The sequence below is a fragment of the Rivularia sp. UHCC 0363 genome, assembly GCF_034931125.1.
GTDB lineage: Bacteria > Cyanobacteriota > Cyanobacteriia > Cyanobacteriales > Nostocaceae > Rivularia.
Genome location: NZ_JAYGHM010000042.1, coordinates 1 through 51772 on the forward strand (window position 1 = coordinate 1; position 51772 = coordinate 51772).

Sequence of the window (51772 nt, forward strand, 5' to 3'; positions counted from 1 at the left end):
AGGAAAGTAAAACCAAATTAACGCTGATTAAAAGCATTCATACTGCAATCTGGATATTCTTCAATGTTGTGATTTTTTATATGCTGTATGCAGCAATCGCCAATAAACTCGATCGCTGGCTTTGGATGGGTTATGGATTTATACTTATAGAAGGGCTGATTCTCCTCACGTTCAAATCCCACTGCCCATTAAATCTGCTGGCTCGAAAATACTCCAATTCCACCCAGGACAATTTTGATATTTACTTGCCAGCTTGGTTAGCCAAGTACACGAAGTTAATCTACACCACTATTTTTGCGATCGTTACGATCATCACCCTCTATCAAATGTTGAATTAAAAAACACTAAAACACTGGAAGCAATGATGACCAAACAAATTTCTCTTGATGCGCTATGGGATTCAGCCACATCTCAGGATCGTATATTCCACTTAGATAACTTCACTCACCTGCCAGAAGCCGCCAGACGATATCTTGAACATGCGATCGCGCCTGGAACACAAATCGCCTCTGCGGTTCGACTGTGGATGCATGGAGAAATGAAACTCGGAAAACATTGGCATTCATTTAAAGCAGAAGAAGTGATTTGCAGGGATCGAGGCATGATTTGGCAGGCGACGACTGAGATGAATGGCTTACCGATTTTGGGAGAGGATCGCATCGTGGATGGCGTTGGAAATGCTTCGTGGAATACCATACAGAGAGGCGGAGAGGATATCACTCGATCATGTGTGGGACGAGTTCAGGCCGAGTCGGTCTGGCTACCATCTGTTCTCTGTAACCCTGACATCATCTGGACGGAGTTAAGCGCTTCCCAAGTTCAGGCAACCTTCACAGCACTCGGAGAACCGGCCAAGATTACCCTGACGGTTTCCAGTCAGGGAGTCTTGGAGCAGATCAAAGTTGATCGCTGGGGCAGCCTAGAAGGTGAAGCGTTTCACTATTCCGATTTTGGTGGCATAGTCGAGGATAGTGGCACCTTCGACGGCTACACGATCCCGACTCGTCTTCGCATTGGCTGGTTCTTCGGTAGTGAACGATTTGAGTCAGAAGGAGAATCCTTTCACTGCACGATTGATAATGCAATCTATCGATAAACCGAATATACGTCACAGGAAAGGGTGAAGAATGAGAAAATATCCCATTGCTTGGTTCTATATCTTAGCCTTTGGTATTTCATGGCTTGGCATGATATCAGTCGTCTTAGTTTCGCGAGGCATTGCCCCGGTTTACCGTCCTCTCTTCCTGGTTCTTTCTATCTTTTATGCCATTGGTCCTGCACTTGCGGCTGTGATTGTGTCACAGATAGCATATGGCAAGACAGGAGTTTGGGATTTGCTCAAGGGACTGATCCGATGGCGAGTTGGAGCAATCTGGTACATTATAGCGATTCTAGGGTCTGTGGTTCCCATCCTGGCGGCGCAACTCATCACGAAATTACTGGGCTTGTCCGTCACTATCGCACTGCCACCAGTCGAACTATCTCCCTATGTTATTTTCGCTGGTGCAGTAAATTTCCTTGCCAATACGTGCGAAGAAATTGGGTGGCGGGGCTTTGCATTACCACACTTGCAGAAACGGCATAATGCTTTGTATGCCACCTTAATTGTGGGGATTTTGTGGGGTTTATGGCATTTACCGCTTATCTTTTTGGCGGGACCGATGTCTGAATACCCTTTCCTCTGGTTCATTAGCATCGCAGCAGATGCTTTTATCTACACCTGGATCTATAACAGTACGAAAGGCAGTATTTTGCCAGTGGCGCTTTTGCATGGTTCAGGGAACATAGTTGTAGCATTTATAACTGGCGTGTCTCCTATCGCTTACGCTCTCGTGAATTGCGTTGTGGCGATCATCCTGATAGCAGTGCTTGGAAGAGCTAATCTCTCTCGTCGAGAAAAAATTTGCGCTGGCTAACAATTCAAATGTAGCGGACGGTTGAGACAAACAAGGAGCCAGTCGCGCTCTAGAGCATCTCGCAAATCTAGTGCCGTCCGTCGCTCACAAACAAATCAATGGGCAGATCGAAGATGTACCTGTGAGTGCATTAGCTGAAGCAGATCAAATTCTCATTCGTCCGGGTGAACAAATCCCAATTGATGGTGAAGTTGGTGATGGCATCAATGATGCCCCGGCTTTAACTGAGGCAGATTTAGGATTAGCGATCGGTGCTGGAACAAATGTGGCGATTGAGTCGGCTGATTTAGTTTTAGTTAAAAGCGATCCACTGGATGCTACTTATGCACTGAAACTGGCAAAAGCCACCTACAACAAAATGATTCAGAACTTGTTTTGGGCAACCGGGTATAACGTCATTGGCATTCCCTTGGCGGCAGGAATTGCAGCACCGTTCGGCATTGTCTTATCGCCAGCAGTGGGTGCAGTCCTGATGAGTATTTCCACAGTTGTTGTTTCAATTAATGCCATGTTATTACGTCGCGTTCGTTTGCATGATTAGGTGTAGAAGAGTAAAAGCGGGTGATTGGTACATTTCCTGTTCTTATGAAATAGAAGCGCAACCGACTGATAAAAAATATCCTTACGTTGGTGTCGATTTAGGAATTAACACTTTGGCAACTCTTTCTACAGGAGTTGTTTTTATCAACCCAAAAGCTTTAAAGAGAGCTAGAAAGAAGTTATCTAAATTAAGTAGGTCGGCGTTGAAAATTGTAATTAAGACAAGGCAGTAGGTGTAAGGGTTTAAAGCTAATTTACATTCTGTTACATAGTTATGTTTATTCCTGCCGACTTACTTACAGCGTCAATTAGCTCTAAAAGCAAAAGGCTGTAATCGTTATAAAAAACAAAAGCTGAGAATATCTAAACTACATCGACGTATTACTAATATTCGGCAAGATGTAACTCATAAAGCTACTACATTTATCTGCAAAAACCACGCAATAGTAGCTTTGGAAGATTTAAACATTAGTGGAATGTTGAAAAACCACAAGTCGATGCTAATTTTTATGAATTCCGCCGATAGGTTGAATACAAAGTAGTTAGATATGGTGGAAAAGTTATCTTTGTAGATAAATTTTATCCATCTACTAAAAAGTGTTCAAACTGTGGGAAAATTAGAGAAATCAGTTTGTCTGAGCGTGTTTACGTCTGTGAGAAATGCCACCATACTCAAAAAAAAGACTTAAACGCATCTAAAAATTTAGAAAATTATGCGCGGTTGGCTGAATCGTGCCTGGACGTTGAGGGATAACTGCTCCCATGCTCCCATTGAAACGTCAAATAATGTCTAGGCTTGTCTAGAATTTATATAGCAGATTCTTGATCGCTTACCCAAGATATTAATATTTGTTAAATACAGTACAAGATGCAAGTCAATAAATCTCATCAGTCTGTGGTTCTTGAAAAAGAAGCAGCAAAAAAATTGAAGTTTGGCAAGAATAGTGGGTTTAAGACGGAACTAAGACGAAGGGTTGACGAACTTTTTCAAAATCCAGATCGCAAGGCTCGTGATTGTCCGCAAATGTATGCGAAAACCATTATCTTGTTGTTTAGCTTTTTCTTTTTATATTCTCTATTAGTTTTGGTAGCTCAGACATGGTGGCAGGTAATTCCCTTGTGCATTATGCTCGGTGTCGTTACCGCAGGCATTGGTTTTGGTATTCAACATGACGGCGCACATCACGCATATTCCGATTCGCTATGGGTTAATAAGCTCATGGCGATAAGTTTAGATTTGATTGGCGGCAGTTCTTATATTTGGCATTGGAAGCACGATGTTCTCCATCATACCTATACCAATATTGCTGGTTATGACATGGATTTGGAGGTGGGAATTTTTGGGCGACTTTCTCCTTCTCATCCGCACTTAGCCTTCCATCGTTGGCAACATTATTATTTGTGGTTGTTGTATGGATTGCTAGCGATTAAGTGGCATTTTTATGATGATTTTTATTATCTGATCGCTGGCAAAATTGGCGATCGCCGCTATCCAGGTCCTAAGTCCAGTAATCTAGTGATATTTTTTGGTGGCAAACTGGTATTTTTCGCACTTGCCTTTGCGATTCCGTTACAATTTCATGCGCTATCGCAAGTTTTAGCGAGCTATGGATTAGTAGCTGTCACCTTGGGAGTAGTGCTGAGCGTAGTATTTCAATTAGCGCATGTGGTCGAAGAAGCCGATTTCCCATTACCAATTGCCGAGTTGAGTTTCATTGAGAAAGATTGGGCGGTGCATCAGATCGAAACAACGATAAACTTCTCTCGGAATAACCATTTGATGACATGGCTTCTGGGTGGATTGAATTTCCAAGTCGAGCATCATTTATTTCCCAATATCTGCCATATTAACTATCCTGAACTATCTAAAGTCGTAGAGCAGACTTGTCGAGAATATGGATTGAGATATAACCAACATAGTTCTTTTTGGTCAGGATTATCATCCCATTATCGTTGGCTACGAAAAATGGGAACTACTTTTTAGATTTTTTGAGTCTTTTTCGGCAAGAGCGATCGATAATGGTTCGGATATCTCAGGCACAATCTTAGGGCAAACGCATCTTAATGCGCTCCCAATAAAAATGATTGACTACGTAATTTATGCATGAAAGTCTCGATACTAAAAAACATATTTAAGTAAGTCAGCACAAATAAACCGAATCATGTAACAGAATGTAAACAATCATCAAACCCCTGCGATTGCTGAGTCCCAAGGGGACACGCTCCGCGAACGTTTCACTCCGTTCCACTCGCAATGACATACCTTGCTTTTTTTACGCCGACTTACTTAATATCTAGTAAGCTATTAGCCTAATTTTACAACTTTTTTCTCCTGTACTAAGATTTGAGAGTTAAAAACATGACCGAAAATAAGGGATACAAGCCCCGTCCTAAAGGAGCGGCTTTTCTTGATTTCTAATATATTGCTTAAGAACTTCTAGTGGCGCTCCACCTACAGAAATAGCAAAATAACTTGGACTCCATAAAGATTCTTTGTGTGGTTTCTTATATCCTGCTTGCCCATAACGACGACTAGAAACGCCTTTTAGCGCATTTACTATTTGAGAGATAGACAACTTGGGCGGATACTCAATCAGTGCGTGGACGTGATTCCCTTCTCCATTAAACTCGATTACTTGAAAGTCCATTTTCTCGGCGACTTCTTTAAACGATTTTTCAATTAAATCAATACTGTTTGATGTGAATACAGGCTTACGATATTTTGTCACACAGACCAAATGTATTTTTAAATCTGTAACACTGTGCCTTTCTCTCCTAAATGTGTTTGTCATTTTGTGCAGACCAATATACAATACGAATACATACCAATCATATCATCAACCATGAAAGCCAGGTATCAGTATCGTTTCTACCCAACAGACCAACAGCGACAGAGCTTGGCTCAGCTATTTGGTTGCGTCCGTGTGGTTTGGAACGATGCCTTGGCTATCTGTAAGCAGTCTGAAAGACTACCGAGTAATAACGACTTGCAAAAGTTAGTGATTACTCAAGCAAAGAAAACTGTTGAACGTACTTGGTTGTCTGAAGTTTCTAATATCCCATTACAGCAGTCTGTTGCTGATTTAGGTGTTGCTTTTAAAAACTTTTTCAGTTCTTTAAAGGGGAACCGTAAGGGCAAAAAAGTTGGTATACCAAGGTTTAAAAAGAAAACAAACCAACAATCAGCACGGTTTAGAATTGGTGGTTTTTCGATCAAAGGGAATAAAATTTATCTAGCTAAAATTGGTAATATTAAACCAATTTGGTCAAGAGAATTACCGTCTGCACCTAGTTCTGTCACTGTAATAAAGGATTGCGCTAATCGATACTTTTTAAGCTTTGTGGTAGAAGTTGAGCCTGTTAATATTGATGCTAAAAACCAAAGCATTGGTATTGACTTGGGGATAAAAACTTTTGCCTTTATGAGCAATGGGGAGAAAGCAGAAAGCCCTGATTATTCAAAGTTAGATCGGAGAGTCCGCAAATTTCAAAAGAAACTAGCACGTCAACCTGCATACTCGCGGCGTAGAAATAGAACTAGAATTAAAATTGCAAACCTGCACAATCAAATTGCGGATACTCGCAAAGACTTTCTACACAAACTATCCAGCAAAGTCGTTTGTGAAAATAAAACTATTGTTTTGGAAGATTTGAACGTGTCAGGAATGGCTAAAAATCGTAAACTTTCTAGAGCAATTAGCCTTCAAGGTTGGAGAGAGTTTAGAACACTATGTGATGCTAAATCTCAAAAATACAGCCGTGAGTTTGTTGTTATCAGTCGGTGGGAACCAACTAGTCAGGTATGTTCTGAATGCGGTTACAGATGGGGCAAACTTGATTTAAAAATTCGGACAATTCAATGTTTAAATTGCGGAATCGAACACGACCGTGATGAGAATGCCGCAAAAAATATAAATAAAGTCGGGACAGGGCATTGCCACGACTCTAAACGGACGCAGAGGAATTGTAAGACTACTTCGGTAGCAGAATCCGTTGAAGCGTCAAGAATCACCGCACCTTCAGGTCGGTGAGTATGTCAAGATTTGATTCGTCCTTTTATTGTACCACCAGGGCAGAAGATTTCCCTTACTAAAGACTATGGTTTTGGGGAGTCATTTTGGCAAACGTGCGATACGCGAAGCGTCAAGCCTTCGGCTTATCGCGCAGTGCATAATTGTAACTTCACGAGCAATCCGCTTGAGTTGCGTGGAAACGGGAGTTTGTTCTCGAACGGCTTGCAAAGTCGGAGTTACCTGACGGGATTCACTAAGTTCTGATATGCGATCGGTATGTAACTGTTGAACGCGATCGTGAATTTCTTCAAGATGAATAGTCAAATCTGGTAAAGGCTGGGGTAGAAGCCCTTTTTCGAGACAATTCGCTAAATTTTCTAAAACTTGGACAATAGTATCGGTAAATAGCTCGATATTGGCAAATTGCTCCTGTACGTTAAATTCTCGCTGATGTTCGGCTAAGGTTGTTACCGAGCTAAAAAAGCCACGAATGTAGAGTATTAGCGTCATTACAGGTTCCACTTCTCCTCGAACGTGACTGGGATCGTCGCACAACCGTTGAACCGCAGCCGCAGCATTAGCATTTTCTAGTGATGCTTGATGAGACAATATCCCGAAAGCATTAATAGACGCATCTTGTACTGGATTAAAATAACTACTAATAACCTGTTGAAAGTAGACAAGGTTGGCTCGAATTGTCTTTGACAGTTGTGCTGGGAGAAGAGTCCGCTCCCAACTGGGGAACAATAGATAACTGCCAAGCAGCGCTAAAGCACCTCCAGCGAAGCTATAAACGATACGCAATAATCCAATATTCCAGCCATCTGCACCAGTTGTGTTGAGTAATAATATGATGATGGGAGTAAGCAAAGTCACAAATATTGTATAGTTTAGCGGTCGCATTGACCAAGCAGCAACTATCAGCACCCCCGAACAAATAGCGATCGCCAATTGATTATGAATCAACACTACTAAGGTAATGCCAATAATTCCCCCGAATACAGTTCCCACAATCCTTTGCACAGTTCTCATAGAGGTGCCGCCAAAGTTGGGCTTAAGTGCAAATATAACCGTTAGCGTTACCCAATAGCCTCTAGGTATCTGTAACACGGAAACAAGAAACTCCGCAGCCGTTGCTATCAATGCTAATCGCAACGCATGACGAAAAATAACTGAACGAAAAGTCAGGTTATTTCGCAATGTGTCAACGATTGAAGAAGGCTTTGGTAGTGTCGTTTGCTTTGGGTTTCGCTCGGCAATGCTAAGGGCTTCTCCTTTTTGCAAATCGGTAACAATTTTTGCATCTGTATAAAGCTGTTGTGCCAATGCTTTAAGATTAGTGACAATTTTGTTAATGTTAGCCAAATTAGCGTAGTCATCTGTCTGAAAATCGATTTCCCCATCAATTACTTGCGATCGCATTACTTGCCACTGGTGTTCTAATGCCTCGATAGCTCGATTTAGATCCTCAAAATAAACATTTTTCTTTTCAGAGGCGATCGCTTTTGATAACATTTGCAGAGCTATTGCCAATTGTTTTATAACCTGCTGAATTTCGAGGTGCAATTGCCCAAACCAAGAATCTTCTGACGCGATGATTAACAGTTCCACCAATGCTACAGTCGAATTAAAAATTTGGCTGGCATCTTCCATTAAGACAAGTAGCTGATTTCCTCGCAAGTTAACTGCATCTTGCCCCGTCCATACAGCCGACCAGACCTCACGGGTAGATGCTAAAGCCTGGGTTACAGTATCTTGAGATTGTAAAAATTCTCCTGCTTGCGATCGTTGCTCTTCTGGAGTCAAACCGATCTCGCTGGCTGATTCCACAAAACTGCTCAATGTAGTATAACAATTAGCAACAGCCTGCATTACGGGTGCATAAGGGCGCAATACCCATAGCCCCAAAGACATTACCATCGCCCATCCGCCACCCGCAAGACACAGCAAACATTGTATTACAACTGTTGATAAGTCAGGAGAAGTAAACTTAGCAACCGAGATTACAAACATAATTGAGGTGACTAAGCTGACGGTTGCAGCTGTACTGCCATACACATTTGCTAAACCTGCCAAAAATATTACAATAAACGTCGTCGGTATAGCTAGTGTCGGGTTGCTACCAACCAAACTTGCTATTAACAAAGCTCCTGTCATCCCAATCGTTGCCGCGCTCATTGCAACTGCCTTCTGGCGATAGGCTCCACCAACGTCCGCCATACCCACAAACATAGCCCCCAGCACTACAATTACAGTTGCAGCCGGATGACCGACAAGAATTCCAACTCCAATCGGAGCTATCAGCATCACAAGAGTACGTAATCCGTAGACAATGGCAGGTTTACCGGGCTGAAGTTGAAAATGTTGCCACAGCCATTTGAGAGGAGATGGATTTTCAGATGACATTATTTAAGTTGGGGATTAGTTTGTTACGTTAAGTCAGGAGCGAACAACTCTTAGCAAATAGTTATTAACCGTCTTCTACTGACTTCGTTTGAAAGATTGCTCTAAGTTCAACAGGAATGTTCGTGCAATTATAATAGCCGAATTCATTAACGTTATACATTTTGTTTATTATTTAATTCTTACCAGGACTTACGCAACTGGCACATTGCGATCGCCAATAAATAGTACATAATTACTGTTAAAACAATTTATAAAATTAGCTTGGACTTGTGATTGTTAACAGTAATTAATCAAATAAAGTTGTCTTTCAAATTTTATGAGAAAATGATTATAAAGTGCATCAATAAATTAGTTAGCGATGAGATTTACTAAACTTGATTATTGCCAATACTTACTAAGTAGTCAAATTAATTATACACTTACGAATTTAGCAGAACATTTAGAACAAATTAGCCATGATAAAATCAATCGCTATCTTAAGAGTGAAAAACTAACCCCACGTCTACTCTGGGATAACGTCAAAGATTTAATTGTTACTGATGAGGATGCTTATATTATATTTGATGATACAGTTGTAGATAAAAGATTCTCTGAAGAAATAGAAATAGTACGAAGACAGTATAGTGGTAATGAGCATGGTATTGTCAGAGGGATTGGAATAGTAAATTGTATATATGTAAATCCTAAAACTCTTAATTTTTGGGTAATAGATTATCGTATATTCAACCCTGAAAATGATGGTTTAACCAAGATTGATCATGTGAAAGATATGCTGAAAGGGCTTGTATATCAAAGAAATCTGCCTTTCGATACAGTTTTGATGGATACTTGGTATGCAGTCAACAATTTAATGCTTTATATTGATAGCTTAGATAAAATTTATTATTGCCCTTTAAAGACTAATCGTTTAGTTGATGATAGTTTTGGTAAAGAAAAATATAAAAATATTGAATTATTAGAATGGAGTAATGAAGATTTAAAATGTGGTAAAATAATAAAAATTAAAGCTTTCCCTGCTGAGAAAAAAGTGAAACTATTCGGGGTTATTGTCTCTACCGACAGAACGGATTATGTCGCAACTAACGATTTATCTCAAAGTTCTACTGATGTTACACAACAGGTGTGTAAAATTCGCTGGAAAATAGAGGAGTTTCAGCAGAGTTATAAAGCAATTAACTGGTATTGAATCATGTCAATGTCGCAAAGCCCGTCTTCAAAGAAATCATATTGCTTGTGCTATGTTGGTTTGGCTCAGGCTAAAAAATTTAGCCTACAAAACAGGTCAAACTATTTATAAAATAAAGCATGATTTGCAATAAAATTATTTAATTGAGCAATTAAAACGTCCGGATGTTGTAATGTCAATGGTTTAGTTTTTGGGCGCTCGGCACGCTCTGCGTGCCATTGCTTGTGCCAGTTGCGTAAGTCCTGCCTTTTTCTGGCGACCCTTGGAAACAACGCAAGTATCACGGTAAGCGCAACTAGGATTAATTCATTAACGCCAATATTTACTCAAAATGGTTCCAGCGTCACATAATTATCTATTTTATTTATATAATTGGAACTCACATATAATTGACACAAAATTGATATAAAGCAGACATAAATATTTTCTATATTAGTAATTACAGGAAGCAGATTAATTACTCATGAATCTAGCAATGAAGTTAGCTAAATAACTTAAATCGCAATCTATCTTTTGACAAGGGTTTAATTAATTTCCTCATACAAATGCAAAATACTACAATCAAAAGGAAGTTTATATCATGAGAACAAAAGCTATTATCACTATATTGGGAGTAATTGCGATCGCACCAGCCGTTTTATTTGGATCGGGAGCAGCCAGAGCTAATACTATGCAAAGCAAACAACCGACTGCTCAAACTGCTGTTTTTTCAGCAAAAAATACACCGAAGATTACTCCTGCGGCTTATTCAACTCCTTCTAATCATAGTTCGATGAACAAATGATCACAAGCAATGGGAATACTTCGAGTTGGTAATTTTCAATTGATCGGAGTTATAGTTTATTGTTTACTCAAAATCATCTTCAAAGAAATCAATAACAAAGCAAATCCAAATATTTTTTGCAATAAATAATTAGGTAAATAATTAGCGACTTTAGCACCCAGTAAACCTCCAAAGAGAAAACCAATACAGATAATTGTAGATACTTTTACATCAATATATCCGTGTTGCCAATAAGTCCAAGCTGCAAGAATTCCGATAGGAGGAACAAGTAGGGCTAATGTTGTTCCTTGCGCTTGGTGTTGAGAAAAATGAAACAAGAAAATTAAAGCAGGTGTGATTACAACTCCACCGCCAATTCCGATTAAACCACTCAAAGTTCCAGCAAATATCCCCAACAGCAAATATGATAGTATCATTGTATTTTAATCTAATTACTTAAATTTATATAATAAGGTTGCTTGAAAAATGGCGCACCCTGCGGGTAGAGGCGCAAAAGGTTTGTTTTTAAGTAACAAAGCTACAAAAACGCATTTTATACCTTCTACAATTTTTAAAACAACACCGTTTTATACCTTCTATAATTCTTCAAAGATGCTCTAAAGGTATAATTTGGGAATTATTGCAACACTTTTGATAATGGTAAACAAAAAGAAATACAGCAACCTGTTCCTGGTTGACTGTGGATAGTAACTGACCATCTAGTGCAGTCAGTCACCGTTCTCGCATCCCTCGTAGTCCAAACCCAGTTGTGTTTTCAGTCGGGTTAAACCCTTTGCCACATTATCAATAGCTAAAAGCTAATGACAATAGCGAACGAAAAAACTAGGGCTTGAGAAAACGTTAAAATCGCCTTTTCCATATCTGGTGAAAAGTCAGATCTTTCAACTCAAACACGAATCCGTTCAGGATAATCTTGAAGAAGGCTGATCTGTGCCATGCCTTCTTGTTTATTAGAGTAATATTTAAATCTTGGTATTTACGTAAATATTTGTACTCAAATCTATTGAGCATTAATAGCCGGACGAGGATCTATTGCAGGTTTTTGATCGACCAAACGAACTTGATTCTGTTTGACGACTACGGTAATCAGTGGTAGAGAACGCTTAGCTGGGCCCTGAACCACTCGACCTAAATTGTCATACTTAGAGCCATGACAAGGACAAATAAAGCGGTTTTTATCGGAATGCCACTCAACCGTACATCCTAAATGGGTACAAACTGGTTTGATAGCATAGTTAGCGATTTGATGCCCAGTATTAATTACTAGATAATCAACGCTGTCATTTGGCAAACCTTTAACCATAATGGGAATTCCTGGTGTCGCGCTGTCCTTGAGCGCATTAACCATAATTGGGTTTCCTTTGTCGTCGCTCGCTGCAACTCCTGGAAGATAATTTTCACATCTAGAATTATACGGGTATAAAGAGCAGAGAGTTTCGAGATCTACCTCACGGCTATAGCTGGCTTGAGGAAATAGATATCCCATCGCAACTGAAGCGATCGCACTACCTGCCATATACTTTAAAAATTCTCGTCGATTTTTAATAGGGAACGAATCTTGATCCATCAGACATCTCTCAACTAAGTATTTGTCCCTAAGCTATCTCGTTAATCATAAAATTACCTCAATCAAAAGATAATGTTAGAAATTTTCAGGACTTACGCGATTGTCACAAGACTCGGATGGTGCCGTACACTCACCGTCTTATTACTAGGTTGATAATTAGTCTGTGTACTAGCACCCTACAAAAAAATGTGCCAGTTGCGTAAGTCCTAAAAGGTTGTACGCCAATTGATGGATAGCTGTCGTGGTTAGGGCTGAATACTTCAAGTGCAGCTTCAGTCACATATCCCAAACTTTTTTCCAAGCCAAACGTAGTAAATTTAATAGACATTGCACGAATCCTTTATGCGAGATATTGTTAATTTAACCTGCGTGATGTGTCAGTAATGTTTCATTCACGCAATAATTTTGTGTCAAATTGTGTCAAAAAAATCGGGTAATGCAACTTTTAATGTTTATCTAACAACATTGGTTGGCGAATAGCATCTGTACATAGATAGATGCCTTAATTTCAACTCTCAAGCACAATAAGGTGGTTGTATATTTGCAAATTGATCATTTTCTGAAGAAATTCGTTCAACTCCCGATCGACTTAATAAAAGGTGCAACTGCTCATGTCCGAATCCAAAAATCTACAAGTATTGCTCAAAAATCGTCCTCAAGGCGAACCTAAAGTTAGTGATTTTGCTAAGGTAGAAAATTCTATTCCCGAACCTGCTGATGGGGAACTTCTCAGCAGAACCATTTATTTGTCTCTCGATCCATATATGCGAGGTCGCATCAGCGCTAAAGAATCCTATGCCGATCCAGTTGAACTTGACTCAGTGATGGTGGGAGCCACGGTTAGCCAGGTTGTCCAATCAAATCTGCCCCAATTTTCCGAAGGAGATTTCATCGTTGATTATAACGGTTGGCAAACCTACGGCGTGTCGAACGGTAAAGGTATCCGCAAGCTCGACCCCGAACAAGCTCCACTTTCCTACGCACTGGGAGTTATGGGAATGCCAGGGCTAACAGCTTATTGTGCGCTTTTAGACATCGGGCAACCCCAGGCAGGAGAAACCGTTGTCGTGTCGGCTGCTTCGGGTGCTGTAGGTTCCGTAGTTGGTCAAATTGCTAAAATCAAGGGTTGTCGAGCGGTAGGAGTTGTAGGAAGCGATGAAAAGTGTAACTACATCGTGAATGAACTTGGCTTTGATAGTTGTATCAACCGCAAAACTCAGGAACTCTATCCTGCACTCAAAGAAGCTTGCCCTGATGGTATAGATGTTTACTTTGATAATACAGCAGGTGCGATTTTAGAAGCAGTCATGCAGCAGATTAACCTTGGTGCCAGGATTCCTTTAGTAGGTTTAATCTCTCAATATAATGCAACGAATCTGCCCCCTGGACCCAATTTGATGCCACTGCTAGTTAAGCGAGCTTTAATAAAAGGGTTTTTAGTTGCTGACTACCAAGACCGTTTAAAAGCTTTTTTGAGCGATGTTTCTGGATGGATACGCGATGGTCAGATCAAGTATAAAGAGGATGTGGTGGAAGGTTTGGACAAAGCGGCGCGTGTTTTCATTGGTCAATTGCAAGGCGAGAATTTTGGCAAGCTGATTGTTCGAGTTAGCCCAGATCCTACTAAAAAATAACATCCTTGCGCTGCTAAATCGTCCAATTATAACCGGGGATTTCGCTCTACTCACGAATTAAGTTTTTGTTTCCTTGCCTCTGCTACTGAATCATGCATCGAGATTAAGTTATCAAGAGCCAGGATGCAGCTACTCGACGAATGTCTGCAATAACAGCCAAGCATTTAACAAATTTTTCCATCAAACGCCGATCGCTGGTGAACATAACGAGCAGAATCACGGCAAGTTTCTTGCTAATACCGTGTTTGCACAATCGAAGAGTGTAGGTAAAGCGATCGCAATACCTACTAACTCCGCCAAATCACAAGCGGCGATCGCAATTTCACAAGTTTGTAGATTTATTGTCTCACTCGCTTTTGCATTCGCCACAATACCATAACTAATCCCGCAGCAATAAAAATAACTATCGCGGCGATGCGAAATGTTACTTCAATACCTGAAACGAGCGCTTCTGGTGGTGCTTTGGTAACATCGGTTGCTGAGATGCCGCTCAGAGCGATCGCATTAAACACCGATGCCATGATCGGTAGTCCGGTGGTTTGTCCCAGCGTTCGTGACAGCGACAGCAACCCCGAAGCAATGCCCAATCGCTCTGGGGGAACTTCACCTAAAATTGCGCTGTTGTTGGGAGATTGGAACATTCCCAGCCCGATACCAAAGGGTACAACCCGCCAAATATAGCCAAGTTCGGTCATTTGAGCATTGAAGGTACTGATGAGCAAACATCCCACAGCCATCAGGATTAATCCAATCAAACTTATCGGACGGGAACCATAACGATCTGATAAATAGCCGGAAATTGGTGCGAAAATACCTCCTAAAATCGGTGACACCGATACGATTAAATTATTCCTCGTTCCTTTGAAGTACGGCGATCGCTGCAAATTTTACGAAGATTCAATTTTTTTAGCAGCGATCAATTAACTATTAAAAAGTTATTATTGATGTTAATAATAAAATATTGATCCCATAAACTTGACCTCTGTTTTTAACTATTCTTTACAAAAATTTACAAATAAATAACTTCTTAGATATCTGTCTAGGTAATGCTTAAAACATCTATTTCAAGATAATATTGGCAATAATTCGCCTCTTAAGTGAAATTTTATTGAATATTTATAACTAATAATATAAGTTACGATCGACGGTAAAGCTAAAAGTGTGATAGCTATAATATTAATTCTCGTTTAAAGTTGTCGTGAGGCATTTAAGCTTATGCAATTTAATGCCGAAACTATTAATTTACTTGCTTTAAGTAGAATAATAAATACAAATCCAGTAATTGTTACACCTGATACCTCGATCGTTGATGCGATCGCCTTGATGGTACAAGTGCCAGATCGCAATGCTGGGTTAAATACATCAATTTCATCAATAGCAGGTGTCTTAAATCCGCAGACGAATTGCGTATTAGTTGTGGACAATTATAGTTTAGTAGGTATACTAACGCCTTTGGACGTGGTAAGACTTACTTTATCTCACAGTAATTTCACTCAGGAAAAAGTTGCCGAAGTCATGACGCGGCAAGTAGTAAGTTTAAAGCAATCTCAATACCGGAATATTTTTACGCCATTACGAATCATGCGTCAGCATGGAATCGATAATTTGCCGATCGTGGACGACCAAGAACATATAATCGGGATTGTAAATCAAAGTAGTTTGTTGCAAGCGTTGGATTTAGAAGCGTTAAAACATCAAAATCAATCTGTTAATTTAGAAAATATTAACCTGCACAAAAACGGACATTCCGCAGTTGTGGAAACAAGCGGGGTATCTAGTGAAGGATATTGCGGTATTGACAATATCACCGAACGCAAGCAAGCAGAACAACTGCGGTGGACTCAAACTTGGCTGCAAGAAGCGCAAAGTATCGCCAAAATAGGCAGTTGGTCAAGAGATTTAATTACAAATGAAAGATGGTGGTCGGAGCAATTTTACCGCATAATTAATTTGAATCCCGGCGATACAATGCCAGATGTAAAAACCATTATCAATACAATAGTACATCCAGATGACCGCGATCGCATTTATAAAATGGTCATGGATTGCATTGAGCGGGGTGTTCCTTATGAAACAAAAGTTCGCTTTTCACGTCCCGATGGTAATTTCGGTCATGTATTTGTTTGTGGAAGAGTGGAACGCGATTCTCAAGGAAATTTGCGTCGTTACTATGGCATTGTTCAAGATATTAGCGAGTACAAGCAGGTAGAATTAGAACTGCGAGAGAGCAAAAAACTTTATTGTTCGGTTGTCAAATCGATGCATGAAGGTGTCGTGATTCAGCAAGCGGATGGTACTATAAGTTCCTGTAATGCTAGTGCAGAAAGTATTTTAGGGTTAACAGCCGAACAAATAAAAGGACGAAATTCCTTAGATCCACGTTGGCATACTATTTATGAAGACGGTTGTGCTTTCCCCGGTGAAAATCATCCTGCGATGATTGCGTTGCGTACAGGTAAACCATGTTTAAACACGGTGATGGGAGTTCATAAACCGAACGGAGAACTTACCTGGATTTTGATTAACTCCGAACCGCTATTTTTTCCCGGACAAACTATTCCTCATGGTGTAGTTACTTCGTTTTCCGATATTACTCGACGTAAGCAAGCTGAAGAAAAAATTGCTCAACAAGCCCAATTACTCGATATAACTACAGATGCAATATTAGTCAGAGATTTAAACGGTGTTATTTCATACTGTAACCGCAGCGCCGAGCAAATATATGGTTGGAAGAAAGAAGAAATAATTGGAAAGACAGCTAACAAGATTTTATATAAGCAAGTGACATCAGAATTAGAACAAGCGCTGCATAAAGTTGTTGAAACTGGTTCGTGGTTAGGAGAATTAAATAAAGTTACTAAAACAGGTAAAAATATTATAGTTGCTAGCCGTTGGACGTTAGTACGCGACGAAGCCGGGAACCCTGAATCAATTCTCACCGTTGACACCGACATTACCGAGAAAAAGCAATTAGAAAATCAGTTTCTCCGTACCCAACGCTTAGAAAGTTTGGGAACTTTAGCAAGCGGTATTGCTCACGATTTGAACAATATCCTCACACCGATTTTGGCGATCGCGCAACTGCTACCCCTAAAGCTCAATAGTGAAAAGCCTGACTGTAGCGAAATGCTTACCATGCTCGAAAACAGTGCTAAACGTGGTGCTGATATGGTTAAGCAAATCCTCACATTCGCTCGTGGTAACGAAGCTAGACGCACGGTGCTGCAAATCAATCATTTATTGAAAGATATTGAACAATTTGCCAAAGGAACATTTCCTAAATCGATTGTAATTCAAAGCAATCTACCGCAAGACATATTGACAGTTTCCGCAGACCCTACACAGATGCATCAAGTATTAATGAATTTGGTTGTTAATGCTCGCGATGCAATGCCAAATGGTGGAACAATAACCATTAGCGCCCAAAACCTGTATATTGATGAAAGCTACGCCAGAATGAACATCGAAGCTAAAGTTGGTAGCTATATAGTTGTCACAATTGCCGATACCGGAACAGGTATAGAACCAGAAGTTATTGAGCGAGTTTTTGACCCCTTCTTCACCACCAAAGAAGTCGGAAAAGGAACGGGATTAGGTTTATCAACTGCGATCGGCATTGTTAAAAACCACGGTGGCTTTATTCAAGTAAGCAGCGAGTTGGGAAAAGGTAGTCAATTCAAAGTGTATTTACCCAGCACCCGCAAAAAGGGAATTGAAGCAGTCCAGGAAAATGCAGCGCAGTTGGGAAACTCAGAACTGATTTTAGTAGTAGATGACGAACCAGCAATTTGTGAAATTATCAAAACTTCCTTAGAAAGTCATAATTTTGAAGTATTTACAGCCGCAGATGGGATTGAAGCGATTTCTACATATGTACAGAATAAGAAGAAAATTAGCCTTGTGTTGATAGATATGATGATGCCGGAAATGGATGGAGTAACAGCCATCCGTACTTTACAGCAGTTAAACCCACAAGTCCAAATTATTGTGATGAGTGGATTAGCATCAACTCAAACTTTAGCTCAAGCAGCAGGTAATGGAATTCAAGGCTTTTTAGCTAAACCATTCACTAATTCGGATTTATTAAATACTATAAATGCGGTTTTGACGGTCAATAGTTAGGAATTTTAGATTTTAGATTTTAGATTTTAGATTGTTTCTTAGGAGCATAAATTTCTTGGATTCGTTCAAGTTCCAATTCAGTTAAATAATCTACAGTCCAGTTGGCTTGACGTTGTAACATATGAAATGGATAGGTATTCGCAACCCCAACTACTTTCATATTTGCTGCTTTTGCTGCTTGAATACCGGCTAATGTATCTTCAACCGCTAAACATTCGTTTGCTAGCAGATTTAGTTCGGGATATTCTTGACTCAGACGCTCGACTGCAAGTAAATAACCGTCGGGTTTTGGTTTACTCGTAGTAATATCATCGCCTGCAACAATAATTTTAAAGTATTCTGTTAGCTCGGAGCGGTGGAGGACTAATTCAATTTCCTTGCGAATTGCACCGCTAACTATGGCTAACTTTAAGTTACTTGAACGTATTTTGAATATTAAGTCATCTAAACCGGGGTACAAAGGTAATTTTGCCAAACTTTCTATTTGCTCGACATAACCTTGAGCTTTTTTTTGGAGTAACTTAGTCAGATAATTTTCATCAACAACTCGTCCCCGACTCGCTAACAAATCTCGCAAACAACCGCGATCGCTACGCCCTAAGCACACTTTTTGATACTCTCCCGGTTTGAGTACCAAATTTTCTTCTAGCAAAATATCTTCCATCAATTGCTGATGAATTGGTTCATCGTTGATGATAATGCCATTAAAATCAAATATAACTGCCTTGATCATGCTGTCTTGTTTACGCTGGGGAAGGAAAACCAAGGTTGTTATCCAAGGTACTATCTACGGAAGGGGGGACATATGCATTTTCTGCTGAAATCGGCTTAATACCGCTAGTTAGCTGATTAATAAACCATACATCTTCGGTTCTTACGGCTGCAAATCCCGCCGCACCCATATTTGCATCGTTACTACTATTAGCATATTCGTGGATATAAGGTTCCTCAAAAATATTATGCAGCCACTCTAGCTGACGTAAAGTTTTCTGATTCCCATCTAAAATCAATACTTGTCCCCCCGGTACCAGCAAGCGAAAACATTCATCTAAAATTGCTTTGGTAGCCGTAGTTGGAGTTTCATGGAACAATAAAGAAGCTGTAACTAAGTCAAACGAAGCATCGGCAAAAGATGTATGTTCGGCGTTACCTTGCTGCCAATTGATGTCTAAACCAGCACTCTGCGATTTGTGGAAACTTCGGAGTAACATATAGGGGGACAAATCTAGTCCGATTACTTCCGCTCCCCGAAAAGCTTGCTTCAGCATTAAAGTTGTCGAACCAGTACCGCAACCCAAATCAAGGATGCGTCGCGGCTTTACTTTTACAGCATCAACTAAAGCTTGACGAATCCAAGTTTCATTTGGTGGTAAAGCATATTGAGTCACAGCATCGTAACTCACCGCAGCACCAGGATTTAAGTATCCTCGCTCTATTCCATGAAAATTTTGAGAACTGTAGTATGGAGGTATTGTCACGTCATCCCTTCGGAAGCGATCGCTATCTTTCTCCCAATCCACGCTTTGAGAATAATCTCGTAACTCCTCTTCATTAATCAACAAACGAACTACAGGAGATAGGAAACGTTCCCAGAGGGTATCTTGTCTAACTGCCATTGATATAAAACCTTAATTACGTTGAATTAAAAATAAAAGTATTTTCTTAAGAAATTTTAATATATATTTGCCAACTTTGTGTTTTTATTCCGTCACAGCTAAGTTGACTTTTGAGATTTGTGTACTACAATTGTAATACAAAGAAAGTAGAAATCAAAGTGCGGTTTATGGTTATGGCGATCGCCCTATTAAAATAATCGACTTTTAAATTGCTGCGATTAAAGGGAGTAAGATGCCCGTACTACAGTCATTGTAGCGTTATAAGTGATGTCTACTTGATATCCAAAAGTTGATTTACTAGGACTTACGCAACAACTACGGGAAATATAGTGTTCCCGAGAATTTTGATCCCCCCAACCCCCCTTGGGAAGGGGGGCTTGCGTAAGTCCTATTTACGAACAATCCAAAATCTAATATTGTATTATGCCTTATAAAGAGTTAGAAATATCAACAGAAACACCCGTTTTATCTTGGGCAAATCACGAGTTGAAAAGCGATGAAACCAAGATGGCAAAAAATGTGGCATCGCTACCTTTTGTATTTAAACACGTAGCTTTAATGCCGGATGTTCATTTAGGAAAAGGGGCTTTAGTAGGTTCGGTAATAGCGACTAAAGAAGCGATAATTCCTGCCGCTGTAGGTGTTGATATAGGATGTTTTGCGGGGAATACTTTAATTCCTTTAGTTGATGGAAAGTCTTATTCTTTAAAAGAATTAGCTGCTATAAATGAAAAATTTATTATTTATGCTTGTACATCAACAGGTAAAATTGTAGCGGCGAAAGCTAGCGCTAAGTTAACTAGAAAAAATGCATCTTTGGTGAAAGTAATTTTAGATAATGGTGAAGAAATTATTTGCACTCCAGACCATCAGTTTATGTTGCGGGATGGAACTTATAAGGAAGCGCAATATCTTTTACCTGAAACATCTTTGATGCCGTTTTACTCTAAATTAGATCGGGATGGTTATACTTTAATTTCTCAACCATATTCTGGTAGATGGCAAAAAGCACATTGGATAATTGCAAGGTCGGAATTGTTAGGAGAAAATCCTCGTTTTGAAGGACAAAGAACAGAAAAAGATGACAATAAATCTTACGCAACTGTACAAAGAAAGCCTAACCAAACTAATTTTATTAAGTCCGCGCAGGCGGACTTTGTTCCCGTAGCCCCACCCTTCCAGGGTGAGGGTGATGCGGTTCACAACCATTACAACAATCATAAAGTTGTTGCTGTTGTACCTTTAAACTATACAGAAGATGTTTATTGTTTAACGGTACCCGAATATCATAACTTTGCTTTGAAAGCAGGTGTATTTGTTCATAATTGCGGCATGGTTGCGATCAAAACTCCATTTAAAAGCGAACAATTAGAAGGTAAACTAAAGAAAATTCGCTTGGATATTGAAGCAGCAATTCCCACTGGATTTAATGAAAATAAAGATGTTGAAAAAGCTGTAACTAATTGGCAAAACTGGAGTGATTTCAAAGAATTGCATCGGGGAGTGCAAGACTTAGAAGATAAAGCCATGAAGCAATTGGGTTCCTTGGGTGGTGGAAATCACTTTATCGAAGTTTGTATCGATACGGAAGACCAAGTTTGGCTGATGCTGCATTCTGGTTCCCGCAATATTGGGAATAAATTAGCGCAGTATCATATTAGTACGGCGAAGGATTTAGCTAAAATGGCAGGTAATAGCTTACCAGACCCAGATTTAGCTCATTTTGTCGCTGGTACGCCAGAATTTGCGGCTTATTGGCATGATTTGCAGTGGGCGCAGGAGTATGCACGTTACAACCGCGACGTGATGATGGCGCGATTTAAGCGGATTATTGAAAAGCATTTGGCTGGTGGAAAGGCTTTTAAACCTTTGTTAGAAGTGAATTGTCATCACAATTATTCCGAGAAAGAAGTGCATTTTGACGAAGATGTATACGTGACTCGTAAAGGTGCGGTCAGAGCGCAAAAGGAAGATTACGGCATTATTCCCGGTTCAATGGGAGCGAAATCTTATATTGTTAAGGGAAAAGGTAACGTTGAAAGTTTTTGTAGCTGCGCTCATGGTGCGGGGCGTTTGATGTCAAGAACTAAGGCAAAAAAAGCCTATACCCTTGATGATTTGATTGAGCAAACTAAGGGTGTAGAATGTCGTAAAGACGAAGGCATTTTAGATGAAATTCCTGGAGCTTATAAGCCGATAGAGGAAGTCATTAATCAACAAACAGACCTTGTAGAAGTAGTTGCTACTTTAAAGCAAGTTGTATGTGTTAAAGGTTAATCAATAGTAGTATAATGCTTTAAAGATAAGCTATAAAACTTGTTAATGAAGCGTTATACGAATATTACTAAGGAAAAAATTCAACATCTGCTTTTCTCAAAAACTGTTGAAGAAGCAGCGGAGATTTGTGGGGTTTCTATTAGTAACTTTAGAAGAAGGATGAAAGAATACGGTATTCCAAATTCTGTTTATATTCAATCTGCAAATACTAGAAAGCTGCGTTCGGAAGCTATGAAGTTAGCTCATGCAAAAGATCCAACTCTTTCGATACGTCAGACAAAAGCTATAAGAGAACTTGGCATTCTTAGAAAAGGTAAATCCAATATTGAGTTTTATGGAGTCGAAAAAGCTAAGTTCATATCTAAGCAAAACAGTCTAGGTCATCTAGGTTACAAACATACAAAAGAAACTAGAGCTAAGTTTAGTCAACAACGTAGAGGTCGAATTCTATCGCCTGAACATCGTATATTATTATCAAAACGACGTAAAGATGGTTTTGCTAGTGGAAGATTGAAATTAAGTCCTAAAGCTGGATTTGGTAAAGGTGGTTTTAGGAAAGATATTGGACATTATGTACGTAGTTCATACGAGCATGTATTTGCGCTATGGCTCATACATCAAGGTTTATATTACAAGTATGAACCTCAAGTTTTTACACTCAATATCAATAACGAAGTTACCACGTTTACACCTGACTTTTGGGTTGATGGTTACTGGTTTGAGATAAAAAATCCTTACAACATTACTCTCAGTTCTTTTCAGGAAAAGCTAAAAGAGTTCAAGCTCCAATATCCTGATGAAGTGATTTTTATAATTGTTGGTGATTCAACATGGAATAATCCTGAAGCTATTAATGTAACAATATCTAATTTACCTGAATTAGCCGAACTAATAGTGCTGCTTAAACAAGTCGTCTGCATCAAAGACTAACTCCAAATTTAGCTCAACTTCAAAACTCAATTGAAGCCATGACTCCAGAAGAAATTTTAGAAAAATTATTTACCAGCGAAGACATCGAAGCTGAGTGGTTTGCACCAGAATTTTTATCACAAGTATCTATTACTCAGGTAATAATTATAATCACCGATGTTAAAAAACAACTGAGAACCTATCAAGGAGTACAAAAAAATGGTCACGATTATGTAGTAAATTTTAGCCAAGGTTCAGTAGCAACCCAAATAGTTTTAAATAGCAAAGGAAGGATAACAGGTTTATTGTTGCAACCAAACTTAAATATTAGTAGTTTATCAGATGCGATCGCCGAATTTAAAAAATTACCTGGTAAAGTTAGTTTTATAGTAAAAGAAAACTCTTCAATTATTGCCGATTTTAATGCGAAAACACCATTAGCTGTTGGTTCGGCTTTTAAACTTGCCGTTCTTAAAACGCTAAAAGTGCAAATATCTTCCGGACAAAAATCATGGAAAGATATAGTTACCCTACAATCTGAAGACAAAAGTTTACCATCTGGAATACTGCAAAATTGGTCCGATAATTCACCTCTAACCTTACAAACACTCGCCAGTTTGATGATATCTATCAGCGATAATACAGCTACAGATATTTTAATTAAACAAGTTGGAAAATCTATTGAATCTAGTTCGTCTCGCAATCGTCCTTTTTTAAGCACCCGCGAACTGTTTATTCTAAAAGGTTCTCAAAATCGCCAGTTATTAGAGCGTTATCGTAATGGTAATGAAAAGCAACGTCGTGTATTGTTAGCAGAATTAGCCAGTCAACCGCTTCCCGACGTAAACGAATTTATAGATACTAACCCCAATGCATTGGATGTGGAATGGTTTTATAGTGCCGAAGAACTTTGCGAATTAATCGAAGAAGTTGCAGACTTACCGTTGATGAGCATTAATTCTGGAGTTGCTAATCCAAATGATTGGGAAAGAGTAGCATATAAAGGTGGTTCCGAACCTGGTGTTTTAAATTTTACTACTTGGTTGAAGGGAAAGAACGGCAAACAGTATTGTGTAGTTGCGACTTGGAATAACAGCGATACACCTGTAGATGAAGGGAAATTTTATGCATTATATGGTGGGGTGATTTCTTTCTTAGCTGCTGGAAAATAATCCAAAAATCATGATTATTATAAGTTAATCTACTGAGCAAATTAAGTCATCTGCAAGTGCAAAGGAAAATCAGCAGATGACACAAGCGGCTCAATTGTTAGGCTGCAAAATCTACTATATTCCGCGAGATTTTGAACGATGTGAAACTGCGGAAAATGCTTTATGGATAGTAATAGAAGTTAATGATGCTCAATTTGCTGGAATTAGCCATATTCCCCATATTGAACTGTGGAATAGCGTGAAAAAGATACATGATAAGCAACCAAATTAAGTAATTACTAGCAGCATTTAAGAACTAACTTTTTTCAATCTGGGTAAGTTAACATCAGAAATAAAAATGCAGGTGTGGCAAAAATATAAAGACTCAAAAAGTTAACATGAATGGAGTTGGATATGACACCTCAAGAATTTTTAGAAAGTTTAGCATTAGCTGAAACAGATTCGCAAAGGTTAGTAGTTTTTGCGCGATATTTGGATACAACCGCACTAGATAATGCTACGACTAAAAGGTGGAGAAGCCTTACTTACAGTAACGAAATTGAAATGTCGCTCAATAATCTGGCTTTTCATTTAGAAGCACTTGCTGAGACAGAGCTACGGTAGCAAAAAGTAAAAATTTACCCATCCCCCTATTTTTGGGGGGTTTTTTATATTTACCGAAAAAATTGGGTTTAAAGCCTAGCCCTTGTAGGGCTACTTTCAAAATCTTCATATAGCAAGAAATGCTTTTCTGGTAAAATATTCTTGTCTCAATAAAAGCATCAACCCACGAGGTTAGACCGTCCGCTAACGGTATAAAAGATAGGCGTACATTAAAGGCTAGTTGATGGGCTAAGGAAATTGGGTGGCGAAAACCGTGAGACAATAGCCAGCGAACTGAAAAGTTGTAGCAACCAGAAAAGTAAATCTTTTCAATAATCCAATCAAGTAAACGTATCGTGGGGCGCACGAAAACGCTAGATAAATATTCTAGTACGTCTCTGGAGATGCAACCCTCTGGGGTTAGCTAAATTAGACTTGTTCATTGGTTCTATTGAACGGTGAAACAGTTTAAATATTGCTCGCAAGAGATAGCTGATTTAAAGGTTTGTCTGTGAAAGAGAACACCATTAAAGTGATTTAATGAATCTCCGTTCCTTGAGGTCGGAGAGAACGTCAAATTGTAAAATACTTTGAAAAAGATATGGAATGAAAAGTAGTGCGAGCCGAAAAGCTCGCTAATCTCATGCAAAATAAATCTAAAACAGCTTACAAGCAGCAGTTATTAAATGACTTTAATTCAAGAAATAATTACGATAAAGGCAGATTTTACATACCTATTGCCAATAAATTAGTTGAATTTGCGAATTTGCAAAATGGACAGAAAATATTAGATGTAGCGACGGGTACGGGTATAGTCGCGCTGAATGCTGCTCAAAAAGTAGGTAATGGAGGTAAAGTTATTGGGATTGATATTTCTACAGGAATGTTGAAAAATGCTAAACAAAAGTTAGCTGAAATTGGTTTACACAATGTTGAATTTATTGAAGCAGATGCGGAAAATTTGAATTTTGCAGAAAATAGTTTTGATGCTATATTGTGTTCCTTAGCTGTTTGTTATTTAACTGATATTCCCGCAGCTTTCCAAAAATGGCAGCGGTTTTTAAAAACAGATGGATTTATAGCGTTTAATGTTTGGTCAGAAAATGCTTTTCCGCCTTCTGTATTATTTAGAGAAGTTGCTCGACGATATGGTATAAATGTTCCCAATCCTAACAAACCAATGGGAACTATTGAGAGATGCAATCAATTATTGGATGAAATAGGGTTTAAAAAGATAGAAGTAGAAACCGAGCAGTTCGGTTGGTATTTTAAAGCAGATGAGACCATTGCGGAAGATATTTGGTGGATGAATGCAAACAATGTTTTCGGCTATCAAGTTCTTCAGCTTTCAACTGATAAGTTAGAGGAATGTAAAACGGAATATATCAAAGAAATGCAAGCTTTAGCAATAACCGAAAAAGATGTTTGGTGCGATGCACCTATATTTTTTGTCCGTGCCATAATGTAGAGAACAACAGCATTAATACGTCTCCTCAAATTTTGCGCTGTTACGTCTATTTTGACAAATGCACAGTTAATTTCTAGTCTATAGTTTAAATTTCTCCCCATCTCCCCGATCCTAAACTTGTGTATCCTACTGTACTTGGAGATACTCCCTTTAATTGATATATTTAATATTAATTAATTCTTTAGACAGATGTGCAAGCTTAGAGCAATTGCTCATTAATTTTGCTTCCGAGTGATACCGATCACCAATCGGTAGAGAAAAGGTTTAAACAGGAATTATTAATTTTGAGGATTCGTGTTTGTCTGTTGCTAGTTTCAATCGTATCTAAAAGTAGAACAAAATTTTAAGTCATCGTACTTAAAGTGGTTCCCTATAAATTTTTTAACTAGACTCATGAATCAACAACGTATTTTATTCGCTTTGTTGGGTATTTCGTTAACAGCTTCTTCTTTTAACTATCAGCAAGCTCAAGCAGCTTATTCACAACAGGTAGAAAGCAATCCTATCGAAAGAATAGAAAATAATCAGTCAATACTGATTGCTGAAAAACGCAAAGAAGATGGTTGTTCATCTCAAAAAGCTTCTTATTACGGAAGTAACACTGAATTAACAGCAGCACATAAGACTTTACCTTTTGGAACGAAAGTTAAAGTTACTAATAAAAATAATGGTCGTTCCGTAATAGTAAGTATTAATGATAGAGGACCATTTATTAGCTGTAGAATTATTGATGTTTCTCGCAAAGCAGCTAAACAATTAAAAATGATGAGTAACGGTGTTGTACCTGTCAGTATTGAAGTTTTAGGAAATAATTAAAATCTAGATGTATAAATTATATATAGACGTTGCACTGCAACGTCTTTGTTTTTTCGTATATAAAAGTTATGATTATTTGCCATAATACACTAGTACCGCTGGGCGGGAGTAAGAAGTAAGAAGACTTATACCATAAGCTTTTCGCCTGTTTGAGATGGTAGCCTTATTTGCTGCGTGCTGTACTAGGCTGTTGACTTTGATAGAATTTACTCGTTTTTAGCTCATGCATTAACTGGTTCCCAGGCGGAACCAGTCATTAAATGCAGATAAAATGTATGAATAAATAATGCTTAATTTTTCTTCAAGTCAACAGCCTAATAGCACACCCACAAATAAAATATTCGTAATTTCTTATTTATTCGCACTATAAATAGTAAAAAAATATAAAACTTAAAACTCAACTCAATATCCAACAACGTGCTTTACATTTATCTTCCAACGCAAAATATTCTACTTTCACGCTTGAAACAAATATATCTCTCATGATTTCTATCTGTTCAATCCATTTTTTCTCAATAACTATGGCTTCTTTCTCAAATCGATGAAAGTTAGTCAGAGTAAATTCTAATTCTTTCAATAAAGTTTCTAGCATAAATCCTTCTATATCTTCTATTTCTACATATATACGGAGAAACTCATAATGTATTTCTACTTCTTTAATAAAATTTTTTACTAAATCAAAATCTTTAGTGTTTACGTTCCCTTTGATTGAAACACCAATAACACTATTAGCATCCATCGATAGCAGCTTTAGCATTTATTTTCTCCAAATAAATAATTTAATTTCGGTTCCTATCGCTAGATAGAAAATTTATAAAATGTGGTGCTACCGTCTTATACTTTGATAACATATTTTACAAGATTTTTTACTACTGTATAGTAAGCTTAAATTTCCTAGAAAGTTTAAACAGAAAAAATGAAATAGATAAAACGACCTAAACGAATCATCTAATATTTATATGGGCTTGAAAATAACAAATTATGCACTCAATCGTAGATGCGTTTCCCTCGATCAGTTGGCTTTGACAAAAATTGAACCTCAAAATTATAACAGGTCTGTATTTAAAATGGCATCATCAGTCATTTTAAAAGCTTGGATCGGAGCCAATTTCATTAAAAATACTTAAATAAGAGCATTTTGTAAATGTTAAATAATACAAATGATAGATATAAACAGCAAGTAGCTGACTACTTCAATGCTAGAACAAACTACGATCGCATTGAATTAACAAATCGTCGTGCTAATAGCTTTTTGAAATTATTACCTTTAAAAAAGGGATATGAAGTACTTGATATTGCTACTGGTACGGGTTTAATTGCGAAAGAAATCAAGGTAAAGTCGTCGGAGTTGATATCGCTTCCGTTTTGCTCAAGCAAGCACAAGAGAAAATTGATCGGTTAGGTTTAAAAAATATTGAGTTAATTATTGAAGTAGATGCAGATTAAAAGATTTTTAGCTTATTCCCTGTTCCCTTATTTCAATCTGTCTAAAATATGTTCACCTACACGTATTGCATTTGCAATAATAGTCAAAGTGGGATTAACCGCAGCACTGGAAGGGAAAAAACTACCATCTACTACATATAAGTTATTAACATCGTGGGTACGACAATTAATATCTAAAACCGAAGTTTTGGCATCTTCACCAAAGCGACAAGTACCGCATTGATGAGCAACTTCTTTAATAGTAGATGTTTGGCAAGAATACAGTGAAAAATCGTGCAAATCAGTGTGGGTGTTCGTTGATTTTAAAACTCGTACCCAACGCTGCATTAATCTACGAAATGGAACATTGTTATTATGGGTATATTCGAGAAAGATTTTATCTTGATGTACCCTGACTCGGTTATCATAATTTGGTAAATCTTCAGTTATCAATAACCATCCTATGATATGTTTAGTAATAGTTTTGGCGATAAATCTTGGAATAAAAAATGGTGCATCAAAAGCAATTCTTTCTTCAGAAATATTACCTAGCAATTGGATGCTACCCATTGGATAATTAAAATCTTTTTCTCCCCAATAAAAATCATTTAAACCAATAGTTTTTTGGAATATCGTATTATTTTTCTTGCTAGATAAAGCTACTACTACACCAAATTTATGAGCCATATAGTTACGTCCGACTAAATCCGAACTATTGGCTAATCCATTCGGGTGTTTATCATTAGCAGACTTCAATAACAATATCGCAGAATTAATGGCACCACAAGAAACAACGACGATATTAGCGCTAAAATAATGACGTTTTCCTAAAATGTCTACTTCTACCTTACTTACTTCCGTTCCGGATGGATTAGTGTGTAATTTCAAGACTTTTGCTTGAGTAATTAAAGTTACATTGTTATTGGCGATCGCCGGACGTACACCGTTAATATCAGAATCGGCTTTCCCATCAACTAAACAAGGAAAGCCATCGCAAGTATTGCAGCGAATACAGCTACTTTTTTTACTGTTTAATTTTAAACCCAAAGGTAAATAAAATGGGTGTAAACCTTTATTTTTCAGTTTATCGTTAATTTCCTGAATGTAAGGTTCGTGGGTAACGGGAGGAAAAGGATAATCGCTATTTTCTTGAGGTTCGGTAAGGTCTAAGCCACGTTTACCGTGGACTTCATACATTTGCTCCGCACGATGATAATAAGGAGCAAAATCAGGGTATTTTAACGCCCATTCTGGAGATATCCCATCATGATGTACGATAGTTTCAAAATCGCGATCGCGCAATCTAAATAAAGCGCTACCGTAAAATTTAGTATTACCACCAACGTTATAATGGGTTGCGGGATGAATGGGTTTACCCTGTTTGTCATACCAGATTTCCTGAGTGCGATAGCCATCTTTTGATATTTGTGGTGTATTCCAATTAGCTTTCTCTTTGGGTAAAAAGCTACCTCTTTCTAAAATTAATATTTTCTTACCACTTGCAGCTAAAACTTTAGCTAAAGTTCCACCACCAGCACCTGTACCAATAATAATTACATCGTAATTAGTATCAGCTATTTTCGTGTCGTTCGGAAAAATCATTATGTATAAATATAGATAAAGAGGGGAAAGTTTCCCCTATTAAAACAATTGAGATTGATTTATCGGTAGATGCTAGGAAGTAGTAGAAAGACACTTACCCGGTAAAGTTAACTTGGTGGACTACTAGCATTTTTATAAAGCTTGTTTAACCCAATCGAGCGATAAATTGCATCTCCTAATTCTGGAGAAATTTGCGTTATGGCAAATAATATCCGCGATACTGCACCATCAAGCATAATCTCTGCTTTGTTTTGTTTAATCGCTGCAATTACTGCTTGTGCAACTTCGGTAGGTTCAGCAACATGAGCAACTTTTGGGGCTTTCACATCATTTCTGACATACATCCCAGCATTTGTATATCCAGGACAAATCAAAGAAACATTAACATTGGTATCGCTTAATTCTTGACGAATAGCATCATTCCAAATAATTAAGCCAGCTTTACTTGCGGAATAAACGCTGTTGTAAGCTATTCCTTTTTTCCCAGAACCAGAAGCAATATTAACAATATGACCGCTATTTGTTTCGAGCATATTAGGCATAATCAACCTTGTCAATTCCATTGCAGCCAATAGATTTGTTGTTAGTATCGATTGGATTTCAGTTTGGGAATAGTCTGGAAAATATTTGTATTTTTCAATGGCAGCATTATTAATCAAAATATCAACGCTACCAATCTCTTGATGAATTTGCTGTACTAAATCTGGCAGTTTTTCTATGTTGCTGATATCAAATGGTATTGCTATCCCATTACCACCTTGACTTTTGATTTGCCTACATAATTGCTCTAGTTTTTCTAATGAACGTGCAACACAGATTACAGTTGCTTGCTCAGTCGCTAAACTACTAGCAATAAATCCACCAATACCACCAGAAGCACCCGTTAACAGGATTGTCTTATTTGCAATTTGATTCATATTCAGATGTAAATCAATAAAAATCAGGACTGACCGCAATTTGCAGCCAAAGCTTGTTTTCGGTTTGATTTACACAGTCCCCTTTAAAATAGACTTTTTGCAAAATTCGTAGATTTAAAAAATCTATCGCTCTATTTTAATAAGTAAGTGGCTCAAATTAAATTAGGACTTACGCAACTGGCACATTTTTTTGTAGGGTGCTAGTACACAGACTAATTATCAACCTAGTAATAAGACGGTGAGTGTACGGCACCATCCGAGTCTTGTGACAATCGCGTAAGTCCTGTAAATATAAAACCTTTAGCTTCCTTCTCCTTAGTAAGGAGAGGAATTGAGGGTGAGGTTTTATCTCATATTTAATTATGTTTACCTACTTAGAGATACATTCTGCAAATATTTGCAATCTATTAATTAATATTCTCTAATTGATAAAAACACCTCTGCTTTATGATAAAAATAAGTTTTATACGATTACATCAAGCACAAATATACATCACTAAAAACTAGGTGTAAAAATGCTTTACGATGCATATTTAATCGTCATAATAATGCAATTAACTAATAATCATCATGCCATCTTATCAACAAAAAAATGTATTTATAGATGCTTTCACTAATCTATGTTAGGAAATGCTTGCAATAAGTAGTTAAACTACTCCTATTGCCTATTCCCCGATCCGGTCTTACGATTTGGCTACGCCGATCTACTTAATTAAAAGATTAGTATTATTACTTAATTATTTCTACTGATTAACTATTTATTCTCCGTAATCACCTCAACGTTTGCGATTGAAAACAATTTTGATAGATTTAAAAACAAGCTAAATCCTTTGTAAAATCGTGCTTGTGTCGCTTTATAAACTAAAGAAACTTTTTCCGGAAGGTTATCATGACATGGTGTTGTTAAAAATACCGTAAAGCTGAAAATATTATGTCAGCAAATATAAATGTTAAGCAGACAAATCGTTTCATAGAACCAGGACTTTATATTGCTTTCGGTGCTACAGCTTTAGTAATTCTTGCATTAATCGCATCGGCGTTTTTTGAAAAAGTTCTTTTCTCCAAAAATATCGCGGTTAGTGAAGAAGAAGTTACAAAAATTGAAGCGCTGAAAATCGCACCTCAACCAATTGGAGCGTTGCGGATTGATGCTAAAGCGATCATACCCGACAACCGCTGGGTTGCTTACGAGATTCAATTGCTCGACAAACAAGGCAAGTTAATTGCTTCAGCCGAGAAACAAGCGTGGCGCGAATCAGGTACCTGGTATGAGGATGGGGAGTCTGGGAGTTGGAACGAAGATGATTTAGAAGCTGGTTTAGATGTCCGCGCTCAGAAAGATGAAGAAGTCACGATCGCAATTTCTGTATTAGGTTATGGTGACAGTTCAGGTCGCGAATTTACAGACCCCGTACCTTTTAACGTGAAAGTTTCCAACGGGGTTATAGATACCCGTCATTTATGGCCAGGTTTATTCGGTACTTTGGCTTTGACCGTAATGAGCGCGATCGCTGTACCGTTGACTGGAAAAAAAGTAATTTCTAAAACCATCAACGACAGCGACCCCAGCGATCGAGCTACTCTGGGTGGTGCTAATAATTTGGTGAGCGTTAAAGTAGACGTGAAATCTGACGAAACTAGTCCTCCGACAATGCAGGCTCGACTGACGATCAAAAATTCCTACGGAGAACAACTATACGACGAAAATCTTCCTTTAAATCTTAACTTTCATAGGGAAGACGGGAAACTTGAAAGGGTCACTGGTAAATTAAAAAAGTTTTTTATTTTAGAACCAAAGGACTCATACGGTTTTCACGTAGAAATTATCCCAGATGCACAAGTAGACAGGACAACCCTGACAGTTCGCGACGGTACTCGTACTCGTGGAGCCGTAGAAGTTGTGCATATCAGTTCTTCTATAACAGATAGCTGATAACATACAGGGATTTTGGATTGCGTTGTAATCATTTTTCAATTTGATAAAACAGGTAAAACAAAATTTAGATTGGATAAAAAATTATGCTGACAAAAATCTTTGCTGGGATAGGAGTACTAATAGCGATATGGTCAATTACCGACGCTTACACCCAGAAATCAGCTTTCATATTACGCGAAGAAAAACAAGAAAATTTCTCTCCTCGTCGGGGAACTAGTTTATCTGGTAATTACGGTCGTGGTGGGACGTGGATATTTTACTCTTCCGAACGCTCCTCCTACGGCAGTTTTCAAGGTGGTGGACCGGGGAGCGGGAAGTAGGGAGATGGGGGGATGGGGGGATGGGGGGATAAAAAGAATTTTAACCTTTGACCTTTAACCTTTAACTTTTAACCTTTAACCTTTGACCTTTGACCTTTGACCTTTGACCTTTAATTACTGTTTACTGAAATAATGGAAGCGAATAATCTATCTCCTATTGGGGAAAATACTGTCAATAATAGTTATTCTTTAAACAGTACTCAACGTAAGTTATTACTGGCGGCTGCGGCTGTTTCTTCTGGTTGTGGACTTGCGGTAGAGCTACTTTTAGGAACTTTGGCTAGTTATTTAGTCGGAAACCAAGCTCTTGCTTTCGGTATTGCTATCGGTGCATTCTTGGCGGCGATGGGTGCTGGTTCTTACTTGAGTCAGTTTATTGCACCGAATGATGAAGGGCGATCGCTACAGCGAAAATTGTTATTGGCTTTCATTGGTGTGGAATTGGCGATCGCTCCTCTCACAGCCTTGCTACCTCTGGGTTTGTTCGCTTTGTTTGTCGTCAATGGTGAGATTTGGTTGGGGTTATTTTTAGTAACTATTTTGCTGGGAATACTCGCTGGTTTGGAGGTGCCAATTTTAACTAGAGTCTTGGGAACTGAAGAAGAGGTGCGGGAAGCTTTAGCGGGTGTGCTAGCGCTGGATTATGTAGGGGCGCTATTTGGTTCCTTAGCTTTTCCGGTTATCTTGCTACCGATGTGCGGAATGTTTCCCACGGCTTGTATTTTGGGTGCATTACCGGCTTTAATGGTGTTTTTTATTGGACGCAGTTTTCCCCATTTACGTCGTTGGGGTTATCTGGGTTTAATTTTAGGTATACTGCTTTTGACCCTCGCACCCGCAACCATACCCATCAGCAATAATTTAGAAAACAACTTATATTCAGCACCGATAATTAAACGAGTCCAATCTTCTTATCAAAGAATTGTCTTAACCCGCAAAGGTCAAGATGTCAGATTGTTTCTCAACGGCGATTTGCAACTATCAACCTTGGACGAATACCGCTATCATGAAGGATTGGTGCATCCAGCAATGAGTGCAACAGCGTTAAAGAAAAAGGTTTTGGTATTGGGTGCTGGGGATGGAATGGCAGTTAGAGAAGTACTCAAATGGAAAGAAGTTGAAAAGGTAGTATTAATTGAGCTAGACCCAGAAGTAGTTAAATTAGCCAGCCGTCACCCACAATTAAAAGCGGTAAACGGTAACTCCTTGCAGGATTCTCGCGTACAAGTAATTAATGCCGACGCATTTTTAAGCGCACCCAAACTAAAAGAAAGCTTCGACGTAATTATTGCAGACTTCCCCGACCCAGATCAAGATATTATTGCCAAGCTTTACTCAGCAGGTTTTTACAGACGTTTGTTAGGAAGACTTACAGATACAGGGGTTTTTGTCACGCAAGCATCAAGCTCATTCTTTGCTCCTAAAGTTATCGGCTGTATTGCTGCAACACTTGCAGAAGTCGGATTAAAAGTAAACCCCTACACAGTAGAAGTTCCTAGCTTCGGACCTTGGGGTTTTGTCTTAGCATCGCGGCAACAATTAAACCCAGAAAAACTGCAACTTCCCGTGCAAACACGCTTCTTAACCGAACCGATATTACATCACTTATTTGAACTACCCAAAGATATAGAGTTAGGAAACGTCGAAATCAACCGACTTTCCCATCCTGTAATTGTTAACTATCAATTGCGAGCAAGGTGGTTGAATTATTGAAATTGGTAATGGGTAATTGAGAATAGTTAGAAGTTAAGTTTATACCTCAAAATGCAGCAGCATTGAAAATTTGCTCTACAGTTAGATTTAACTCAGGGAATGCTTTTGATTGAATAGTTCCACTTTTTAATGATGTTCTAACATACTGACCATTTACTAGTTCGCAAATTGTAAAAGTTGGTTCTTTTGGGCTACCAATAAATTCTTTACCACCAAGTCCTAAATAATCAACAATCCAGTATTCAGGTATACCAATATCACTGTATTCGTCAAATTTTAATGCGTAATCGTCTTGCCAGTTAGTACTGACCACTTCTATTACTAAAGGAACTGTTGCACTTTGAGAGACGGTAGATTGCTTTCTATACAATGGCTCGTTGGCTAAATTACGCTTATCTAATACTAAGACATCAGGTAAAAAGCCAGAATCTTTACCGTAAGGCTTTACTAGAACTTTTGAACCTAAGAAGTAAGGTAATTTTAATCGGTCAAATTCTACGGTTATTTTTGTGGATAAAAACCCTGTAACGTTTTCATGTTCCCCAATTGGTTGAGCCACTTCTACAAGTACCCCCGAATGTAACTCATATCTTTTGTCCCCCGTATCTAAGTTGACGAATTCGTCAAATGTTATTAGTGCTTCTGTTAATATTTTAGGTAGCGTTTGAGTCATTTTTACCTCTTACCATTTGTTAGTTCTCTACTCCCTACTCCCTATTACCTTATCCTAATTACGATTTTCAAAACCGACCTACTTAGTGCAATTAAAAATATTGTAGAGTCAAGAAAAGTCCCAAGTATTGCCCTACACAAACCCTATGACTACCATACCCCTTAGCTGGCAAGAATTAGAATCCCTCACGGACTATCAAATAGATCCCGTGAATGGCCCCACCAACGCTAAAGCCCGGTTGCGCTTATTTGGGCAGCCCGAATCTGCTGTACGGGTAACGCTTTACCGCGATAATCACGCTTGGTGTCCTTACTGTCAAAAAATTTGGTTATGGTTAGAGGAAAAACAGATTCCCTACCGCATCGAAAAAGTAACAATGTTCTGCTATGGGGAGAAAGAAAGTTGGTACAAACGTAAAGTCCCATCAGGAATGCTTCCCGCGATCGAGCTAGATGGGCGGATTATTAAGGAAAGCGATGACATTTTAATCGCTTTGGAAAAGGTTTTTGGTGTATTGAACCAAGGAATGGAAGATCCTGCGGTACTTCCTCTACGTCAATTAGAACGACTTTTATTTAGAGCTTGGTGTGCTTGGCTATGCTACCCAGCAAGTTCTTCTCAACAAGAACAACACAACCGAGAACAATTTATCAGAGTGGTGGCTAAAGTAGAGCGGGCTTTGGGTAGCACTCCAGGACCTTACTTTTTATCGGACTTCGGCATCGTTGATGTCATCTTTACGCCTTATGTAGAACGGATGAATGCCAGCCTTTATTACTACAAAGGTTATTCTCTCCGGGAGGAAAATTCTCGCTTGAAGGCATGGTTTGCGGCAATGGAAACCCGACCGGCTTATCGCGGTACTCAAAGCGACTTTCACACCCACGTACACGATCTACCGCCTCAGATGGGGGGCTGTTGGGAAAATGGCTCTCCTCAGATGCTGATTAATAAAGCGCGGGTGGATAACGGACCTTGGTTCGGGCTACCAGATGTTACTTATCAAGAACCCGAAAACTCCCGCATGGAAGCGCTGCGAAGAGTTATCGAGCATCGTACCAATATTATCCGAGTCAATCCCGCCGAAGATCAATTGTTCGATCTTGCTTTGCGTTGTGTTTTAACAAACATGATGACTGGTGAAAAATACTTGCCTCCACAAGGTTCTGATGTCGCTCTACGATATTTGCGCGATCGCATTAATGTACCCAGAGATATGTCCATTTACGCAGCCAAGCGATTGAGAGAATCCCTCGAAAAAACCGCAGCCCTCGCTGGTGACGGACAGCCAGACCCCCTTCCCACCAGACATCGACGCGATCAAGATCCGTCTAACTTTGCTATGAAGTAGGATGCGATCGCGAATTATTTATTTCCCCTTGTCTTCTCTTTCCCCCCTATATAGCGCTTTTCGTATGAGTGCAATACAATGCCGGGAAACCTCACCCCCTTCCCCTCTCCTTAGTAAGGAGAGGGGAGCAATACGGCGGGGTGATGTTAATTTTATATTTTATTCAACTGAAAACTGCTCCATAAAAAATCAAAGGAAAAAATTATGACACTACTAATCTGGCTGGGAGTTATTGTAATAGTCGCTGGTGGAGCTTATTTATTAGTACTTCAGCAGCGAGGTGCATTACCTGGTAGTAAACCAAAAGAATTACCTTCGCTCAAACGCAATGTATTTAATTTGCAAATTGGCGATATTGTTCAACATCTGGGTATTGACTGGGTAGTGGAAGGAAAACTGACATATAAAGTAGATGAGTATTCCTGGATGGAATATATGTTGCAAGATAATAATGAAATTCGATGGTTGAGCGTAGATGAAGATGACAATATAGAAGTTGCTTTACTCCAAGCTAGCGATCGATTAGATATCAGCCAAACACCACCACCGCGACAATTAAATTTTGCGGATGAAAATTATAAATGCGTTGACTCTGGGATAGCGAGTATGACTCGTGTTGGTACCGTACAAAGACGTACAGCCCAAACTTGTAAATATTTTGATTACGAAGGTTCCGGTGATAAAGTGCTTTCGATTGAAATTTGGGATGGAGAAACAGAAGTTACTGTCGGACACCGTATAAACCCCAGGTCATTGACTATTTTACCGGGTGATGGAAATCGGGTTTATGGATTGTGAAAACAGCCCTGGCTTGGTAAGGGGGGTTCGGGAGGATCTTAGTGCTTGGAATGCTTAATTTATTATTCTAGAAAAGGGTATAAATCCTATTAAAAGATAAACAGTTAATTTCGGAATATACATACTTTACATTGTATTAAAAGTTGTCTACACTTAAAGTTGACATTTTATAGCGGTTTTAATATTATGAAAAAGTCTATCTTCACAACTGCATTGTTAATTACTTCTTTATTAATGGTTGGTTGTAATAACCTTAAAGCAGAAAATTCTGACACCAGTAATTCAGTTCAAGCAGATAATTCTGAAGTAGTTTCAGTAAATAAAGATAAAATAGATAATTCTTCTTCAATCAACGATAAAGAAGATTCTAATACGACAGAAAAAGCTCCAGTTAAGAATGTTAGTACCAATCTCAAAGCAGGAGAAGGACAACCAAAATTTGCAACCATTAGAGAGATAGTTCAAGGCGATTTAAAGTGTTATGTAACTTTAATAGACGAGCAAGATAAAGAGCAAACAATTGGTGCTAGTTTTGAAATTTGCGCTCAAGAAAAAGAGTTTATAAATAAAAAAGTTAAACTTAGCTACGACATATTAAATTTTAACGATTGTGAAAGTAACGAACCTTGTGGAAAGACGAAAAAAGAATCTGCAATCGTGAAAATGGAAGTAGTCGATGGTTCCAAATCTGGAAAATCTTCTGGAGATACTCGAACTTTGAGCAACGGTGAATGGACTATCAAACTTAGCAATTACGATTCTTGGGATGGTGTTAATAATACTGGAAACGTTAAATATTATGGATGCGATTCTAAAGGTAAATGTATCGAACTTACTGGTGGTAAAGTATCTTGTCGGAATGGTAAATGTGTAACTGGTTGGAAAAATGGAAACTATGTTTACGCTTTAGAAAATGCGATTACTGAAGATGGTAATGATTCTCAAGGTTCAACTTTAATAGTTCGTCAAGGTAATAAAGTTATTCTTAGAGCAGAAGGTTTGAAGCAGGTTTAGGAATATTAATATAAATTTAAGTTTAGCTTTATAGAATAGCATTCGTTTGCAAGTGTAGATAATATTACTATGCTTGTGAATATTGTTACTATGCTTCATAACAATCATCGGATAACTAAACCGCCGAATTTTTCCAGTCAAAACTTGAAAGGACGCTCCTTCAAGGGTCAAAATCTTACAGGTGCTGATTTTCGCTATGCGGATATAAGAGGTGCTGATTTTACACAAGCAAACTTAAGAAATGCAAATTTTAGCAATGCTAAAGCAGGGGTGGAAAGCCATTGGGTAATTATTTTAATTGTCTTTTCACTATTTCTTTCCACACTTTGCGTATTTTCAGCTTGGATGACAGGGGTAATTGTTGCTGAGTCAGTGTTTCAATCATCCCAACCACTTTATGAAGGTGTACCCAGTATTGATAATAGTATTCCTGGTTTGATTGTTTTAATCGTATTGACAGTTTTTTATATTACTACTATCCGTAAAGGGTTTGTAGCAGCTTTGCTAGCGATGACAGGAATTGGGGGTGCAACAGTCGTCATTCTGGGAACTTTACTAGGGTTAAGCCTTGGTGCATCAGGCTTAAAGATGGTGGGTGCAGGAGCTTGGAGAGCAGCAGCGGCTGGAATTTGGGCTATAGTTGCCAGTTTAACAGGAGCGATCGCAGTATTTGCATCAAGTTTTGAACCATTACCGCAAGTGATTGGAGTATTAAAAGTTAGTGCGGGTATAATTGCGATCGCGATCGCCATTACTGTATTTAAAGCTTCTGATTCTGAACCTACGGCTTTAGTGATGCCAGCTTTACCGATGGCTGTAACTGTAACAATAATACTATTATTACTAAGCTTTTATATTGGTTGGCGCTGTTTATTAGCCGATACAAAGTTTACACCAATTCAAAACATGGCGCGAGCTATATTTACAATTGGTGGTACAAGTTTTCATCGTGCTGATTTAACAAATGCCGATTTCTCCCAAGCAAGTCTGAAAAGCGCAGATTTACGAAATATTAAACTAATCCGCACCAATTTTCATCTAGCGAAAAAGCTACAGCTTGCGAGAGTTGACGGTACTATTTTAAGTAACCCAAAGATTCGAGATTTAGTTGTTAGTCACAGAGGCATTAATAAATCCTACATCGGTTGTAATTTAAAAGGTGTGAATTTAGCAGGTGCAGATTTAAGCGATGCCGATTTTACCGCAGCCGATATCAGCAATGCAACATTTGCAGGAGCAATTTTAGAAAGAACAAATCTGACCCAAAGTCAAGCATTAGGAACTAATTTTCAACAAGTATATTTAACAGCAGCCTGTTTAGAAAATTGGCATATTAACGATAAAACTCAGCTTGATAATATTAATTGCGATTATGTTTATTTAAAAAACAATCAACTCGAACGTCATCCTTTAAGCGGAGTATTTGCAACTGGAGAATTTACCAAATTGTATCAAGTTATTGCAGATACTATAGAGTTGATTTTTCGCAACGGTGTAGATTGGGAAGCTTTAATTATTGCCATCAAAGAAGTATCGGCGACGAACCATATAGAAACACTGACAATTAAAAGTATTGAAAACAAAGACGATGGGTTTATTGTAGTCAAAGTTCGCGTTTGCGAAGAAGCGGATAAAGCAAAACTTCATCAAGAGTTGCAACAAAGCTATCAACAACAACTCAAAATAATAGAAGCCAGATATCAAGGAGAATTACAAGGAAAACAAGCACAAATTGAAATCCATCGTCAACATTCTGTAGAAATGGCAGAAATTGCCAAACTATTAGCTCAACAAGGTTTAAAGCATCCTCAAATTCAAATAAATAAATTAATTATCCTCACCTTGGGAGATGGTAATTTTAATGATGGCTTTCCCGTCACGGCTTTGGTTTGCAGCGATGAGCATCCCTTACCGATCGCCTTTACTGGTAAACTGCCACCAGAACCAAATATTTTACAAATATATCAACAATGGCGACAACTTTATCGTTCTCAAAAATGGTTTGGACGTATTACCTTTGAGGAAGAATCGGTAACAAATTTTTCTCAGCAAGAATTAAGTTATTATGCTGGTCAGTTAGAAAAGTGTCTTGATAATTGGCTAAATTCGCAGCAATTTCAACCAATAGCCAGAGAATTACGCTCTAATCTTACAAAAAGCGAAAAAGTACCAGTCATTATTCAAACCAAAGATATTCATTTACAACGACTTCCTTGGCATTTATGGGATTTTTTCCAACATTACCGTCAAGCAGAAATTGCTTTATCAGCGATTGGTGAAAGAACGAGAAAATCAAAATTTACTCGCAATCAAATTAGAGTTTTAACTATTCTTGGTAATAGTATAGGAATTGATGTGGAAGCCGATAGAAAAATATTAGAACAACTACCAAATAGCGAAACAGTTTTTTTAGTAGAACCAACTTTTCAAGAATTACATCAACAGCTTTGGGATGAGCAAGGCTGGGATATTTTTTGTTTTTCCGGACATAGTTCATCTCAAGCAGACGGTAGCACGGGAAAAATGTTACTTAATCAAACCAAATTGCTAACAATTAAAGAGTTAAAATACGCTTTAACAAAAGCAATTGAACACGGTTTACAGCTTGCGATATTTAATTCCTGCGATGGCTTGGGTTTAGCACGAGAATTAGCAGATTTGCACATTCCTCAAATGATAGTTATGAAAGAACCCGTACCGGATAAAGTGGCACAGGAGTTTTTAAAATATTTTCTCACCGCTTTTGCTGGGGGAGAGTCTCTGTATACCGCAGTGCGTCAAGCACGGGAGAGATTGGAAGGTTTGGAAGATGAATTTCCCTATGCAACTTGGCTACCCGTGCTGTTTCAAAATAGTGCCGAAGTTGGAATGAGTTGGCGGAAGTTGTAAAGTTAATTTGGGTTGATTATCTTATTGTCTGACTATTATTATCACAGTACCATCACCAAAAATAATAATAGTGATTCTAACTCTACGTCTTTGCAATTGATCGACATTAGTTTCACCGGAAAATTCAATTTTAGCTTGACTTGGAACTCTAATACCTGCACTTTTTAAAACAGATTCAGGCTGTTTGCGTAGTAAATCTAATTTATCTGAAGAAACAAAGCCTTGATAAACTTCCTTTATTTCGCTTTTAATAGGTTTGACATCTTGAATCACAGTTTTCTGAGGTAACTGTGTGTTAGATAATTCAGGAGTTTGAGCTAATACTTGTGTCCAAGCAGGTATCAAATTGAAGGCAGGTGCTAAGATTACAGCAGAAGTTGCACCTAGTAAAACAACACTGAAAAAACGTTTTAACATCTGAAAATTCTCCTTTAAATCCTTTAATGGATTTGTTTGAATATTTTAATTAAAGGTTAAGCTTGTTTGCCTTTCCTTCTATTTATTAATCACTTCAAGAATTAAAGTTTTATACAATTAAGGTAAATTATTCTCAATGTTCACATAAAAAAGAAAGGATAGAGCGCGATCGCACTCTACCCATTTCCTGATTTAATCAAAGTAAAATTGTTTACCTATATATCTATCTACGAACGCGATCGCTTGAAATCAATAATAACTAATTAAGGTAGGGGAACTGGAACTCTATTTTTAATCCAAGAGGGAATAGCATCTTTGTGATAATTTTTACCATCATAAGAAAATACAGTATTTGCCCAGCAAAGATTAACACCCCATACACGCTTACAACCAACAACGGAGTCATTTTCGACGGTATTAACAAGAGTTACAGGTTTATTTAATTGGATGACTTCACCTCTTTGACAATCAGAGAACTTCCATTGATAACGGTCATCTGCAAGTTTAGTCCGTGTAGAAATATTAATACCAGTGGTTTGCTTTTCGTAAATCAGCCATTCTTTTTCAATAAATAAGGCAAAATTTTCTCCACATTTGATTGCTCCACTACCACTTTGACGCTTTATTTTCATCCCTGAATTAGGTTGGCTATCCCAACCTAAGTTTGCTCCTCGTCGATCCTGATAACCCAGATGGCTTTTTTGGTCGAGATTATATAAGCTGTATCGTTTTCCTTCCACGATTCCTGAACCACTACCTTTAACTCGCCATCCAACCATGTTCTTAGCTGATGCGACTTGTGTTGTTAGAAGCAGTGTTAAAAAACTTAATGGGACTAAAAGTTGCTTAATTTTCATGTTTTTACTCCAATTCTAAAATCTAATTACTGAGGCTGATTTTTTATTCCATTTCAACCTTTCTACTTCTTAATCAATCCACAACTCAAACTTTTATACAAAATCTCTAAATATAAATTTTTGTAATAAATTTGTATAAAACTCAAACAATTAGCAAGATTAACAAGTAGAGACTCATAATAAAGATGCATCATGGATGAGCAACAGCTTGTAATTCAGATTCAAAAATCCCCACCCCAAAGTGAAGAACATCAAAAAGCCATATTCACGCTAGCTGACAAAATACTATGTTCATGCGGTTTGTTCAGGTTATCGCACAATAAATCACTTTACGGTGTCTATCTGGACATTCATCAAGCGTTACAGCAGCAACTATACCGAGATATTGCTCAGAACATTGATGAATACCAATTGAAAAATATCACTGTAGCAGTATGGATCAACGAAGTGCGATCGCGAACTTTAAAAAAAGTCATCAATGAAGCATATCTACAACAGTTAGCATTAGAATTACAAAAGTATTATCCCCCAACCGAAGAATGGCAGTATTCTTTTCAAATATTAACTAATGCGATTTTACTATCTGACAAGTTGTTGCATAAAGTCAATATTTATCATGATGTCTATGAAGAAGCTAAAAACGAACTTTGGATTTGGCTTTATCAAAATATAAATACGTATAATCCTAGTAAAGGTAAATTTACGGCTTGGTTGAATTTTCGCTTTGACATGATATTGCGAGATTCTCAAACTACTAAAAATGACCCCTTTATTCAAAAATTAAACGGGAAAATAATTAGAACAAAATATCAATTAACTAATATAATCAAAAGCATTACTCAAGAAGATTTGATTTTATGCTTAAATTTACAAATAAAACAAGTATTACACTATATCTTAAGTGTACAAATACTTTCAATATTAACAGTTAAATATTTGCTATCACAATTAATTATTAAAAAACCTTTAGTTGCAGACTCTCTTTTATTTGAAATTGCGAAACAATCTTTACCTAATGCTACAAAGTTAGCTAATATAGATGATGAAATAGAAAATATTCCGCAGCCAGAACTAGAACAACCGCTTTCCGAACAACTTCGAGAATATTTAGAAAACGACCCAAATAACCTTTTACAAAAACATATTAGAGCGCACCCAGAAGCAACTTTTCAAGTCATAGCTCTCAAACGTTTGGAAGGAATCAGTTGGAAAGAATTATCGGAAACCTTCAATATTCAGATTCCCGCACTGAGTAACTTTTTTCAACGTCACTTACAAAAAATTGCGCCAGAAATTAAAAGATATATCCAAGAATAGATTCAACATTAATAGGCAATAAAATCATGATAAATCAAATACAGAAACCATTAACCTTCACAGTTAATTTAACCCAGAAAGCGCATCAATTAGCTGAAAATTTTTGTAACAATCATTCTAACCTGCAAAAGTCAGAACAAGTTTATCTTAATACCCTAGCAATTTATTCTGTAAATCATTACTTACAGTGTCTTGGTTTTACAACCGATTGGAAAGCAAGTAATAGCTACGATCCAATAATACAAAGTTTCCTAGATGTTGCCGATTTAGAAGTAATAAACCACGGTAAATTAGAATGCAGGGTTGTTTCACCAGATGCTAAATTTGTTTATATTCCCCAAGAAGTATGGAATGCAAGAATTGGTTATATTATCGTACAGCTTGATGAATCTCTAGAAACTGCAACATTATTGGGATTTACACCACGAGTTTCAACAGAGGAATTACCGCTTAATCAATTGCGTAAATTAGAAGAATTTCCCCTGTATTTGCAGCAAGTTACTCCACCAATTGATTTAAATGAATGGTTTGAAGATGTTTTACAGCAAGGTTGGCAAACTTTGGAATCACTTTTAAATACTGAATCAGTAGGAAATTTCAATCTGAGTTTTAAAGATGCTTCTTACTTGCAAGCAGAAGAAATTATTGAAGCAGTCAAACGAATTGAATTTGAAAATCAATCTGTATTAATGTTAGTAGCGCTGAAACCAGAAGAAGACGAGCAAATAAATGTCCGCTTGCGAATTTATCCAGATTCCGAAAACAAATGTTTGCCGGAAAATATCAAATTAGCTATATTATCCGATTCGGGAGAAACTTTAAAGGAAGTGACTTCTCGCAGCATAGATAATTTTATTCAACTTCCTTCTTTTCGGTGTAATTCGCAAGAAAGCTTTAAAATTAGATTATCTTTAAATGGTATCTGTTTTACAGAGAGTTTTTTCCTTTGATATACACAGCATAGACTATAATCGTTAATTGCTATAATAAGTTTACAAGCATAGACTACTAGCACACAAATAAACCAAAATTATGCATTCAGTTTACCGCATAAACACGAAAGAGTTAGACCCAAGTTTTATTGATGCATTGAAAGTAACTTATCCGGATAGAGAAATAGAAATTGTTGTATACGAAGTTGATGAAACTGCTTATCTTTTAGCATCTGAAGCAAATAAGAAACATTTGTTACAAGCTATAGAAAACGTAAAAGAAAAGTCTAACCTTATTGAAGTTGATATTGAAAACCTTGAATGAGCAGAAGAATTGTATTTGAACCGGGTGCATTTGAGGATTTTAACGAGTGGTCTAAGTTAGATAAAAAGCTTTATAAAAAGATTGTCGAACTAATAAAGATATTGACCGTTCTCCTTTCACTGGTTTAGGAAATCCCGAACCATTGAAACATGAATTAACTGGTTTCTGGTCAAGAAGAATTAATGAAGAACATCGTTTAATTTATACTATAAACGATACAGAAATAATTATTGCAGCTTGTAAATATCACTATGAATAGTTTAGGTCGGCTATTCTCTTAGTGGAGTACTAGAAATCAGCACTTATCGATCCAAGCACTGATGTCGGAATCAATCAACAAAAAGCCCAAGATTTTCTTCATACCGATGCAGGAATACAAGAAGTTCGAGACTTAGAAAAACAATCTCTCTTTATCTCTTTCCTTTGCGCTAAGAGCGTCTTTGCGGTTTTTTAAGTCGGTAATCTTCTGCTAAGAAAGGAGTAATTCCAAAAAAGATTAGGTCAACTACGCAACCCTTTCTCTTTCAACAACGTATCAGCCCAAACCTTATGATCATCTTGAAGCTGCGGTACGGGTTCAACATTATAATCGATCGCTAAATAAAATCTTGCTCGTTCGTAAACCTGTGCTAACAAACTTTGTAAATCTACTAATGGTTCGTTATCTCCAGATTTTAAAGGAAGTAAAAACTGTGGAATTTCTTGCTGAAGATTGAATCCAAATACTTCCGCTAAAGGACGACGATTTCCACGAGCAACTAAGATGCGATAATCTGTTTTAGGTATTTCGCTAAGAATTTGCATAGGTTTCCCAGCCCGAAGTAAATCAATTTCTACCAAATGTGTCGGACTACTTAACACATCTCGACGCTTTTCTTCATAAGCATCTCTTCCTTTTCCGGTACGTTTATTTGTAGGAGAAAGAACTTCAATAGTTGTTACTACATACCCGGTTGCTACTTCTCGAATTTCTAAATAAGCTTCTTTCTTTTCTTCTGGTACTGGAAGTTTTACAGTTACCGATTCTCCTTGAGCAGGTAAAGTTGCCGTTGTTGTTTTATTCTGAGTAGAAGCCTTCGTTTTAGTTGTGACAGCTACATCTGGAATTTCCACTAAAACCGAATCTTCAATATCGCCTAAATACGTCCGTTTTTCAATAGCTACTCGATATTCAATACCAAGTTGTGGTTCTATAGCATCAGCAATGGCTGTAATCAACCGATGATGCACTTCCGACCATAATTCAGGATTTTCTAAATAAGGATTCATTCCCGGAAATGGAGAAAGCATAAACCGCACCTCACATGACTATAATTCCAATTTTAGATTAAAGCCATTCGATTTTGGATTTTAGATTTTGGATTTTGGATTATTTTGCTTTTTTATTGATAAGCTTGCTACTGTGTTGGATTTTAGATTTCAAATAAAAATTAATTCGTGGATTGAGGATTTCTAATTATCCCCTGCTTGAAAGTCAGAGGCTTATTTTTTAATCTAAAATCCAAAACTTGTGCTGAGCTTGCCGAAGTATCCAAAATCTAAAATCCAACCCCTAAATCCTAATTCCCTTCCCCAGTGCGATCGCTATTTTCTACACCAATTAATCGATTCCACAGTTGATAACCAACTTCTGATTTAGGAACGTAATAATTTTCGGGTTCTGCTTCTATCGCACCCATCGCGGTAAATTCTTCTCTTTTTGGATCGTTAAGATCGATATAGGTTGCAGTCTGTGCCAAGCGACTACCGTGAGGAATGATTGTAATCTGCCTTAATTCGTCGTTGGTAAAATCTTTGAGCTTTTCGTGCAATTCCTTAATATCGTAAGCGTTTAAACCTGCTTTTTCGGGGTTTTGACCATCAAGTCCGTGATTCAAACCCGCACCTTCATGGGGATTCAAGTCTTTTTTGTATTCGTCTGGTATATTATCCGAGGATTTTGCTGTAGACATAATATTTCCTTTTATTCCTTCAATAACAACTTAAAAAACTGACAAACAAAATTTTTGCGTTACTTCTGCCGTTTATAACGTCCAATTAATTCGGCTTGAGTAACTATATGCCCTTCCATTGCTGCTTCTATATCTTGTTTACTCGCACCTGCGGCTAAACCTAAAGATATATCTAAAGCATACAGCTTGAAGTAATAACGATGCGTACCGTCGGGAGGACATGGAGGTCCATACCCGAATTGGTCGTAGTCGTTTGTACCGTGAATACCGCTACCGTCTAACATTGCATCGGCTGCAATTCCTTCAGGTATATAACGAGTTTGCACTGGTATATCGTAAAGAACCCAGTGAACAAAAGTTTTACCAGGAGCATCTGGGTCATCAACAATTAACGCCAGACTCTGGGTTTCACGAGGAGGTTCGTCCCATTTTAAAGACGGGGAAATTGCTTCACCATCGCAGGTATATTCTGGTGGAATTAATCCATTAGCAGAAAAGCTATCACTTTCTAATTTCATAGGCTGACAATAGGAAGGTTAGTTTGTATATATAGATAAAGCTTAGTACCGTCTCAAAATAAACAGTAGCTGCACTTCTCTGCTGTAGGTTAACGTTGTTTATTGTTAAAATCCTTCACCCAAAAGGAATTTATTCGTAAAAGTATCTCTGTCTAAAGTAATATGTCTTGAGTTTTAGAAGTGATTAGGGCGTATGTAATAACTCCGTAACCCAACATCTGATTTATCGGTATTTTAAAGAATATTTCTATTTATCTTATAAGAATAATGCTGGGTTACGACACGATAGCCTAGATTCTTATGACAACCGAATTTGCAAATCGTATCTAATCCAACCTAAAATCTGATGTTGGGTTACGACGCAATACAAATTAATTGGTTAATCGTTTAATCTCCTACTGAGTCTAACCCAACCTACGACTTAAGCTAAAAGTTGCTCGCACAATTTATCAAGTTCCCTACTTTGCTCTTGAATAATTGTATGTGCAGCTTTTTCGAGTAATTCCATATTCTCTTCGGTAGTATTATCTAAATCATCGTTTGCTTCAATCAATTCTTTTTGGAAGCGATAGTACTGTTTACTGTTATTTCGAGCATCGGGTAGCAACTGTCTTAATTGGTAATTTGCTACTTCACTTGCACCATCAAGAAAAATATTAATTAGTGGCTGTATCCATTGTAGTTTACCCCAATTGGCAGCTTGTTCGTAAGGAAATTTTCGAGTTAGAGAACCCGTACCCAAGGAAGCAACTAAAATATCTTCTAAACTTACTTGTTCGCCTTTATTTTGAGTGTATATAATAGCTTCTACAATTGCTAAGGCTGTAGGATTATTCGCAAAAACTGCACCATCTACTAAAGCGTAATCATCATTAATACTATTATCGTAACCACGCATTGCTAATTTAGAAGGTTTAAAAAAAGTTGGAGCAGCAGTTGTTGCCATTGATGCTTCTATCATTTTGTAATCGTTACAAAGCTTCCGAAAACTAGCTCCTGAATGTCTTTGAAATTTAGGATTATTGATAAAAAATACGGGTATTCGTAGCTGTATATCATAACTCGTGACAAAAATATTTGTTAATGCATCTTTAAGAAGGGTATCTTGAAAATATTTCTTGGCAACTCTTTCTCTACCTTCAGAAGGATACTTTGGTCTTAATAAATCATCAACATCTGTTAAGCTTTCTAAAAACGGTTCGTGAAAGATATTTTTTCCATCGTCTCGATACATATTAATGATATCTTCCATTTCATACCGAGCAACAGTTTTATTCTCAGGATTCGGCATAGTTAAAATCATCGCTAAAAAACCTCCAGTTGAGGTTCCAGCAATTAAATCAAACAATTGCCAAATTCGCTTTTGGGTGCGTTTTTCAATTTCTTTAAGAACTATTGCCGGGATGATGCCGCGAATACCGCCACCATCAATTGATAATACATTGTACTTAAAAGACATAACTTTTGTTTATTTAACTGAATTTCTTAGTATTCTACAACTTGGAAGGTAGTGATTCCGACCAATATCAATTATTAATAAACAATTATCAATTACTAACAAACAATTAATAATTAACCAATCCTCAATGCCCCATGCCCAATAAAAAAAACTTGGAGTCAAAAACCCCAAGTCTAAAAGATTACTATTGCATCACTATTATCTATTACATTGTTAAAGATTGAGAATTGGTTTCAATCAACTTCGCTAAATCTTGCAGGAATGCCGCAGCATGAGCGCCATAAATAACTCGATGGTCGCAAGTAATATTTACTTTCATTAGAGTACGTATACCCATCATACCGTCCGCAGTGGCTACTACTTCCGGACGAGATGCAGCGATCGCCAAAATCGAACCTTGTCCGGGTGGCAATATCGCGTCAAATGTATCTACACCAAACATACCCAAGTTAGATATGGTAAAGGTGCCGCTACTGTATTCCTGGGGCTGTAACTGTTTTGCGCGAGCGCGTTCTACTAAAGATTTCCAGTTACGCGATAAGCTGTAAATGTCTTGCTGGTCGGCATTTTGCAATACTGGTGTAATCAATCCTCCGTCATCCATTGCTACCGCTACGGCAATATTTATGTTAGAAGGATGTACCATTCCCTGTTCTGAATAGTTGGTATTCAATAATGGGTGTTTTTGTAATGTCATCGCTACGGCTTTGGCAAGCAGCGCGGTCATTGTTACACCTTTTGATTTGATCTGTTTGTAAAGTTTGTTTAATTCGTCGCTGGCGATCGTATAACCTACATGGAAAGTCGGTACGGATAAGCTGTGCAGCATAGTCCGCACTACGGCATTTTGCAAGGTGGTCAAAGGTACCGTTTGTCCGGGAGTTACTGCAACCGGCATCGGTGTAGGTGTCGCCGCAGGGGTGACTGTAGGAGTGCTGTGAGCGGGTGCAATCGCTGGCTGAGGTGGGGTAGTAACAGTATTGCCCGCAGCCGTTTCTACGTCTTCAGCAATAATCCGACCGTGAGGACCGCTACCAGAAATCCCGCTTAAATCAACTTTAAATTCTTTGGCCAACTTACGAGCGCGGGGAGAAGCAATTGTTCTGCCAGTCCGACTCGAACCATTTTGAGCGGTGCTGTTTGTTGAACCCACAGATGCTGGCTCTGGTGCGACGATTTGTCCGGGGCCTGTTGCTGCTGCAACGGCTTTAGCTGGTGCTGCATGGGATTTAGCTTGAGCGATCGCTGTTTCAATTTCGGCTTCGGTTTCTGTTAATAAAGCAATAGTAGAACCCACCGGAGCAGTTCCTCCAGCTTCTACTAAGATGTGCGCCATATATCCTTCATAGAAGGATTCTACATCCATATCCGCTTTATCCGATTCGACGATTACCACCGTTTCGCCCTTTTCAACCTTGTCACCCGCAGCTTTTTCCCAAGAGACTATTTTACCTTCAGTCATAGTGGAACTCAGCGCTGGCATAAATATTTCGCGAATACTCATAAGAAATATGGTGAATTAGTAATTAAGGGACTTTAATAAGTTTTTGACAGATTGCATTGTATCGCGAGCGCGATCGCAACAAACCATCTTAAGACTACACTTATCGGTTAATCTGTATTTTTGCGTACTGAGTTCATGGTTTAATGTCGGAAATATAAAGAAGTTTTAAGTAGAGAAATTACTTAATCCTTTTCGGACAAGTTTTTGGAAAAATCTTTCGGAAATTCAACTTAAGGTATGAAGTTAGGAGTCATGTCTCGATTTAAAATTCAAGATAGATAAATAAAAACAACCGTTTAAGATTCCCTTTGAATTGTATGTCGGCAAAGTTGAAAATTGGACTAGTATTAACACTTTCGCTCTTTGCTACTGCTGTTGTTGCTGGAGTTTACAGAATTAAACAATGGCATTCTAATACGGTTTCCACCGCCGAACAACAGAAAATTAGAGCAAAAGAAATCTCAAGTCAAAATGTTGAAAATCCATACAGAGCAAAATATAAATCAATACCTTTAACTCACCTTAAATCCTTACTTAGAGGTACTGACCCTGCGACTCTTGCGATTAATGCTTTCGATCCAAATAACTCGAAAGAATTAAGTCGTAAGGTAGAGGTAGCTTATCCAAAACCCGATCGAGCAATGGTAACGATAATCCAAACCAATTTTGCTTCATCTAAGTCTAAACCAGTCAAATATCGAGTTGAACTTACAAGTTTTGGACGCTCGCTATTTGTAAGTTCACCTCCTTTGTGGCAAATTGTTTGGGCTGGTTCTTACGACCAATGTTTTGCAGACAGAACAACTAAACTATCAAACATCAATTGTCGGTAAAAAGTCAATTAA

Annotated in this window: 48 protein-coding genes and 3 pseudogenes; 33 read left to right on the forward strand and 18 right to left on the reverse strand. The window is 38.0% G+C overall.

The window, feature by feature from the left end; translation table 11 throughout:
- The 7 genes and pseudogenes from VB797_RS21870 to VB797_RS21895 form a co-directional block, all read left to right on the forward strand.
- Positions 1–338: hypothetical protein (locus tag VB797_RS21870; protein WP_323239852.1), on the forward strand; the 338-nt coding region annotated here is incomplete at its 5' end.
- A 23-nt stretch (positions 339–361) separates the two neighbouring features.
- Complete coding sequence (locus VB797_RS21875; protein ID WP_323239853.1) at positions 362–1096, forward strand: DUF6544 family protein; 735 nt, start codon at positions 362–364, stop codon at positions 1094–1096.
- Between the two features lie 31 nt (positions 1097–1127).
- Positions 1128–1916, forward strand: coding sequence for a type II CAAX endopeptidase family protein (locus tag VB797_RS21880; protein ID WP_323239854.1), 789 nt, complete (start codon positions 1128–1130; stop codon positions 1914–1916).
- 70 nt (positions 1917–1986) lie between these two features.
- Positions 1987–2457: a hypothetical protein gene (locus VB797_RS21885; protein WP_323239855.1), complete on the forward strand. Its 471-nt coding sequence runs from the start codon at positions 1987–1989 to the stop codon at positions 2455–2457.
- A pseudogene (locus VB797_RS21890) lies at positions 2450–2998 on the forward strand (RNA-guided endonuclease InsQ/TnpB family protein). The gene VB797_RS21885 and the pseudogene VB797_RS21890 overlap by 8 nt, the downstream one beginning before the upstream one ends.
- Positions 2995–3210: pseudogene (locus VB797_RS35035) on the forward strand (zinc ribbon domain-containing protein); the annotation flags it as partial. The pseudogenes VB797_RS21890 and VB797_RS35035, both read left to right, overlap by 4 nt.
- 114 nt (positions 3211–3324) lie before the next feature.
- Positions 3325–4440: an acyl-CoA desaturase gene (locus tag VB797_RS21895; RefSeq protein ID WP_323239856.1), complete on the forward strand. Its 1116-nt coding sequence runs from the start codon at positions 3325–3327 to the stop codon at positions 4438–4440.
- A gap of 406 nt (positions 4441–4846) precedes the next feature.
- On the opposite strand, the gene tnpA is transcribed toward VB797_RS21895, so the two are convergent.
- A complete protein-coding gene (gene tnpA / locus VB797_RS21900; RefSeq protein ID WP_323239857.1) occupies positions 4847–5248 on the reverse strand; it encodes an IS200/IS605 family transposase in 402 nt (133 codons plus the stop codon).
- A gap of 3 nt (positions 5249–5251) precedes the next feature.
- Between tnpA and VB797_RS21905 the strand changes: the two genes are divergently transcribed.
- The gene (locus VB797_RS21905; RefSeq protein WP_323239858.1) at positions 5252–6487 is read left to right on the forward strand and encodes a transposase; all 1236 of its coding nucleotides are present in this window, start codon (positions 5252–5254) and stop codon (positions 6485–6487) included.
- An 81-nt stretch (positions 6488–6568) separates the two neighbouring features.
- Here the strand turns inward: VB797_RS21905 and VB797_RS21910 are convergent, their stop codons facing one another.
- A complete protein-coding gene (locus VB797_RS21910; RefSeq protein ID WP_323239859.1) occupies positions 6569–8875 on the reverse strand; it encodes an FUSC family protein in 2307 nt (768 codons plus the stop codon).
- Positions 8876–9233: 358 nt separating this feature from the next.
- Between VB797_RS21910 and VB797_RS21915 the strand changes: the two are divergent.
- Both VB797_RS21915 and VB797_RS21920 read left to right on the forward strand, forming a co-directional pair.
- Positions 9234–10194, forward strand: a pseudogene (locus tag VB797_RS21915) (transposase).
- Positions 10195–10641: 447 nt separating this feature from the next.
- Positions 10642–10845, forward strand: a complete 204-nt coding sequence (locus tag VB797_RS21920; protein WP_323239860.1) for a hypothetical protein — start codon at positions 10642–10644, stop codon at positions 10843–10845.
- Between the two features lie 56 nt (positions 10846–10901).
- Here VB797_RS21920 and VB797_RS21925 read toward each other — a convergent pair whose 3' ends face one another.
- Positions 10902–11261 (reverse strand): sulfite exporter TauE/SafE family protein, encoded by a 360-nt coding sequence (locus tag VB797_RS21925; protein ID WP_323239861.1) that lies wholly within the window; start codon positions 11259–11261, stop codon positions 10902–10904.
- Positions 11262–11845: 584 nt separating this feature from the next.
- Positions 11846–12412: a Rieske 2Fe-2S domain-containing protein gene (locus tag VB797_RS21930; RefSeq protein ID WP_323239862.1), complete on the reverse strand. Its 567-nt coding sequence runs from the start codon at positions 12410–12412 to the stop codon at positions 11846–11848.
- 611 nt (positions 12413–13023) lie between these two features.
- On the opposite strand from VB797_RS21930, the gene VB797_RS21935 reads away from it, so the two are divergent.
- Positions 13024–14046 (forward strand): NADP-dependent oxidoreductase, encoded by a 1023-nt coding sequence (locus VB797_RS21935; RefSeq protein ID WP_323239863.1) that lies wholly within the window; start codon positions 13024–13026, stop codon positions 14044–14046.
- Between the two features lie 73 nt (positions 14047–14119).
- Positions 14120–14425, forward strand: a complete 306-nt coding sequence (locus VB797_RS21940; RefSeq protein ID WP_323239864.1) for a hypothetical protein — start codon at positions 14120–14122, stop codon at positions 14423–14425.
- On the opposite strand, the gene VB797_RS21945 is transcribed toward VB797_RS21940, so the two are convergent.
- Complete coding sequence (locus VB797_RS21945; protein WP_323239865.1) at positions 14385–14879, reverse strand: MFS transporter; 495 nt, start codon at positions 14877–14879, stop codon at positions 14385–14387. The two genes, VB797_RS21940 and VB797_RS21945, sit on opposite strands and share 41 nt — an antisense overlap.
- 382 nt (positions 14880–15261) lie before the next feature.
- Here VB797_RS21945 and VB797_RS21950 point away from each other — a divergent pair, with 382 nt between their 5' ends.
- Positions 15262–18168: a PAS domain S-box protein gene (locus tag VB797_RS21950; RefSeq protein WP_323239866.1), complete on the forward strand. Its 2907-nt coding sequence runs from the start codon at positions 15262–15264 to the stop codon at positions 18166–18168.
- 19 nt (positions 18169–18187) lie between these two features.
- Here the strand turns inward: VB797_RS21950 and VB797_RS21955 are convergent, their stop codons facing one another.
- Both VB797_RS21955 and VB797_RS21960 read right to left on the reverse strand, forming a co-directional pair.
- Positions 18188–18901, reverse strand: a complete 714-nt coding sequence (locus tag VB797_RS21955) for an HAD family phosphatase (RefSeq protein ID WP_323239867.1) — start codon at positions 18899–18901, stop codon at positions 18188–18190.
- A 10-nt stretch (positions 18902–18911) separates the two neighbouring features.
- On the reverse strand, positions 18912–19784 hold the full coding sequence (locus VB797_RS21960) for a class I SAM-dependent methyltransferase (protein ID WP_323239868.1): 873 nt from the start codon (positions 19782–19784) through the stop codon (positions 18912–18914).
- Positions 19785–20207: 423 nt separating this feature from the next.
- Here VB797_RS21960 and VB797_RS21965 point away from each other — a divergent pair, with 423 nt between their 5' ends.
- The 7 genes from VB797_RS21965 (at position 20208) to VB797_RS35040 (ending at position 27008) form a co-directional block, all read left to right on the forward strand.
- On the forward strand, positions 20208–22061 hold the full coding sequence (locus VB797_RS21965) for an RtcB family protein (RefSeq protein ID WP_323239869.1): 1854 nt from the start codon (positions 20208–20210) through the stop codon (positions 22059–22061).
- A 45-nt stretch (positions 22062–22106) separates the two neighbouring features.
- Positions 22107–22991 (forward strand): hypothetical protein, encoded by an 885-nt coding sequence (locus tag VB797_RS21970; RefSeq protein ID WP_323239870.1) that lies wholly within the window; start codon positions 22107–22109, stop codon positions 22989–22991.
- 38 nt (positions 22992–23029) lie between these two features.
- Positions 23030–24142 carry a serine hydrolase gene (locus VB797_RS21975; protein ID WP_323239871.1) on the forward strand — a complete coding sequence of 371 codons (1113 nt, stop codon included), beginning with the start codon at positions 23030–23032 and terminating at the stop codon, positions 24140–24142.
- A 76-nt stretch (positions 24143–24218) separates the two neighbouring features.
- Positions 24219–24413, forward strand: coding sequence for a hypothetical protein (locus tag VB797_RS21980; RefSeq protein WP_323239872.1), 195 nt, complete (start codon positions 24219–24221; stop codon positions 24411–24413).
- Between the two features lie 122 nt (positions 24414–24535).
- On the forward strand, positions 24536–24745 hold the full coding sequence (locus tag VB797_RS21985) for a hypothetical protein (RefSeq protein ID WP_323239873.1): 210 nt from the start codon (positions 24536–24538) through the stop codon (positions 24743–24745).
- 622 nt (positions 24746–25367) lie between these two features.
- Complete coding sequence (locus tag VB797_RS21990; protein WP_323239874.1) at positions 25368–26192, forward strand: class I SAM-dependent methyltransferase; 825 nt, start codon at positions 25368–25370, stop codon at positions 26190–26192.
- Between the two features lie 393 nt (positions 26193–26585).
- Positions 26586–27008 (forward strand): septal ring lytic transglycosylase RlpA family protein, encoded by a 423-nt coding sequence (locus tag VB797_RS35040; protein WP_416350895.1) that lies wholly within the window; start codon positions 26586–26588, stop codon positions 27006–27008.
- A gap of 397 nt (positions 27009–27405) precedes the next feature.
- Here the strand turns inward: VB797_RS35040 and VB797_RS22000 are convergent, their stop codons facing one another.
- Positions 27406–27765, reverse strand: a complete 360-nt coding sequence (locus tag VB797_RS22000) for an STAS/SEC14 domain-containing protein (protein ID WP_323239875.1) — start codon at positions 27763–27765, stop codon at positions 27406–27408.
- Between the two features lie 387 nt (positions 27766–28152).
- Here VB797_RS22000 and VB797_RS22005 point away from each other — a divergent pair, with 387 nt between their 5' ends.
- Positions 28153–28410 carry a protein-L-isoaspartate(D-aspartate) O-methyltransferase gene (locus VB797_RS22005; protein ID WP_323239876.1) on the forward strand — a complete coding sequence of 86 codons (258 nt, stop codon included), beginning with the start codon at positions 28153–28155 and terminating at the stop codon, positions 28408–28410.
- Between the two features lie 71 nt (positions 28411–28481).
- Here VB797_RS22005 and VB797_RS22010 read toward each other — a convergent pair whose 3' ends face one another.
- Together VB797_RS22010 and VB797_RS22015 are read right to left on the reverse strand one after the other, a co-directional pair.
- Complete coding sequence (locus VB797_RS22010; protein WP_323239909.1) at positions 28482–30011, reverse strand: GMC family oxidoreductase; 1530 nt, start codon at positions 30009–30011, stop codon at positions 28482–28484.
- Positions 30012–30142: 131 nt separating this feature from the next.
- Entirely contained in the window at positions 30143–30952 is an 810-nt protein-coding gene (locus VB797_RS22015) for an SDR family NAD(P)-dependent oxidoreductase (protein WP_323239877.1), read from the reverse strand.
- 931 nt (positions 30953–31883) lie between these two features.
- On the opposite strand from VB797_RS22015, the gene VB797_RS22020 reads away from it, so the two are divergent.
- The 3 genes from VB797_RS22020 to VB797_RS22030 all read left to right on the forward strand — a co-directional run bounded on the left by VB797_RS22020 (position 31884) and on the right by VB797_RS22030 (position 34921).
- Positions 31884–32885 carry a hypothetical protein gene (locus VB797_RS22020; RefSeq protein ID WP_323239878.1) on the forward strand — a complete coding sequence of 334 codons (1002 nt, stop codon included), beginning with the start codon at positions 31884–31886 and terminating at the stop codon, positions 32883–32885.
- Positions 32886–32971: 86 nt separating this feature from the next.
- On the forward strand, positions 32972–33208 hold the full coding sequence (locus tag VB797_RS22025) for a hypothetical protein (protein ID WP_323239879.1): 237 nt from the start codon (positions 32972–32974) through the stop codon (positions 33206–33208).
- Between the two features lie 132 nt (positions 33209–33340).
- Positions 33341–34921, forward strand: a complete 1581-nt coding sequence (locus VB797_RS22030; RefSeq protein WP_323239880.1) for a polyamine aminopropyltransferase — start codon at positions 33341–33343, stop codon at positions 34919–34921.
- A 46-nt stretch (positions 34922–34967) separates the two neighbouring features.
- On the opposite strand, the gene VB797_RS22035 is transcribed toward VB797_RS22030, so the two are convergent.
- Positions 34968–35594, reverse strand: coding sequence for a Uma2 family endonuclease (locus tag VB797_RS22035; protein WP_323239881.1), 627 nt, complete (start codon positions 35592–35594; stop codon positions 34968–34970).
- 145 nt (positions 35595–35739) lie between these two features.
- Here VB797_RS22035 and VB797_RS22040 point away from each other — a divergent pair, with 145 nt between their 5' ends.
- The 4 genes from VB797_RS22040 (at position 35740) to VB797_RS22055 (ending at position 41646) form a co-directional block, all read left to right on the forward strand.
- On the forward strand, positions 35740–36945 hold the full coding sequence (locus tag VB797_RS22040) for a glutathione S-transferase family protein (RefSeq protein ID WP_323239882.1): 1206 nt from the start codon (positions 35740–35742) through the stop codon (positions 36943–36945).
- A gap of 204 nt (positions 36946–37149) precedes the next feature.
- Positions 37150–37743, forward strand: coding sequence for a DUF4178 domain-containing protein (locus tag VB797_RS22045; RefSeq protein ID WP_323239883.1), 594 nt, complete (start codon positions 37150–37152; stop codon positions 37741–37743).
- A 186-nt stretch (positions 37744–37929) separates the two neighbouring features.
- Positions 37930–38757 (forward strand): hypothetical protein, encoded by an 828-nt coding sequence (locus tag VB797_RS22050; protein ID WP_323239884.1) that lies wholly within the window; start codon positions 37930–37932, stop codon positions 38755–38757.
- Between the two features lie 90 nt (positions 38758–38847).
- Complete coding sequence (locus tag VB797_RS22055) at positions 38848–41646, forward strand: pentapeptide repeat-containing protein (RefSeq protein ID WP_323239885.1); 2799 nt, start codon at positions 38848–38850, stop codon at positions 41644–41646.
- Positions 41647–41667: 21 nt separating this feature from the next.
- On the opposite strand, the gene VB797_RS22060 is transcribed toward VB797_RS22055, so the two are convergent.
- Positions 41668–42063, reverse strand: coding sequence for a hypothetical protein (locus tag VB797_RS22060; protein WP_323239886.1), 396 nt, complete (start codon positions 42061–42063; stop codon positions 41668–41670).
- Positions 42064–42326: 263 nt separating this feature from the next.
- Entirely contained in the window at positions 42327–42920 is a 594-nt protein-coding gene (locus VB797_RS22065) for a hypothetical protein (RefSeq protein ID WP_323239887.1), read from the reverse strand.
- A 192-nt stretch (positions 42921–43112) separates the two neighbouring features.
- On the opposite strand from VB797_RS22065, the gene VB797_RS22070 reads away from it, so the two are divergent.
- The 4 genes from VB797_RS22070 (at position 43113) to VB797_RS22085 (ending at position 45753) form a co-directional block, all read left to right on the forward strand.
- Positions 43113–44237 carry a hypothetical protein gene (locus tag VB797_RS22070; protein WP_323239888.1) on the forward strand — a complete coding sequence of 375 codons (1125 nt, stop codon included), beginning with the start codon at positions 43113–43115 and terminating at the stop codon, positions 44235–44237.
- 26 nt (positions 44238–44263) lie between these two features.
- Entirely contained in the window at positions 44264–45187 is a 924-nt protein-coding gene (locus VB797_RS22075) for a DUF1822 family protein (RefSeq protein WP_323239889.1), read from the forward strand.
- An 82-nt stretch (positions 45188–45269) separates the two neighbouring features.
- On the forward strand, positions 45270–45494 hold the full coding sequence (locus VB797_RS22080) for a hypothetical protein (RefSeq protein ID WP_323239890.1): 225 nt from the start codon (positions 45270–45272) through the stop codon (positions 45492–45494).
- A 142-nt stretch (positions 45495–45636) separates the two neighbouring features.
- Positions 45637–45753: a Txe/YoeB family addiction module toxin gene (locus tag VB797_RS22085; RefSeq protein WP_323239891.1), complete on the forward strand. Its 117-nt coding sequence runs from the start codon at positions 45637–45639 to the stop codon at positions 45751–45753.
- A gap of 242 nt (positions 45754–45995) precedes the next feature.
- Here VB797_RS22085 and VB797_RS22090 read toward each other — a convergent pair whose 3' ends face one another.
- The 5 genes from VB797_RS22090 to VB797_RS22110 all read right to left on the reverse strand — a co-directional run bounded on the left by VB797_RS22090 (position 45996) and on the right by VB797_RS22110 (position 50927).
- A complete protein-coding gene (locus VB797_RS22090; RefSeq protein ID WP_323239892.1) occupies positions 45996–46784 on the reverse strand; it encodes a DUF4058 family protein in 789 nt (262 codons plus the stop codon).
- 269 nt (positions 46785–47053) lie between these two features.
- Complete coding sequence (locus VB797_RS22095; protein WP_323239893.1) at positions 47054–47446, reverse strand: hypothetical protein; 393 nt, start codon at positions 47444–47446, stop codon at positions 47054–47056.
- A gap of 59 nt (positions 47447–47505) precedes the next feature.
- On the reverse strand, positions 47506–47964 hold the full coding sequence (locus VB797_RS22100) for a YbhB/YbcL family Raf kinase inhibitor-like protein (protein ID WP_323239894.1): 459 nt from the start codon (positions 47962–47964) through the stop codon (positions 47506–47508).
- A gap of 421 nt (positions 47965–48385) precedes the next feature.
- Positions 48386–49423 (reverse strand): patatin-like phospholipase family protein, encoded by a 1038-nt coding sequence (locus tag VB797_RS22105; protein WP_323239895.1) that lies wholly within the window; start codon positions 49421–49423, stop codon positions 48386–48388.
- Positions 49424–49628: 205 nt separating this feature from the next.
- On the reverse strand, positions 49629–50927 hold the full coding sequence (locus tag VB797_RS22110; protein ID WP_323239896.1) for a dihydrolipoamide acetyltransferase family protein: 1299 nt from the start codon (positions 50925–50927) through the stop codon (positions 49629–49631).
- Positions 50928–51244: 317 nt separating this feature from the next.
- Between VB797_RS22110 and VB797_RS22115 the strand changes: the two genes are divergently transcribed.
- On the forward strand, positions 51245–51760 hold the full coding sequence (locus tag VB797_RS22115) for a hypothetical protein (protein WP_323239897.1): 516 nt from the start codon (positions 51245–51247) through the stop codon (positions 51758–51760).
- Positions 51761–51772 lie beyond the last annotated feature (12 nt).

What these genes read in the sequence shown, in the direction of transcription:
- VB797_RS21895 (WP_323239856.1), top strand. Translation starts at nt 3,325, where the DNA reads ATGCAAGTCAATAAATCTCATCAGTCTGTGGTTCTTGAAAAAGAAGCA.
- VB797_RS21985 (WP_323239873.1), top strand. Translation starts at nt 24,536, where the DNA reads ATGACACCTCAAGAATTTTTAGAAAGTTTAGCATTAGCTGAAACAGAT.
- VB797_RS22095 (WP_323239893.1), bottom strand. Translation starts at nt 47,446, where the DNA reads ATGTCTACAGCAAAATCCTCGGATAATATACCAGACGAATACAAAAAA.
- VB797_RS22050 (WP_323239884.1), top strand. Translation starts at nt 37,930, where the DNA reads ATGAAAAAGTCTATCTTCACAACTGCATTGTTAATTACTTCTTTATTA.
- VB797_RS22100 (WP_323239894.1), bottom strand. Translation starts at nt 47,964, where the DNA reads ATGAAATTAGAAAGTGATAGCTTTTCTGCTAATGGATTAATTCCACCA.
- VB797_RS22080 (WP_323239890.1), top strand. Translation starts at nt 45,270, where the DNA reads ATGCATTCAGTTTACCGCATAAACACGAAAGAGTTAGACCCAAGTTTT.
- VB797_RS22045 (WP_323239883.1), top strand. Translation starts at nt 37,150, where the DNA reads ATGACACTACTAATCTGGCTGGGAGTTATTGTAATAGTCGCTGGTGGA.
- VB797_RS22025 (WP_323239879.1), top strand. Translation starts at nt 32,972, where the DNA reads ATGCTGACAAAAATCTTTGCTGGGATAGGAGTACTAATAGCGATATGG.
- VB797_RS21975 (WP_323239871.1), top strand. Translation starts at nt 23,030, where the DNA reads ATGACTCCAGAAGAAATTTTAGAAAAATTATTTACCAGCGAAGACATC.
- VB797_RS21980 (WP_323239872.1), top strand. Translation starts at nt 24,219, where the DNA reads ATGACACAAGCGGCTCAATTGTTAGGCTGCAAAATCTACTATATTCCG.
- VB797_RS21965 (WP_323239869.1), top strand. Translation starts at nt 20,208, where the DNA reads ATGCCTTATAAAGAGTTAGAAATATCAACAGAAACACCCGTTTTATCT.
- VB797_RS21920 (WP_323239860.1), top strand. Translation starts at nt 10,642, where the DNA reads ATGAGAACAAAAGCTATTATCACTATATTGGGAGTAATTGCGATCGCA.
- tnpA (WP_323239857.1), bottom strand. Translation starts at nt 5,248, where the DNA reads ATGACAAACACATTTAGGAGAGAAAGGCACAGTGTTACAGATTTAAAA.
- VB797_RS22060 (WP_323239886.1), bottom strand. Translation starts at nt 42,063, where the DNA reads ATGTTAAAACGTTTTTTCAGTGTTGTTTTACTAGGTGCAACTTCTGCT.
- VB797_RS22040 (WP_323239882.1), top strand. Translation starts at nt 35,740, where the DNA reads ATGACTACCATACCCCTTAGCTGGCAAGAATTAGAATCCCTCACGGAC.
- VB797_RS21935 (WP_323239863.1), top strand. Translation starts at nt 13,024, where the DNA reads ATGTCCGAATCCAAAAATCTACAAGTATTGCTCAAAAATCGTCCTCAA.
- VB797_RS21950 (WP_323239866.1), top strand. Translation starts at nt 15,262, where the DNA reads ATGCAATTTAATGCCGAAACTATTAATTTACTTGCTTTAAGTAGAATA.
- VB797_RS21925 (WP_323239861.1), bottom strand. Translation starts at nt 11,261, where the DNA reads ATGATACTATCATATTTGCTGTTGGGGATATTTGCTGGAACTTTGAGT.
- VB797_RS21910 (WP_323239859.1), bottom strand. Translation starts at nt 8,875, where the DNA reads ATGTCATCTGAAAATCCATCTCCTCTCAAATGGCTGTGGCAACATTTT.
- VB797_RS21960 (WP_323239868.1), bottom strand. Translation starts at nt 19,784, where the DNA reads ATGGCAGTTAGACAAGATACCCTCTGGGAACGTTTCCTATCTCCTGTA.
- VB797_RS21970 (WP_323239870.1), top strand. Translation starts at nt 22,107, where the DNA reads ATGAAGCGTTATACGAATATTACTAAGGAAAAAATTCAACATCTGCTT.
- VB797_RS22020 (WP_323239878.1), top strand. Translation starts at nt 31,884, where the DNA reads ATGTCAGCAAATATAAATGTTAAGCAGACAAATCGTTTCATAGAACCA.
- VB797_RS22105 (WP_323239895.1), bottom strand. Translation starts at nt 49,423, where the DNA reads ATGTCTTTTAAGTACAATGTATTATCAATTGATGGTGGCGGTATTCGC.
- VB797_RS22065 (WP_323239887.1), bottom strand. Translation starts at nt 42,920, where the DNA reads ATGAAAATTAAGCAACTTTTAGTCCCATTAAGTTTTTTAACACTGCTT.
- VB797_RS22090 (WP_323239892.1), bottom strand. Translation starts at nt 46,784, where the DNA reads ATGCTTTCTCCATTTCCGGGAATGAATCCTTATTTAGAAAATCCTGAA.
- VB797_RS22005 (WP_323239876.1), top strand. Translation starts at nt 28,153, where the DNA reads ATGTTAAATAATACAAATGATAGATATAAACAGCAAGTAGCTGACTAC.
- VB797_RS22110 (WP_323239896.1), bottom strand. Translation starts at nt 50,927, where the DNA reads ATGAGTATTCGCGAAATATTTATGCCAGCGCTGAGTTCCACTATGACT.
- VB797_RS22055 (WP_323239885.1), top strand. Translation starts at nt 38,848, where the DNA reads ATGCTTCATAACAATCATCGGATAACTAAACCGCCGAATTTTTCCAGT.
- VB797_RS21880 (WP_323239854.1), top strand. Translation starts at nt 1,128, where the DNA reads ATGAGAAAATATCCCATTGCTTGGTTCTATATCTTAGCCTTTGGTATT.
- VB797_RS21990 (WP_323239874.1), top strand. Translation starts at nt 25,368, where the DNA reads ATGCAAAATAAATCTAAAACAGCTTACAAGCAGCAGTTATTAAATGAC.
- VB797_RS22030 (WP_323239880.1), top strand. Translation starts at nt 33,341, where the DNA reads ATGGAAGCGAATAATCTATCTCCTATTGGGGAAAATACTGTCAATAAT.
- VB797_RS22070 (WP_323239888.1), top strand. Translation starts at nt 43,113, where the DNA reads ATGGATGAGCAACAGCTTGTAATTCAGATTCAAAAATCCCCACCCCAA.
- VB797_RS21930 (WP_323239862.1), bottom strand. Translation starts at nt 12,412, where the DNA reads ATGGATCAAGATTCGTTCCCTATTAAAAATCGACGAGAATTTTTAAAG.
- VB797_RS22075 (WP_323239889.1), top strand. Translation starts at nt 44,264, where the DNA reads ATGATAAATCAAATACAGAAACCATTAACCTTCACAGTTAATTTAACC.
- VB797_RS22015 (WP_323239877.1), bottom strand. Translation starts at nt 30,952, where the DNA reads ATGAATCAAATTGCAAATAAGACAATCCTGTTAACGGGTGCTTCTGGT.
- VB797_RS21955 (WP_323239867.1), bottom strand. Translation starts at nt 18,901, where the DNA reads ATGATCAAGGCAGTTATATTTGATTTTAATGGCATTATCATCAACGAT.
- VB797_RS22115 (WP_323239897.1), top strand. Translation starts at nt 51,245, where the DNA reads ATGTCGGCAAAGTTGAAAATTGGACTAGTATTAACACTTTCGCTCTTT.
- VB797_RS22000 (WP_323239875.1), bottom strand. Translation starts at nt 27,765, where the DNA reads ATGCTAAAGCTGCTATCGATGGATGCTAATAGTGTTATTGGTGTTTCA.
- VB797_RS21875 (WP_323239853.1), top strand. Translation starts at nt 362, where the DNA reads ATGATGACCAAACAAATTTCTCTTGATGCGCTATGGGATTCAGCCACA.
- VB797_RS35040 (WP_416350895.1), top strand. Translation starts at nt 26,586, where the DNA reads ATGAATCAACAACGTATTTTATTCGCTTTGTTGGGTATTTCGTTAACA.
- VB797_RS22035 (WP_323239881.1), bottom strand. Translation starts at nt 35,594, where the DNA reads ATGACTCAAACGCTACCTAAAATATTAACAGAAGCACTAATAACATTT.